The following is a 57,671-nucleotide window of genomic DNA, read 5'->3' as shown; positions in this document are numbered from 1 at the left end:
ACCATGGATGGCGGCGTGCGCTGGATCAAGGTGACTTTGCCTTTCCTGGCGATTGTGCTCTTGATGGTAGGGGTGCTGGGATTCAGCATGAGTATCCTGTCTTCGGTGCGGGCACTGGTCGGCGGCGAGAGCTTGTGGTCGAAGGCGCAAAAAGAGGCCGTATTCCATCTGAATCAATATGCGCTTACGCAAGCCGAGGCTGACTACCGGAAGGCGCTGCAGGCGCTGGCGGTGCCCATGGGCGATCGCCGCGCCAGAGATGAGCTGGACAAACCCGTGCCGGATCTGCATGTGGTGCGCCAGGGTTTTCTGGACGGCGGCAATCATTCCGGTGATATCGACGGCGTCATTAGCCTGTATCGCAACTTCAAGAATTTCAGTCTGCTGGAAGAGCCGCTAAAAATTTGGCAAATAGGCAACGATCTGATTGAAGAGCTGAACGTGGAAGCTGGCCGTTTGCATGCCGTGATCGCTGCCGGCAAGCCGGAGCCGTCGACGCTGACGGACAGTATTGCCCGTATCAGCACCATAGACGCCCGCCTCACGCCTTTGGAGCTGCGTTTTTCGGCCAGCCTGGGAGAGTCTTCGCGGCAGGTCCAGCGCTTGCTGCTGTTTGCGGTATTGACGATTGCCATCGGACTGACGATTTTCGGTAGCTGGATTGCACGCTACATTCTGACCAAGAGCGACGCTTTCGAAGAGGCGCTGAGGATCAGCCAGGAGCGCCTGCATCTGGCGATGCTCGGCAGTAACGATGGTTTGTGGGACTGGGATATCAAGGCCGACAACATCTACTATTCGCCACGCCTGACGGAATTGCTGGGGTACACGCTGGAGGATGGCGAACCGACTCCGGTACAATTCCTTAGCTGTATTTATCCATCGGATCTGGCTTCGGTACGGGAAAAACTGAATGCCCATCTGTACGACAATTCACCGTGTGACATCGAGTTCCGGATCGTCACCAAGTCGGGCGATTTGCGCTGGGTGCGATCATGTGCGCAATCCACCAGCGATGCCTCTGGCCAGCCGGTGCGCATGGCAGGTTCGTTTACCGATATCACCGCCCGCAAACGATCCGAAGAGCAGCTGTATGCGGCCAAGGAGCGCGCCCAGGTCACTCTGGAGTCGATAGGCGAGGCCGTCATTACCCTCGGCACCGACGGCCTGGTCGAATATCTGAACCCGACTGCGGAAATCTTGACCCGATGGACGCTGGCGTCGGCGCGCGGGCTACCCTTGGCAAAAATCCTGAACGTAGTGGGCGAGGCCTCTGGCAGCCGGATTCCCGATCTGCTCCATCGGATACTCGACAGCGGCGATCCGATCGACCGTGAAACCAATCTGCTGCTGGTCTGTAGCGACGGCAGCGAGGTGGCGGTCAATCTGTCGGCCGAACCTATACGCAATCTGAGTGGCGAAACCATCGGCACAGTGCTGGTTTTGCATGACGTCAGCAAGGAGCGCGAATACGCAGCCCGGCTGTCGTATCAGGCTAGTCACGACGAATTGACCGGGCTCATCAATCGCCGCGAATTCGAGCGCCGCCTGACGGTGGCGATGATTACTTCGCGCGATCAGCAACGCCATCACGCAGTGCTGTATCTCGATCTGGACCAGTTCAAGGTAGTCAACGACACCTGCGGTCATGCCGCCGGCGATGAACTGATCCGGCAAATAAGCGTATTGCTGAAACAGCGTTTGCGAGATACCGACACCATCGCGCGCCTGGGCGGCGATGAATTCGGCGTATTGCTGGAAAACTGCCCGGCCGAATATGCGCTGCGGATTGCGGAAGGTCTGCGGCAGACGGTCGCCGATTTTCAGTTCGTCTGGAGCAGCAGGCCGTTCACCATCGGGGTCAGTATCGGCCTGATTAATCTGGCGGGAGAAATGCATACGCTGGGCCAGATCATGAGCGCGGTCGACGCCGCCTGTTACCTGGCTAAGGAAAAGGGCCGCAACCGGGTGCATGAGTACCGCCTGGATGACAGCGAGCTGTCGATACGGCATGGCGAGATGGAATGGATAACCCGTATCAATGAAGCGCTTGTCACAGATAGATTTTGCCTGTTCTCACAAGAAATTGCCGCCTTGGGCAAGCCTTCCAAGCACGGCTCGCATTTTGAAATCCTGCTGCGCATGCTGGACAAGGACGACAATCTGGTGCTGCCGATGGTGTTCATTCCTGCTGCAGAACGCTACAACCTGATGCCGGCTATCGATCGCTGGGTCGTCTCTACGGTATTTGCCTCGCTGGCGGAAATGCATCAGCACGGCCAGGGCCAGGAAATCCAGAGTTGCGCCATCAATTTGTCCGGCGCCAGCATCGGCGATAACAATTTTCTCAAATTTGTGCAGGAACAGCACGTAAAGTACGACATTGCACCGCAAATCATCTGTTTTGAAATTACCGAGACCAGCGCTATCGCGAATTTTGCCAAGGCAGCACACTTTATCCAGGAGTTAAGGAGCGCCGGTTACCGTTTTGCGCTTGACGATTTCGGCGTCGGCATGTCTTCGTTTGCCTACCTGAAGAATTTGCCGGTCGATTTCATCAAGATTGACGGCGGTTTTGTGAAAGACATGTTGGATAGCCCGACTGACTATGCGATGGTCGAGGCGATCAACAAAATTGGGCACGTGATGGGGAAACAGACTATTGCCGAATTTGCCGTCAACGAACGGATTATCGCTACGCTGACCGAGATTGGCGTGGATTTTGCCCAGGGATACGGTATCGGGCGTCCGCGCGCCTTTGGCGCCGGCGCCAGAAAAATCCTGCTCAAAGCCAGTTAGGCATTTAAGTTAGACAATTCAAGCCAGCGCCGCTTTCAACATGCTTCGAAAAGCGCGCGGCGTGCATTGATCTATCACTACGCGCGGTGTCTCATGCCATGCAGCAAAGCGCTGCAAAGTTGCTGCCAGTTCAGTCAGGAGTCTTTGGCTGGTGCGTGTCCCCGGTTCCAGATACAGCGCCTTCACTTGAAACACGCCTGCGCTGCGGTGTGCTTTGGCATCCAATCTTCCTACCAGTGCGCCCCGATGCAGGATAGGCAGCGTGAAATAGCCGTAGCTGCGCTTGGCTTGCGGCGTATAGCACTCGAGCCGGTAATCGAAATCGAATAACTCCAGTGCGCGCTTGCGGTCCCATACCAGCGGATCGAAGGGGGAGAGCAGGCTGGTGGCGGTCGGTTTCAACAAGCCGGCGGCGGCTGCCAGCGCCAGTCCGCGGTGGGCCGGATGAATATATACAGGCTGTTGCCAACCTTCGACCGTTGCCTTGAGCAGGCTGCCGTCGTCCACCAGGGTTTCGGGATCGGGTTTGGGGCGGCTCTTGGCGGTGCGGAAGTAATCGCCGATCCAGCTGGATTTCGCCACTCCCAGTGCTTGCACCGCCTTGAGCAGCAAGGTGCGCTGAGTATCCGCGGTGGACGGCATACGGGCATCGTCCCAGTCCGGCAAGATGCGCTCGGCGAGATCGTAGATGCGATGAAAATGATGACGCTTGGCGATCATCAGGCGGCCGGCGGTAAACAATACTTCCAGCGAACGTTTTTCCGGTTTCCATTCCCACCAGCCGCCGCTTTTACCGTCGGTACGCTTGAAATCCGCCGAGCGCACCGGGCCGTGCTGGCGGATATGCTGCAGCAGCAGCTCTATGGTGGCGCGATGCTCATCCATCCATTTGGCGGAATATTTCCAGCCCATCGAGCCGGGATCGATCATGCGGTGCCGGTACAAGCCGTAATCTTCGATCGGCAGGAAACTGGCTTCGTGAGCCCAGTACTCGAACAGCTGGCGTTCCTCCAGCAATTCATCCAGCCAGTGCTGCGGATAGCTGCCGAGCCGGCTCCACAACACCAGGTAGGGGCTGCGCGCCACCACATGGATGGTGTCGATTTGCAGCACCGCCATTTGCCGGATGGCGGCCAGCACGTCTTGCTTGACGGCTTTCTTGCGCACCGGATTGAGCAAGCCTTGCGCCGCCAGCTGCAGGGCGCGCGCGGCGGCTACCGAAAGCTCGATGGTGGTCACGTGGAATGGCACCTGGAGGAGGACGGCTCAGACGCCGATGTTGCTTAGATCAAGGTGGCCGTCCCGCAGCGGCGGGCACCAGTAATAACCGCCGGTGACCGGCCGTGAAAAGCTGAACAGGGCGTCGACGATATTGTCTTCGTGGCCCAGCATGCGGCGCAGGACGTTTTCGAAGCGGTCGCTGGATTCGCCGTAAGCGATGAATTCCGTGCCTTGTTGCAGGCCGTTATCCCACGGCATGGAGTGACGCACCATGTAAGCTTCGGGCGTAAAACTTTCCTGAGCCGCGCGTTTGACGTGGGCCGATTCGGGAGCGTCCTCGATTTCCTCGTTGTCGGCAATCCGGCGGCCGATGCTGGCGTCGCGCTGCGCTGCCGGGAATCCGCGGAAACGTGTCAGATCGTGGATCCAGCGTTGTACCGCGACAAAGCTTGAACCTTGACGTCCTATGCCTTCTGCCACCAGCGCAGCGGCGATAGCGGCCGCATCCTTGGGGTTTTCGGTGCCATCTTCATAACCGGTCAGGTCGCGGTAGTCGCGATAACGGAAGGTGTCCAGCGCGTCTTCCAGCACCAGCGCATCGCCCAATAGTTCGACCAGCTGCGCGGTACGCTCGAACAAGCTGCTGCGCTCGCTGCCGCGCAATAAAATCCACATGGCTTGCTGGGTCGACGGTGCGGCGCAGCCCTGTCCCTCAAGCGCCGGGAACGGACGCAGGCCAGCGACATGCTGGTCCAAAGCGTGGACCAAGGGTGCACCAAAACCGACGACGCCCCAGTCCGCCGCGAACATGTCGCGCAGCCGGGTCAGGGCTGCTTGCAGATTGTGAGCGTTACTGCGGCTGCCAAGGCTAAATGTGAGTGAACGGCCGAGCGGCGCGAGTGTGTCGAGAATTCCTGGTTGTGCTTGAGCTGCGGTTGCGGGCATTACTTATCCTTTGATCCTGGGGCGAGGGGAGGGTTGATATTAGCGGATTTCGGCAACTTTTTCCGAAGCCAGCAAATTTGTCGGAGTCTAAGCCAGGTTTCAAGTTTTTGTTGCATGTCTGGCCTGTCGCTTGCGCAAGCCGGCGATGACGTCGCGTCCCATGAAGTATTCGGTCAGCCTGGTTTTCTGATGCGGCAGCAACTGGCTCGCGGCAATCAGCGCCGGCCATGCCGACAAGGCTTTCTTGCAGACTTCGGCAATCACCTGACGCAGCGGCGGTTCCAGCATGCCGCTGCGATTGGCGAAAGCGCGCAGGGTTTGCGGCGAAAGGAAAGACCTTTTGACCTGCCCATCGGCAAATTTGAGAGCGTGGCCGCTGCCGTTCAGGTACACGCTATATGCCACCACATCGTAGGCCGGCGAGAATTCAATCCGGCCGTCGGCCAGATAGCGGATGCCGAAATTTTTCAAATGGGCGTCGTAATTGCCTATCAGCTCGTTGACGGTGATGCGGCGTAACAGCTCATGGCATGCCGCTACACCCAGTCCCGGCACAGCCTGCATCACCAGCGCCATGTCGGCGTAGGTGGCGCCGGTATATTTCTTGTCGGGATCGAGACCTAGTATCTGGCAAAAATCTTCCACGTGCAGCCGGCCCGGCTGGTCCCGGTCGAATCTTTGCACGGCCAGGAACTGCAGGTTTTCTCCTGCTGCATATGGATGCTCGGCCATGATCGCCGCCAGCGGCTGCAAGCTGGCGTTGCAGACGGTAACGCCGGCAGCCTGGGCCAGTTGCAACGACAGATGCTCGACTTCCGGCAGATGGTCGTATTGCGCGGTTGGCAGCTTGCCGATGATATGGGCGTCTTTATGACGGGTGCGGCTGACATATCTGCCGCCTTCCTGGATCAGGGCCAGCTTCGGCTGCATGCCGGAAATCGAGACGCCGTCCACCAGCGGCGCCGCCATCACGCTTTCTTCAATGGCTTCCTGGTCTTGCGTCACCAGGCGCGTCATCATGGATCGCGTCAATTTGGTCGGAATAGCTTTGACTGCGCCCGGCAAGTCGCGGCCGCAGGCAGCAAGCAGTTCGAAATGATTGTCTTCCGCGCATTGACGCTCGAGCGCAATTTGCTTGCGCAACACGCCTTCCGGCAGCAGGTTCTGGAAGAAGGCGGGCAGCCGCATCTGGCCGGGCGAATTGAAAATCGGCGCCAGCGGATTCAGCAGCAAAGCCATATCCTGTTGCGGTGTGGCGGCGCGCATCGATAGCGACAAGGTCGGCCGCTGCGGATCCTGGGCATAGGCGGGGTCGACCTGGAAACGCACCATGTCGCCATACTGGAACAGAATGCCGGCCTGGCGCTCCGCCACAAAAATATCCAGCGCACTCAGGTTCATCGATCTTTCCTTTTCTGTGCCAGCGCTGCCGCCACCAGGCTTTGTACTTCTTCTTCAGCAGGCGGCTGTGCCGCAATCGAGGAAGCCATGGCTTTAGGCAACAGCATCACTTCCAATCCCAATTGATCGGCAATCGTCATCAAGGTGCTGAGACGAGGATCGTTTTTTCCGGCAAGAACGCCGCGTATCGTTACCGCCGTCAATCCGCTGTTGCGGGTCATGGTAATGACCGGCAGCGCCAATCGGTCTTTGGCTTGGCGGAGGATGGCGGAGAGTTCGCTTAAGGTTTTCATGAAATTAATAAACTATCTTTTATGAATTTAAGAATAGTATAGTATCTTTTTTTGAAAAGATAGTTAAATATCTTTTAGTTAAATAAGGATATTTTACCATCTCTTTGTACTTCAGGATTATACCGATGGCGCCATTTGGGAATTGTCCGTCGGTATGCGCCAGCGCGTCAGCCTGGCGCGTGCATTGGCGGCAGATCCGCGCTTCCTGCTGCTGGATGAACCGTTGGGCGCACTTGACGCCCTGACGCGGGAACAGGCCAGGAGCACTGCTAGCTGGCTGGCCGGAGATAGTCGTTTAGTCCCGACTTCTTGCACAATCCTCCAAATTTGCAGCCGGGCCGCGCCGCGTCGGATCGAAAAATAGTAGACTCGATCAAACGCTGTGAAAGGCTGAAAATGAATAATTCAGGATCAATACAAGAGGCAGCCGCCGAGAAAGCGGTATCGCTGCAGCAAATTGAGCTGGCGCGCCTGATTGCGCAATACGCCACCGAAGGCGTACACCAGACGGCGATTGCTTCACTCTACCTGGCACGGTTGTCGCAACCGTCGGCGCCTACCCATGCCTTGCACAAGCCGGCCTTGTGCATCATTGCCCAGGGGCAGAAGCAAGCGATGCTGGCCGATGAAGTCTATGTTTATAATCCCGCCCAATATCTGGTGGTCTCGGTTGACTTGCCGGTGACGGGGCATGTGACGCAAGCGACGCCGGAGCAGCCTTACCTGAGCCTGCGGCTGGATCTTGATCCGAAGGAGATCGGCGACCTGATCATGGCGGGCGAGGGACACGTAAAAAAATCTGATCTGCCGGCGCGCGGCATGTTTGTCAGCAAGGCCAATTCCAGTCTGCTGGATGCGGTGCTGCGCCTGATGCAGTTGCTGGCGACTCCGCAAGATATAGCGGTGCTGGCGCCGCTAGCGATACGGGAAATCCTGTATCGGCTGCTGCAGGACGAACAGGGCGGCATGTTGCAGCAGATCGCCATGTCCGACAGCCAGGCGCAGCACGTGGTCAAAGCGATCGACTTGATCAAGCGCGATTACCGGCTGCCGCTGCGGATAGAAAATCTGGCGCGCGAAGCGAACATGAGTTCATCCTCGCTGCATCATCATTTCAAGGCGGTGACGGCGATGACGCCCTTGCAATACCAGAAACAACTCAGACTGCAGGAGGCGCGCCGGCTGTTGTTTGCGCAGGTCGGCGACGCCGCCACGGCAGGGCATCTGGTCGGGTACGAAAGCCCTTCGCAATTCAGCCGCGAGTACAACCGCATGTTCGGCTCGCCGCCGGCGCGCGATGTTGCGCGCTTGCGTGCGGCTGGCGTTACCGGCGCCGCTGGCAGTCCGGCTTAAGCCCGGCTGCCTGGCGGCTTCGGACAAGGTATCAAAAAGGCCGGGCGCGGATTGCGCGCTCAACACGGACTGCATCGCTTGTTCTTGCCAGCTAAGCATATCCGCAGACCCGTGAAGCGCAGGCTTTAAATAAACCGCATCTTGAAAGTCTTGCCCTTGATATTGCTGCTGCTAAGCCGGCCAAATGCCTGCTTGGCGATGCGCTTATCCAATGCCACGTAGGTGACGAATTCAAAGACGCTGATCTTGCCGACCTGTTCCTTGAGCAAGCCGACATCGCCGGTCAATGCGCCCAGCAAATCGCCCGGGCGCAGCTTGTCTTTTTTGCCGCCCATGATGCATAGCGTCACCATGGGGGCTGTCAACGGTTCGCCGGCGGCCGGTTCCAGCTCAGCCAGGTCGAACCAGCTGACCGGCCCTTGCTGGTAGTCCTCGATCAGCTTGACCCATTTCTTTTCATTCGGTGCGCACAAACTCAGCGCCAGCCCGCGTTCCTGGCCGCGGCCGGTGCGGCCGATGCGATGGATGTGGACTTCGGTATCCTTGGAAACGTCGACATTGATGACCGCACCCAGGGTCTGGATGTCGAGGCCGCGTGCGGCAACGTCGGTGGCTACCAGCACCGAGCAGCTTTGGTTGGCGAAAAGTACCAGAATCTCGTCACGTTCGCGTTGTTCCAGTTCGCCATACAGCGCCAGCGCGCTGAAACCCTGTGCACGCAGTTCGTCGGCCAGTTCACGGCAATGTATCTTGGTATTGCAAAAGGCGATGGTCGACACCGGTTTGTAGTGGTTCAACAGCTGCGCGACAGCGGCGTTGCGGCCTTCGTAAGAGACTTCGTAAAAGCGTTGTTCGATGCGGCCGGTATCGTGCTGCGCCTCGACTTTGACCTCGACAGCATCGCGCAGGAATTCAGCGCTGGCCTTGCGAATGTCATCCGGATAGGTGGCGGAAAACAGCAAGGTCTGACGCCGCGCCGGGCAGGCGCTGACGATGCCTGAGATTTCTTCGTAAAAGCCCATGTCGACCATGCGGTCGGCTTCGTCCAGCACCAGCGTCTGGACCGTGCCGAGGTTGATGCTGCCGCGGCCGATGTGGTCGCGGATACGCCCCGGCGTGCCGACGATGATATGGGCGCCATGCTCCAGCGAGCCGATTTGCGGCCCCATAGGCGTGCCGCCGCACAGGGTCAGGATCTTGACGTTGTCGGCAAAGCGCGCCAGCCGCCGCAGTTCTTTGGCGACCTGGTCCGCCAGTTCGCGCGTAGGGCACAGCACCAGCGCCTGAATCGCGAAATAGCTCGGGTTGAGTTTATGCAGGATGCCGATGCCGAAGGCGGCAGTCTTGCCGCTGCCGGTCTTGGCTTGGGCAATCAGGTCGCGCCGTTCGAGGATGACCGGCAGGCTCTGCGCCTGGATCGGGGTCATCTCGTGATAACCAAGGCTATCCAGGTTGCTCAGTAGTGCCGGCGCCAGCGGGAGATTGGAGAATGAGGATGTTTTCACGATGATGTCGTCGCCAGCTTAAAAGGGAGGGAAGTCTAACAGGTGGGCGGGCTTAGGGCCAGAACGGCGTGCTTGTCAAAATGGCTGCTGTGGCGCTTATTGCTCATACAGTTCCAGCGGCAAGGCATCGGGATCGGCGAAAAAGGTGAAGCGCTTGCCGGTGAACTCGTCGATCCGGATGTCTTCCACGGCGATGCCTTGATCGCGCAATTCCTGTACGGCAGCAGCCAGGTCGGGCACGCAAAACGCCAGGTGGCGCAAGCCGCAGGCTTCCGGCCGGCTCACGCGCGGCGGCGGCGACGGGAAGGAGAACAGCTCTATCTGCACGCCATCCGGGGTGCGCAGGTCGAGTTTGTAGGAGTCGCGCTGTTCCCTATAGGTTTCCGCAACAATGGTCAGGCCCAGCAATTCAGTGTAAAAACGCCTGGAACGCTGGTAGTCCGAGGCAATAATGGCTACATGGTGGATGCCGGAAATATGCATAGGGGTTTGAGTATGGGCTGGAGTACGGACTTCAGAAACGGCGGCCGGGAAAATAGTGTAAGCATGACTATACCTGACCTATCCCGCTCAAGCCCAGCAATGCGCCGGCTGCCAGTATCCATAGCGGATGCGCTTTGCTTTTGTAGGCCATCAGTGCGCAAGCCGCGGCGATGAGCGCCAGGCCCCAGGTATGGGTCGACGCTTCTGTGATCAAGGCGGCGCTGGCGCCCACCAGGCCCACCGTCATCGGCACCATCCCAACTTGTACCGTGGCGCGCCAGGGTTTGTCCTTGAAGCGTTGCCACAGATGCAGGACTACGCCGGTAAGTATCGATGAGGGGCCGAATTTCGCCAGGCTGGTGACCAGGACGCCGGGCCAGCCCGCAACATGCCAGCCGACCAGCGTCACCACCATCATGTTCGGCCCCGGCGCGGCCTGTGCCAGGGCGAACATGGCGCTGAACTCTTGCGGCGACATCCAGTGCTGGATATCGACTACCTGGCGTTGCATTTCCGGCAAGATGGTATTGCCGCCGCCAAACGCCAGCAAGGACAATTGGCTGAAAATCGCGGCAAGAGCAAGCAGGGTATCCGTCATGACGGCAACTTCCAGATAGCGATCACGCTGAGCGGCGCCAGCACCAGCATGGTTGGCAGCAAAGGCAGGCGCAGCAAGCCGATCGAGACAAAGAACAGGCATGCGATCAGCAGCGGCAGTGGTTTTTTCAAGATCGGCAGCAGGATTTTCAAGGCCATCGCGATCAGCAGGCCGGAAGCTGCCGCGGCGAGGCCTGCAAACATGTGTTGCACCGAGAGATTGTCCTGGAAGCGCTGGTAGATCACGCCGAGTGCGATCACAACGGCCGATGGCGCTGCAATCAACCCCAGCAGCGAGGCCAGGGCGCCGGCTATGCCGCGGAAATGCAAGCCTATCGCCACCGATAGATTAATGATGTTGCCGCCCGGCAGGCACTGGCACAGGCCAAGCATGTCGGTGAATTGCGCGGAGTTCAGCCAGCGGCGCTGCTCAACGATCATGCGGCGCGCCAGCGGCAGCACGCCGCCGAAGCCGATCATTCCCAAGGTCAGGAAGCCGATGAACAATTCACGGGTGGACGGCGCTTCGCTCGCACTATTTTCGGCGGCGGTGGATTCTGTAGTCATAGCTTAAACATTGGCAACGATAAACAATCTTTTGAACGGCAATAGTGTGACGCCATTCTCGCGTTGCGGATATGCCTCACGCATTGCTTCTGCGTAGGCAGTGCGGAAGGCTGGCCGTTTATCCTCTGGCAACGCATCCAGATAAGGCCGCAAGCTGGTGCCGGCAGCCCATTCAACGACGGCGTCCGCGCCGCACAAGGTATGCAGATAGGTGGTTTCCCAGATATCCAGCTTGCTGCTGCGCGAACACAGCAGGTCGTAATAGTTTTCAGCGCTCAGGATCGACGGATGTTGCGGCACGCCCCGCAGGTAGGGCGCAAACGATGGCGACCTGGCTAATTCGGCCTGCATCTGCCGCAAGGGAGCATCGTGCATGGCCGGCATCTGCAGCGCCAGCCAGGCGCCGCGGCGCAAGAAGGAAAGCAGCCGCGGTAGCAGGGTGGGGTGGTCGGGCAGCCATTGCAGCGCCGCATTGGAATAAATCACATCCAGCAAGCCGTCGGGCTGCCAATGCGCAAGGTCGGCAAGCTCAAAGCGGCATTCCGGCACGGCTACGGCTGCGGTCGCCAACATGTTTTCCGAGCTGTCGACGCCAAGCACGTCGGCGGCTGGCCAGCGCGCCTTCAACAAGGCCGACACGTTGCCGGTGCCGCAACCGAGATCGACCACCCGTTGCGGTTCCTGTTCGGGGACGTAAGCCAGCAAATCGAGGGCCGGGCGCAAACGTTCCTTGCTAAAATGCATATATTGCTTGGCATCCCAAAAATCTGTAGTTGTATCCATGCTATCTCCCAGGATTTGTCACAAGGTCGCGCGTTTGGGCAATTTCTTGGCTGTTTCCGATGAATCTGGCATTGCTTCGGAAAAGTCGATGAATATTGATTCGATAGACGCATGTTACAGAAATCCGGAGACCATACAAATCGACTTTTTTACTCCAATGTTGTGATTTATAATCACAAGCATGTCTCGTAAACTCCCTCCTTTGCAAGCGTTGCGCGCATTTGAAGTCGCGGCGCGTTTTGAAAATTTTTCGGCCGCTGCCGAAGAATTGCATGTGACGCACGGTGCAGTCAGCCGCCAGGTGGCAGCGCTGGAAGCCTGGCTCGGCATGCAAGTGTTCCACCGTCTCGGCAAGCGCGTGCAATTGACCGACGATGGCCGGCGCTATCTGCTCACGGTGCAAGCGGCTTTCGACAATATCGCGGCAGCCACCAAGCTACTGCGCGAATCCGGCACGGTGCGGGTGTTGCACATCAACGCTTTGTCGACCTTCGCCATGCGCTGGCTGTTGCCGCGTCTGAGCGGCTTCCAGCGTCTGTATCCGGGGGTCGAATTGAAATTGTCGACCTCGACCTCGCTCCAGCCTTTGGGCGAAGCCGGGGAACTGTTCGACGTCGCGATTCGACGCGGTCCGGGGCATTGGCCGAATTGCGTGAGCGGTGAATTCCTGGAAGAAAGCGAGTTGCCGGTTTGCAGCCCGGCACTGCTGGCACGTGCGCCTATCCGGGTTGCCAGCGATCTCGCTGCGCACACCTTGCTGCACTCGGATACGCGTCCGGACGCCTGGCCGAAATGGCTGGCGGCAGCCGATGTGGCGCCGGCCTTGTGCAAGAAAAAACAATCGTTCGACCATTTCTACCTGGCCTTGCAGGCAGCCATTGACGGGCTTGGCGTTGTACTGGGACCGTTGCCGCTGATTACCGATGAACTGGCCAGCGGCCGTCTGGTAACCCCGCTAGCCGCACCGGTGATTCGCGCCAGGAGTTATTGGTGGATCGTGGCGCGCCATCAAGCCGATGTGCCCTTGATCAAACATTTTTGCGACTGGCTGCAACAAGAGTCGCTGCGCTGATCCGGATTCGGGAAAGGGCGAAGCGATTCCGGTAAATATTGCTGCATTAGTGATGCATAATGGCAACTGTACCTTTGAACTCAGATCAATTTACATAAAAAATAAATGAGGAGACAAAAGTCATGCGCCTTACCCGGTTCAGTCGTTTTTCGACATTTCTTGCCGTCACATTATCTGCTCTGGCGCTTAGCGCCTGCGGTGGCGGTAACGACGCCAGCCTGACGTCCCAACCGAAAATGTTTACCGCCGACGGCGGCGTATCGTCGTTTTACCAATGGAACGGAACGATTCCCAACACACCAGGTATCTTGCTGCAGCAGGAAGCGCTGCCAGCCAACCTGGTGCTGCCCAATGCCGCGCAGGGCATCCGCATCCTGTATAGCTCGACCGACGGCGATGACGGTAAGACCGCGATCTATGTTTCCGGCGATTTGCAACTGCCCAAGGGCACGCCTCCGGCCGGCGGCTGGCCGCTGATTGCCTGGGCCCATGGCACCGTCGGCGTGGCGGATGTCTGCGCACCTTCGTGGACCGTGCGCGATCCGCGCGATGTCGATTATCTCGACGCCTGGCTGGCGCAAGGCTATGCGGTGGTGTCTACCGATTATCAAGGGCTAGGGACACCCGGCCTGCATCCATATCTGCATGCGCGCCCGGAAGCCTATAGTGTGCTCGATAGCATCCGGGCCGTGTCGAAAGCGTTCCCGCAACTCTCCAGTTCCGTGGTGATAGTCGGCCAGTCCCAAGGCGCACAGGGAGCGATTGCAACCGCGGCCTACGCGCCTGCCTATGCGCCGGAAATCAAGTTGTTGGGAACCGTGGCGACCGGCGTTCCTTATCAGTTGCAAAGTGTGCTGGCCTACCTGAACGCGTTGACGGCGCAAATGCCGGCCAGCGGTTTTACGTCGGTGTTGGCGACGCTGGAATCGTATGCCTGGCTGGGTTACGCCACGGCAGAGAGAGTCGTGCCGAATTTCCTGCTGTCCGATCACCTGACAGCCAAGGGCAAGGCGTTTTACTCGGTGGTGGCGACTCAATGCCTGGGGCCGATTGAGGATTACATCACGCAGAACAAGCTGGTCACTTCCGATGTGTTCAACGGCGATGTCACCATCTGGGCCACGCAAACCTTGCAGTCGTCCAATTATCCGACGGTGAAATTCGCGGCGCCGATGTTTGTCGGCACCGGGACCCTGGATACCGATATTCCGACTGTGGTCCAGTATCAGTTCGCCAAAGATGCTTGCGCCGCCGGCAGCACCATCGAGCAGCATTATTATGTCGGCCAGAATCACGACGGCACGGTGCTGGCATCGCTGGTGGATTCAACGCCGTTCGTGCAGAAACTGTTTGCAGGCCAGCCGATCACCTCGAATTGTGCAGCGTTGACGCCGCCGCCGTAGTTTGAGCGATGCAGGACAAGGTCAGGACTGCGGTTTTGCTACCAGATCCATGCGACGTTGAATCCGGGTCTGCGCTTCGCTGTCAGCGGCGGCTCGCGCGCGTTGCAGTTGCACTCCCAGCCATGCCAGCAGCGGACGGCGCCAGCCTTGGGCAGAGGCGGTCTCGGTAGCGTTGCCGATATCGGCCGGCGTCAGGCGCCCGCTTTGCAACAGTGCCGCCGCCGCTACCAGGCGCGCCAGCGGGTCTTCGATATCGCCGATGCGGCCGCCGCCGACCACGGCTCTATGCTGAGGCGGCAGCAAGCCGGCATCCAGGCCTTGCCAGCGGCCGTTCAGGTAAGCGGCATAATTGCGCTCGCCGGCATCGGCATCTTGCGCCAGCGGCTGAAACCCGGCGCAGTTGTCAAACTCCAGGCTGGCCGCACGCGTGGCGCAGCGCGTCAGTTCAACCCGCGCCACCAGATCGGCACGCCCGGTACTGGCGACTGCATCGCGGGCGCGCGCAAATTCCAGGTCGGCGACGCGCGTGTTACCGCTGAGATAGGCTGAGGAAAAACTTTGCAGGGAACCATAGGCGTTGCCTTGCCATTCGGGCGCCGGCGGTTTGCTGCTGCAGGCAATTAACAGTGCGGCCGGCAAGGTGAATAATAAGGCGGTCGATGTCTTCATGGCAGTTTGAGCTCCGTATTGCGGGCGAAAGGCCATTTGCGGTTGATCTCGTCGACCAGCTGCGTCACTTTACGCAAACTGGCATCCACCTCGGCGCGCAGTGCGCCCAGATCGTTGCTGGCGATACGGACATTGCTGCCCACCGCTTGCGCCTCGGCCAGCACGGCATCGACCTTCTTGAGACTGTTGCGGGCGTCGCTCAGTACGCCGTTGAGCTGGACGATGGCGGCTTGCGCATCGTCCATCACGCCGCGCTGGCCGGGTTGGCCGAATACGCGTTGGTCGGCCTTGACCAGCAGCGCATTGACGCGATCCAGCGTGGCGATGATTTTCTTGGCGTTTTCATCGCTGCCCAAGGCGCCGCCCAAAACCCCGTATTGCCCGGTCAGGCGGCCCGTCATGGTTTGCATGTTGGCCAGGCTGGTGTTGAGGCTGGAGTCAGCGGCGGTGATGGTTTGCAGGTTTTCCAGCAGTTCCCTGGCGGTCGCCACCAGGCGCGGAATTTCGGCCGCCGTATCGCCGCGCAGCACCGCGCGTTCCGAGTCAGGCGGCAGCAGCGGATCGTCGAGCACACCGCTAAAGGCGCGGATGCGGGTGTCGCCCACCAATCCGCGCTCGAGGGTGAAGACACTGGTGGTGCGCAGCCAGTTGGCATCTTTGCGCGGGACATCGATCAAGATGCGCGCCTTGCCGTCAGAGCCCAGATCTATACGCTGCACACGGCCGATGGGAAAGCCGGAAAAGGTCAGGTCCATGCCCACCAGCACACCTTCGGAATCGTCCGCTATCAGCACCAGGCTCTGAGTGCTTTCGAACACGCCGCGCGCATACATCACATACAATACAAAACCGCAGATCAGCGCAGCCATCAGGATCAGCAGCAGCAGCGCCTTGAATTCAACGTGGGCGGGCGGCGGCGGAACGGGAGAGGACGGGACAAGAGGAGAATCGGGGGCAGTTGCCATAGTTGTCTTCCGGGTTAGATATATTTCACTGCCAGCGCTCCGGCTTCGATCAGAACCAGCACCAACAGCAGCCGCGTGGCGCCCGGTTGCAACGGCGACGACAGTCCGGTCTTGCGTCGCGCGGCTTCAAGCGCCGCTGCCGTGGGGATAACCGCCACAGCAAGTCCGAACATGAAGGTTTTCAGTCCGAAGCCCAGCGTCACTGCCGGATCAAACACGCGGCCCACGGTGCGGGTGTAGTCAGGCAGGCCCCAAGGACTGATGCCGTAGACATTGACATAAGCCAGCAGCAAGACGATCACGCCGCTCACGGTGGCCAGGCTCAGTACGGAAAAGACGCTGGAGATTGCACGCGGCACCAGGTCCCGCTGCAATTGAGCGAGGTCCGGCGCGGCGGCGTTTTGCGTGGCAAGCGTGCTGTTAAAAGCCAGGCCTGCGCGCAACGCCACGAACAAGGCTGCCGACAGCGGTATCAATTCCAGCACCAGTACGCGCACCATCATTTCCAGCGCGTAGCGCGACAGGCCGTAGCTTAGCGCGGTGACCAGCACGATCCGGATCAACACCAGGCTGAGCAAGGTAGACAATAAGGTGAACCAAGGCAGGATTTGCCAGGTGCTGGTGTAGATATAGCGATAAGTCGCGTTGCGGTTGGCCCGGTGATAGGTGGACGGCGAGAGTGCCATGACCAGCGTAATGCCGGCCAGGTGAAGCATGTGCCACCAGCTGCTCGCGGTGCGCAAGACAGTCGCGGCCCATTGCTCTGGTTTCAGATAGCGCGATGAGGTTGATTGCATGGGGCAATGATAACGCAGCAACGCCGGCAACGGCTTTGCCTGAGCTGCTTTTTCGGCGATGCCCAGGTCCGCCAAGTGCAGCGAAGCTCCGTCGGGCCGCTTGGCTCGGACGGAGAGTCGGATTGCTGACTGCAATATGCAATGCGGCGAAAACGGACAAGCATAAACAAGCAGCCAAGCATGCTCATCTGCGCCGCGCGGTATCCATGCAATCCCGGGTGTCAGGCCGCTCCGCGGTACGTGTTCAGATCTGGTGTAAGCCGTTGCGGCCCTTGTGGCTGTGGGGATAGTTTGGATCTCTGCGACTCGGCGACGCTTTCTACGCCATCGGCGCTAATCGCTTCCAGGAAGCTCAGGACATTGCGATAATAATCGACCCGCATTTCCGCTTCCAGCAATTGCCTTTCTGATTGATACAACGCCAGGCGCGTATCGCGTAGTTCGTTTTCCGCCAGCTTTTCCGGCGTCAGGATATATTTTGTCGCCAATCTGTTCATCCATCCCATGTTGTCACCTCTTGTTGTGTGGAGACGATTTGATCTTAAATCTTTCTTGGCAAAAAAAGCGAACAAAAGAGCTGGCAATTGACATCAATTAACACTATTGTTGCGCAATTTCCACTTGATTATTTGCGCAGAACAACAATGCATCGATCATCGGAAAATGCAAGATGACAAAAGACCAGATGCGCTCGGAGGAGGCATCAATGATGGCTGCCAACGCAAGTTGGCGGCGCCGCTTAATGAACCAGCAGCGGCGAAGTATGAGACTTGATCAGATCAAATTTGGCGGCGTACAAATCGTGAGCGCTACGGCTGGTGCTGTTTTCCATTGCGATGCTCAAGTGCTTGAGCGCCTGGTCCGTTTCACCAAGGCGCAGGCAGGCGATTCCCAGCCAATACTGAAATTCATGATAATAAGGGTCGCGTGCAATTTCCTTGGTGAATTGCTGTTTTGCGGTTTTGAAATCTCCCGCGCGCATCGCTGCCATGCCCAGATTGAATGCCTGGAAAGGAGCATCAGGCTGTAATTTGGTCAGCTGCGCGGTCAATGCTTTCGATTCGGAAAATTTGCCAAGATCGTTAAGCACACCGATCAGATTGAACATGACTACCGTGCTATCCGGTTCGCGCTCAAACACCAGCCGCAACGCGTGTTCGGCTTCCGGCAAATTGTCATGGCGCCTATAGATCACCGCCAGGGTATTGTAGGAAGGCAGGAAACTGGCGTCTTGCCTGATCGCTTCGCGCACCCACCAGTAGGCGTCGTCCAGCTGGTGGGCGGCCAATGCTTCGGCGGCGCGATTGTTCATGTACATTGCCACAATCGTGTTCTCGTCGATGTCTTGCCGCCGCTGGCCGGCAGTATCTTCCGGCGGCAGGAAATCAATCGTCAGCAAACTGCTTTGGTCGAACGAGACGCGGGCTTCGCTCAGCCTTTTGGCGAGAGTGATGTTGACGTGGCCGCTGGCGAAGTAGAGGTCGTCATTGCGGCTCCAGGCCCTATCCATCACTATCGTCTGGTAGTGCACCGGCAGTCCAAGCTCCTTGGCGAAGGCGGCTGTCATGATCACCAGCGACAGGCAATTTCCGGTGCGGGCGGTGAAAGTCTGGGCGGCATTGCGGGTGTGTTCGGCGTTATATTCCAGTTTCAGCTGCTTCTCGCTATATAGCGCATCGAACAGACCCTGCTGCATGCCTTTTCCGTGCATTTGGCGAGCCATCTCCGCACTATGCAAATACTGCTTCATTGCTTGGCTGACGGCAAATACATCCTCGGCCCTGACAGGTTGCGAAGGTGCAGCGAAAAATTGATCGTTGAAAAGATGATCGGCCCGCGGTGCCTGCGGCGTGGTTGCGCAGGCGGCGAGCAAGAGACAGAAAGCAAAACAGAAAGGCAGGACTACCCAGTTTTTCATCTGAGGCCACCGCGTGGAAATTGCTTGTGGCTCCTACTATATACCTAAATTTACAAGGCTGGGCGTCCCATGATGTAATGCTCGAGCTGCTGGATGATGAACTGCTGCTCGGAAATAATATCTTTCACCAGATCACCGATGGAAATGATTCCTATCAACTTCCCATCGTCCAGAATGGGCAAATGCCGCAAGCGGTTTTCCGTCATCAGCGCCATGCATTGCTCATTGGTGTCGTCCGGGCGCACATACATGACGGAGGAAGTCATGATGTCGCGTACGAAAGTGTCGGTCGACGAGCGGCCCATGAGTATCATCTTCCGGGCATAGTCACGCTCAGTGACAATGCCGACGATCTTTTCCTGCTCAGTTTCGTGCTCTACGACCAGCAACGCACCGACGCTCTTGTCTGCCATCATTCTTACGGCGTCCAGCACTTTGGCTCCGGGAGAAATCGTATAGACGGCTTGATTTTGCTTGGTCTTAAGAATCTGCGCGACGGTTTTCATCAGCTACTCCTCCAGATAAGCCAGCAATTCAAATAATTATTTCGACCCTGCTGAGTGAGAAGGTAGCCTCTTCGTATTCAAATAGCAAGAGCCGCCGTCGCGATGGCGGACCGCCCATCAAGAGGCCGGTTGAGTTCCGGGTCGTTCGCTGGATTTCTCCACGGCGTGGCGGCGGCTTTCGGCGGCCAGTGCGGCATGGCCGGTTAATAATTGCGCGGTTTCTTCGATCAGCCGTTGTGTCGGTATCGGCCTGGCGAAAGATGCCGCCAGCAGCAGTACAAAGCTGGCGGTGATCAAAGCGCGATTCAGCGACGGTTTTGGCAAGCGTTCGGCTTGCCAGATGAAAGCCAGGCAGACTGTGCTTCCCATCAGCCATCCGCTAAGCGCCTCGCTGACCGAATGGAAATCCAACCATACGCGCGAGAAACTGACCAGTACCGCAAAACACATGCCAAAAACTGCCGCCGTGCGCCGGATCAGTGTCGTCTGTTGCTGTAAAACGAGATAGAAGAGCAGGGGAATAATCGCCGCAGCGCGCATCGCATGGCCGCTGAAGCCTCTGAAATCGAGGGCTTCTATACCGATGCCCCAGCCCGCAAATGCGATCTTTGACGCCGCCACCAACAGCAAGGCGCCGCCAAACAACAAGCACCATACCCAAAATGCGCGCCAGGCACGCGCCGCCAGCAGCCATGCTGCGATTGCAGCAGCGGCGGGAAGCATGATGGTGCTGCCGCCGATCTTGGTGATTGTCGTCCATTCGAACATAAATTTATCGGGAGTCAGCGGAATGCGTTTGTCGCGCGCGAAGGTGGCGCAACTTTGCCCCCGTCCGTCCGGGTGCTTAAACAGTTAAGTTGGGCATTTTATCAAATGTCGGCCAGCGACAGATTTTTGAGTTGCCGCCGCGGTTTATCATTGCCGATGAAATCATGGAATCGGAGTTGCATTTTTAAAAAGCGTGTGGTGTTGGCATGTCATGGGTAGAATCTAGCTTGATTGACCGAAATTGGACATTAACCGTTCGAGAGAAAATCATGCATACAGCCGCAGTGGAAAGAAAACAGCAAAAGCTGGCAGAGATGGTCGAATTCGCTCGCGATCGCTTGCCGCCGGAAGTGTTTGCGCCGATGCAACCTTTCCTGGTCGAGTATTACTCGCAGGTAGGGGACGAACAGATACTGAGCTGGGATACCGCCGATTTGTATGGCGCTGCGGTCGCCCACTGGCAGTTTGCACGGCACTTTGTGAGCGGCGCGCCGCGGGTGCGCATCTACAATCCAATGGTTGAAGAGCATGGCTGGCAATCCGGCCATAGCGTGATCGAAATCGTCAACGACGACATGCCGTTCCTGGTCGATTCGGTGACCACCGAAATCAACCGCCTGGGCCTGACCTTGCACGCGGTGATTCACCCGGTATTCCGCGTCTGGCGCGATGCCGGCGGACAGGTGGAAAAAATCCAGAGCGCCAGCGAAAATGCCGGCAAGGATAACGACCGGGCCAGGCTGGAATCGACCATACACATAGAAGTCGACCGTTGCACCGAAGCCGCCAGGATGGAGGAAATCCTGGCCGGCGTGCTCAAGGTGCTGGGCGATGTCCGTGCCGCGGTCGAAGACTGGCATCAGATGATGAGCGCCGCCGGCGCCGCGATCGACGATCTGAAAAAACAGGATGCCGGCGATGCCGGATTGCAAGGTGAAATTGCCGAGGCGCGCGCTTTCCTGGAGTGGATGGTCGACGATCATTTTACCTTCCTCGGTTATCGCGATTACGAACTGGTGGTCAGCGACGGCGAAAACTATCTGCAAGGCGTGCCCGGCTCGGGCCTGGGCATACTGCGCGATTCTCTGCGGGCCGCCGACAGCACCGCCAAATTGCCGGTCGGTGCGCAAGGCATCATAGATGCGCGTTCGCCGATTTTCATTACCAAGGCGAATTCGCGCGCTACCGTGCATCGGGCCGGTTATCTCGACTATGTCGGCGTCAAGCGCTATGACGCCGGCGGCAAGGTGGTCGGCGAGCGCCGCATAGTCGGTTTATATACCTCGACCGCCTACATGGTGCCGACCAGCGAGATTCCGCTGGTGCGGCGTAAAGTGGCGAAGGTGCTGGAGCGCGTCGGTTTCGTGCCCAAGGGGCATCTGGCAAAGACCTTGGCCACCATCCTGGAACAGTACCCGCGCGACGAATTGTTCCAGGTCGATGAAGATGAATTGTTCGATACCGCCAGCGGCATCCTGCGCCTGGAAGAGCGTCAGCGCACCCGCCTGTTTGTGCGGCGCGACGCCTTCGGCCGCTATGTTTCCTGCCTGGTTTTCGTGCCGCGCGACCGCTTCAATACCGAACTGCGCGAACGCATCCAGGATTTGCTGCTGGCAGCCTTCAACGGCACCGGCATCGAATTCACGCCCTTGCTGTCGGAATCGGTGCTGGCGCGTATCCAGTTTATTGTGCGCACCGAGCCGGGCAGCGTAAGCGATGTCAATGTCGAAGAGCTGGAAGCGCGCATCGTGCAAGCTACCCGGCGCTGGCAGGATGATCTGACGGAAGCTTTGCTGGAGCAGCGCGGAGAAGAGCAGGGTACGCGATTGCTGCGTCGTTATGCGGCATCGTTCCCTGCCGGTTTTCGCGAAGATTATTCCGCCCGCACGGCGGTGCATGACATCGCATTGCTGGAAGCCGCGCAGCAGAATGCCGGCCTGGCCATGAGCTTGTACCGCCCGATCGAAGCGGCGCCGGCTTCATTGCGCCTGAAAATTTATCGTGCCGGCAAACCGATGGCGTTGTCGCAAAGCCTGCCGATGCTGGAGCACATGGGCGTCAAGGTGAACGAGGAACGTCCTTACCGGATCGAGCTGCAAGACGGCGAACCGGCGTGGATCCACGATTTCGGCATGCAGACCGCGGACGACAGCGAAGTCGAGATCGATCGCATCAAGGGCGTATTCGAAGATGCCTTTGGCCGCGTCTGGAGCGGTGAAGCGGACAATGACGATCTCAACCGGCTGGTGCTGCGGGCCCGGCTCAACTGGCGCGAAGTGAGCATCCTGCGCGCTTACGCACGCTATCTGCGGCAAGTCGGATCCACCTTCAGCAATGCCTATATCGAACAGGCGCTGACCGCCAATCCGGCGATTGCGCGCAAGCTGGTGGAATTGTTCCTGATCCGATTTGATCCGGCCCTGGCAAAAGATGCCGGCGCCGCAGCGAAAGCCGAGGCCTTGCTGCAACAGACCGAAGAGGCGATGGACCAGGTGCCGAATCTCGATGAAGACCGGATCCTGCGCCAGTTCCTGGGCGTGATAGGCGCCACCTTGCGCACCAACTATTTCCAGCGCGGCGCCGACGGCCAGCCAAAATCCTACCTGTCATTCAAGTTCGATCCGGCCAAGGTGCCGGGGCTGCCGGCGCCCAAGCCGATGTTCGAGATCTGGGTGTATTCGCCAAGGTTTGAAGGCGTCCATCTGCGCGGCGGCAAAGTGGCGCGCGGCGGCTTGCGCTGGTCTGACCGGCGTGAAGATTTCCGCACTGAAGTGCTGGGCCTGGTGAAGGCGCAGATGGTCAAGAATGCGGTGATCGTCCCGGTCGGTTCGAAGGGCGGTTTCGTCCTCAAGAACGCGCCGCCGGCCAGCGACCGCGACGCCTACCTGCGCGAAGGCGTAGCCTGCTATCAGACTTTCCTGCGCGGCTTGCTGGATCTGACCGATAACCTGGTCGACGGCAAAGTAGTGCCGCCGCAAGACGTGGTGCGTTACGATCCGGATGATCCTTACCTGGTGGTGGCGGCCGACAAAGGCACCGCCAGTTTCTCCGATTACGCCAATGCGATTTCTGCCGAATACGGCTTCTGGCTGGGCGACGCTTTCGCTTCCGGCGGCTCGGTCGGCTATGACCATAAGAAAATGGGAATTACCGCGCGCGGCGCATGGGAAGCCGTCAAGCGCCATTTTCGCGAAACCGGCGTCAATACCCAGGAGCAGGATTTCACGGTGGTAGGCATCGGCGACATGTCGGGGGATGTGTTCGGCAACGGCATGCTGTTATCGCGCCACATCAAACTGCTGGCGGGTTTCGATCATCGCCACATTTTCCTGGACCCGGATCCCGATCCGGAGACCAGCTTCGTTGAGCGCGAACGCCTGTTCGCATTGCCGCGCTCAAGCTGGGCCGATTACAACGCCAGCCTGATTTCCAGCGGCGGCGGGGTGTATGCGCGCACCCTGAAGACGATTCCGCTGACGCCGCAAGTGCAGGCGGCGCTGGGTATAACCGCCAGCGAACTGGCGCCGACCGAGTTGATACGCGCCATCCTGCTGGCGCCGGTGGATCTGCTCTACAACGGCGGCATCGGCACCTACATCAAGGCCACGCGCGAAAGCCACGCCCAGGTCGGCGATCGCAGCAACGATGCGATTCGCGTCAACGGCGCCGAACTCAACTGCAAGGTGGTGGCCGAAGGCGGCAACCTCGGCTGCACCCAGTTCGGCCGTATCGAGTTTGCGCAGAAAGGCGGCCGCATCTGTACCGATGCCATCGACAATTCGGCAGGCGTCGATTGCTCCGATCATGAAGTCAATATCAAGATCATGCTCGGCCTGATCGTCAGTGAAGGCGAAATGACCGAGAAACAGCGTAACAAATTGCTGGCGGAAATGACGGAGGAAGTCGGCCTGCAGGTACTGACCGACAACTATTACCAGACCCAGGCGCTGTCGGTGGCGGGGCGGCACGCCGCCAGCCTGCTGGAACCGGAAGCGCGCCTGATCCGTTTCCTGGAACGCGCCGGCCGTCTTGACCGGGCCGTCGAGTTCCTGCCGTCTGAAGAGGAGTGCGCTGAACGCAAGACGGCAAAACAAGGACTTAGCGCGCCGGAACGGGCGGTGCTGATGGCGTATAACAAGATGTGGCTGTATGAACAGCTGCTGGCATCGGATTTGCCGGCAGATCCGTTTATCGCCAGTTCCTTGGCCGCCTATTTTCCAAAGCCGCTGCGCGAACGTTTCCCTGACGCCATGCGGCGTCATCCCCTGGCGCGCGAGATTATCTCCACCTATCTGGTGAATACGCTGACCAATCGGGTCGGCGCTACCTTTGTCCATCAGCTGGCCGACGAGAGCGGCGCCAGCCCGACCGAGGTGCTGCGCGCCAGCGTCATTGCACGCGAGGTATTCGGCTTCGAGGAAATCTGGCGCGACATCGATGCCCTCGACAACCGGGTGCCGGATGCCTTGCAGGCGCAAATGTTTGTCGATGTCGGCGGACTGATCGAACATGCCAGTTTCTGGTTCTTGCACCGCCACGCGCAGGAAGCTTCGATTGAAGCCACGGTGGCGCGCTTCCGCCTAGCCGCCGATCAGCTGGGGCCGCAACTGGTCTCGCTGCTGGCGGCCAGCGATGCCGAGGCACTCAAGGCAAAGCGCGATGCGCTGATGCAGGCAGGCGTCTCGGAGCAACTGGCGCGCCGGGTTGCCAGTGCCGAGCTGATCGGTGCGGTGCTGGATATTGCCGAAGTCGCGGCATCGACCGGGCGCAGCCTGGAGCTGGTCGCAGCAGTCTATTTTGCGCTGGACGTCAACCTGAACTTCGGCTGGATGCGTGAACGGGTCAGCGCCTTGCCGATCGATTCGCACTGGCAAATCCTGGCGCGCACCGCGCTGCAGAGCGATCTGACCGGTTTGCAGCGCGCTTTGACGGCCAAGGTAATCCAGCTGTCTCCTACGCTTGAACAGTCGCAGGAAATGATCGATGTCTGGCAAGCCGCCAGCCGTACGCCGCTGGAACGTTACCACCGCCTGCTCACCGATTTCCAGATGGGCGGCAATGTTGATCTGGCCATGTTGTCGGTGGCGGCGCGCGAGATGCGTTCGATTGATTCCGTCACCGGCTGAGCGTGGGCTGGACAGGCGCTGGCAGAAAGGCGAAGCGATGCAGACTATCCTATTCGACACGGACGGCGCCATCTGCACCATGACGATGAACCGGCCGCTCAAGCGCAATGCGGTCGACCGTCCCATGGCAGAGGAATTGCGCCTGGCGTTTGAACGCTTTGAAGCTGATGCGGCGCTGAAGGTCGCGGTGTTAACCGGCGCCGGCGGCCAGTTTTGCGCCGGCGCCGATCTCAGCACTGTCGGCGATCCGGCCTTGCGCAATGAACTTGATCCGGAGGGCGCCGGCAGCGGCCCGCTGGGGCCGACCCGCATGGCGCTGTCGAAACCGTTGATTGCTGCGGTCAACGGCTATGCGGTCGCCGGCGGGCTTGAGCTGGCATTGCTGGCGGATTTGCGCGTTGCTGACGAAGATGCCGTATTCGGTGTGTTTTGCCGGCGCTGGGGCGTGCCCTTGATTGACGGCGGCACGGTACGGCTGCCGCGGCTGATCGGCATGGGCCGGGCGTTGGACCTGATCTTGACCGGACGTCCGGTGGCGGCGGCCGAAGCCTTGAGCATGGGGCTGATCAATCGCATCGCGCCGCCTGGCGGCGCGCTGGCGGCGGCGCTCGAGCTGGCGCGCCAGGTAGCCGCCTTCCCGCAACAGTGCATGCTGGCAGATCGCCGCTCGGCGTATGAACAATGGGATTTGCCGCTGGCCGAGGCGCTGCGCCGCGAAGGCGCGCAGGGGGCGCCGATTGTGCTGGCCGAGGGTGAAACCGGCGCCGCCAGATTTACCTTGGGAGTTGGCCGTCACGGCCGCTTTCAAGACTGACTGAAGATCGGCCCGGTGTTGCTCTCAAGTAAGGCAAGTAGCATGACCGGATGCACTTCCTTGGCTTGCATCCTTGTCAATTTTGCTCCATCTCATCCCAGCTTACGCAATTTGATCAATATTTCCTTGAAACACTCGTTGCATCATTGTCATAACGACAATGATGGTGTTAGGATGCCGCCTTCGGAGGAATTTCAAGAGCGCATGATCACCACCGCGTGTTCTTCCGGGCATCGCGTAAGTCTCGTCCAAGATGGCAAAGTTACGGAGTCGGCAATAAATGGACACACTTGATTTGCTTGGCCGCTATCAGCGTGGACTGTTATGGAGCGGAGGCATTGCGCTGACCATCATGATTCTGGCTGCCAGCACGGTAGCAGTCAGGTCCAGCTTCAGGGACGATATCGCAGACGAACGCTACGTCTATCTGAGGCACAAGGCGCAGCTGTTGCTTGATATCGAGACCAAGCAATCGGCGCTGCGCCGCACCGTGATCAACGCGGAATTATTGTGGTCAGATCACCGCAAACCGCGCCAGGAACTGTTGCAGGACTTCGTCTCGCACGGTTGTCGCGCCGTCATCCAACGCAACAGCAAGGTAACTCCTTTACTGGTGTTGGGGTCTGCCGCACAAAAATGCACTGCATACATCGAATATCTGTCGCTCAGCGACGAGCTTGCCTATATCGGCAGCGCAAGTTTCCAGGCGCGGAAAGTACCGCTGTCCGTTTATTATTACGATCCGGAACAGACTTTTATCGGCATCTTTCCCGCACCTCCGCCGGGCGGCTCTATCAAGATGAGCGGCGCCAACGATGTTGCCGATCTGATCAAGCGGATCGATCCTGGTATTTATAACTGGGATGATCCTGTTGCCGCCAAGCGCTTGCGTGAATCGAGAAGTATTACCTGGCTACCCGCCGCGCGCGATCTATTTACCGGTGAAGAAATGTTTCGGCTGGTGCTTCCGGCATTCGATGGCGATCACCCGTTTCTCGTGTTCGTCAGCGGTTTGGCGTCGAGTGTGCTGTCGAAGTCCTTGCATCAAGATGCTTACGACGGCAATTTCATTATTCTCGACAACAGCGGCAAGCTGATCATGAGCGCATGGCGCGACCAGGCAACGGATCCCGGCCTGACCCAGCGCGTCATCGACTCTAAAAGCTGGCAAAAAGATCTACCGTCCCCCGATCACTACTTCGAAGCCGGTGATTTCACCTTTAGCGAGCCTTTGGCGGATACCGGCTGGGTGCTGGCTTATGCCTATTCTTGGCGCACCATCTTGGCCGCACGCTGGCCGGTGCTGCTGGGCTATGTGACGGGAACATTCATCGTGCTCAGTACGCTTTGGATTTTCCTGCTGTTATTCGAACGCAAGGTGTTCATGCCGATTTACCGGCATTCGCAACGCGTGTTCGAAAGCGAAGGTCTGAGCCGTACCATCATAGAGACGGCGCCAGTCGGCTTAAGCCTGTTGTCGATCGGCAGCGGCGAGACATTATTGAGAAACGAGGTAATGCGTTCGTATGACAGCAATGTCAAGCCGCTTTACAGGCAATTCCTTGATCTGTATTGGGGGCGGTTAAAGGCGCCAGGAACTGGTCGCAGCAAGCAGCTGATGGACCAGGATCTTGCGGTCACGGCGATAGACGGAAAAGTATCGCATCTGCTGGTCAATTTGATCGAAACAAAATATCAAGGCGCCGATGTCCTGCTGTGCAATTTTTCCGATATCACTACGCGCAAGCTGCTGGAGCAAAAACTGGAGGAGGCGCGTGTCGCAGCCGACGACATGAATCGCGCAAAATCCTCTTTCCTTGCGACCATGAGCCACGAGATAAGGACGCCGCTGAATGCGATTCTCGGAAATCTGGAGTTGCTTGAACGTTCGGCGTTGACTGAAATGCAGGCTGATCGCCTGAACACCGTGAGTTCCTCGTCGAAGGCCCTGCTGACCATCATCAATGACATCCTGGATTTTTCCAAAGTGGAATCAGGCCAGATGACCCTCGAGAATATCCGCTTTGACGCGATCGACTTGATTGAGCAGGTCGCAGCCATGTTTGCGCCGCTGGCCGACGCCAAAGGTCTGGGTCTGTTCCACACTGTGGCGCCGGACATGCCGCGTTTCTATTTCGGCGATCCTGCGCGCTTGCGTCAGGTTCTGCTGAACTTGATGAGCAATGCGATCAAGTTTACCGATAGCGGCAAGGTGAGTATCGCCGTTAGCCGTCATGTTGTTGCCGGCCAGGCGCCGTTGCTGACGGTCAGTGTCGCCGATACCGGCATTGGGATTGCCGCAGCCAGGCGATCCGGACTGTTTCAACCGTTTACGCAAGGCGATGCATCGATCAGCCGCCGCTTCGGCGGCAGCGGCCTGGGTCTGGCGCTGTGCAAACGGCTGGCCGAATTAATGGGCGGCGCCATTGTTCTTGAGCGCGGCAGCGCTGCAGGCAGCACCTTCACCGTCAGTCTGCCATTGCAGGCCGATGCCCCGGCATTGACCATGCCATTCACGGATGCGCCGCACATGGTCGTGCTGTGTTCTGTAACGGAGTGGCGCGCCTTTGTGGGCGAGCAGCTGACGCATTGGGGCATCCAGGCGCATATCATTGATGATCCGGCAGAGATGCCTGCGGCAGCGTTGCCGCTACTGATTTTCGGCGAATCGCGCGACTGGAGCTTCGCAGAGGAAGATCGGGCTTGCGAGCAAGCATCGTGGGTGATCGAGGCCGTGGAAGATGGCCCCAGAAGAGCTATCGCCAACGGCAAACGCAGCGTTGTATCTTGTTACTCTCTCGCTGGCTTGTACCAGGCCATCGCGCAGGCGCTGGCGCCGGAGACGATCATGGATAGCATTGAAGAAAGCGGGCCGGCAGTGAAGGAAGGGCTTGCAGGGCAGAGCGTGCGCATTCTGGTGGTAGAGGATAACAAGGTGAATTTGGCGCTGATCCGGGATCAACTCGATACGCTGGGTTATCAGGCCGACCTCACCGACAGCGGCAGCGCTGCGTTGGAATTGCTTGAAAAAAATCGATATGACATTGTGTTTACCGATCTGCACATGCCAAGGATGGACGGCTTTATGTTTGCTGTTCTGTTGCGTCGCGGGGGAGCGCAGTTGCCGATCATCGCCATCACCGCCCACGCTTCCCTCGAAGAGCGCAGGCGATGCCAGCAAGTTGGCATCGCCGATGTGATGATCAAGCCGATGTCGCTGGACGAGATCGATAACATGGTCTGCAAGCACGTCAATTGTGGCGTCAGGCCGGTATCGCCGCATGCGTCCGACTTGCAAAAGCCGGCGCTGAGCGTAAACTTGTTGCGAACATTGCGCTCAAGCAATTCCGATTCGATAGCTTTAATTCATCATGCATTGGCTGCGGGCAATATGCGGACTGTGGAGGAGCAGTTACATTCGATCAAAGGCGTGTTTGCGATGATTCGTGAGCCGGCTGTGGTTGCTGTCTGCGCGCGCCTGGAACATCTGGCCCGGGCGGTCGATGCGCCTGCCTTGCGCGCTACCCTTCCGGACTTCGAGGCAATGCTGGACGATGCGCTGACCGCCCTGGAGCGGTCCGCAGTTTCTCATTGAGAGACTGCCTGATCCGTCCTTATATGACATGCCGGACTTGTTCATCTGGACTGGTTTTATGTGTTTTCTGGCAATGCAAGTCCGTCCCGGTTTTCGTGATGCGTCGCAATATGTTTTCGTTTTGTAGCGGCGAAGCTCAGCGCGCAAGCGTCGAAATCAAAGGGAAGCGGGATTTGCATTTTGCATGAATTGGTGAAAACGGGATCCGTCCCGGAAATGCAGGGGGAATGCTTGTAATGGACAATTTTACGATACGCGTGGTCATCGCCGATGATCATCCAGTCATGATCATCGGCGTCGAGCAGGAATTGTCGACAGTGGGCGCCGTGACGATCGTAGGTTCGGCACGTAACTCGACAGAATTAATTGCGATTCTCGACAAAACGCCATGCGATGTTCTGGTGTCCGACTATGCGATGCCCGGTGGCGCATATGGCGATGGAATCGCCCTTTTTTCATATATCCAGCGGCATTACCCCATGACGAAGCTGGTCGTGTTGACCATGCTGGATAATCCGGCTGTGCTAAGCACTCTTCTAGCGCAGAAAATTTCATGCGTCGTGAGCAAATCCGATGCGGTCTCACATCTTGTTCCTGCGATCTATGCCGCGCATACCGGCAAAACCTATTATTCGCCGACCGTAATTAATATAGCTGAGGCTATGGAATTGGCTCCGCATGCGCGTGCTGCTCCCAAGGCGCTGACCCAGCGCGAAGCGGAAGTGGTGCGGCTGTATGCTTCCGGCCTGACAGTGAATGCGATTGCCGAGCAGTTGCATAGGAGCAAAAAAACCATCAGCACGCAAAAGACAAAGGCCATGGAGAAGCTGGGAATCCGGCAGGACGTCGATCTCCTCCGATACGCGATCGAAAATGGATTCATCACCTCGTCGCAGATGCCGTCGACGCCGTAGGGGGTGGATGGAGGGGTAGTAGGTCTCTAGCGGACTGTAACGTAAGCGCTACGGCATGCCTTACCAATCCGGGTCGATCAGGTTCAAATATAGGCGATTACCTATTATCGGACTGGTCCTATTTTCCAGGGTGTCCGCAGGTCATATGATGTCGTCTGCTCAACAAGTTGCTGGGCTCTTCTCCTTCCGCTGTATCTGCGTAGAAGGCAAAGTCAATCTCTAGGAATCTTATTATGAAAAAGCAAGCACTCATTATTGCGTTATTGGCAACATTCGGTTTCGCAGGCGCCGCGCAGGCAGCCGACGGCACAGTCACTTTTAACGGCCAGCTGACCTCTGTCACTTGCACTGTGCACGGTGGCGCGGCCGGTGCGGCAAGCGGCGATTTCACCGTTGCTTTGCCTACATTGTCGACTACGGCACTGGCGGCCCAAGGCGCTGTCGCCGGTTCTACCGGTTTCAATATCGTTGTTGGCGGCGCCGGCGATACCGGCTGCACCGATGGCACCAAGGCTTCCGTACACTACGAAGCATCCAGCCCATTGATCGACCCGGCAAGCGGCAACCTTAACCTGGCTGCCGGCAGCACCGCAACCAATGTTCAAGTGCAAATTACCGATGCGGGCGCGGCCAATGCGCCAATCAATCTGTTCACCAATACAACATCGACGCCAGTCGTTATTGCCAACAACACAGCGACATTGCCATTTGCGGCCCAGTACTTCGCCACCGGTGCTGCTACTGCAGGTACTGTCAGCAGCAACGTTCAGTACTCGATCGCGTTCAACTGATCCGTTACAGCGGATCCGGCATCAATTGAAATGAAATAGAGCGATTGCGGCCCTCCGTCCTGCCGCAAGGCATGGACGGAATTTGCAGGGATCGGATGCAGTCGTTGCTTCGAATTTGGTTTTACAAGGAGAGAAAATGCGCTACTTGAAATGGTGCTTTACCTTGCTGGCCTTGAGTCTCGCGGGCTTGTCGTCTCTGCCTGCTCAGGCCGGTATTGTGATGTCCGGCACGCGCGTAGTGTACCCCGCGCAGCAGCGCGAAGTCAGCGTCAAGCTGACGAATGACGATGGCAAATTTCCCCGTCTGGTTCAGGCGTGGATCGATACCGGGGATGAAAAACTCAGCGCTGAAAAAAGCAATGTGCCGTTCATCCTGACGCCGCCGGTGTTTCGTGTGGAGCCAGGCAAGAGCCAAGTGATGCGCATGGTGTATACCAAAGAGCCGCTGGCAACTGACAAGGAAACCTTATTCTGGCTCAATGTGCTGGAAGTCCCTCCCAAGGTGGGAAGCGAAGAAGACAACCAGCTGCGTTTTGCATTCCGCCTGCGCACCAAGCTGTTTTTCCGTCCGGCCAATTTGGCGATGAAGCCGGAAAATGCGCGTGGCAAGCTGGAATGGAGCCTGGTAAAGGTGGCGGGGGGGCAAGCGCTGCAGGTGCGCAATCCTACGCCGTACTACATCTCGTTCCAAAGCGTGGCTTTGGCCATAGGCGATAAGCAGATCAAGAGCGACGACTACACCATGGTCGCGCCAGGCGGCGTACAGCATTTTTCCCTGAAAAACGTTCCCGCCACGCCAGGCGCCGGCACGCACGTCGAGTTTTCCATCGTGGATGACTATGGCGCGTTTGTTCCGTTGACTGCGCCATTGAAATCATAAAACGTATTCCCCTGTTTTTCCGCCTGAGTAGCGAGCGGATTATCGAGAAGCATTCAGTGCCGGGATTGCAAGATCCCGCGCCGCCTTGCTTTCCATGCTGACATTCTGTCCATGTCTGTTGCCAGACGTGTGGACTTGCACATTCAATTTCGACCCAATGATGAATCGATCGCTACATTTTTCGCAAGCCAATCATGCCCGCCGCAACGTTAAGGGACGCGCTTCTTTTGCTGCGCGGCCACGCCTGCTCAGCGTGCTGATTTCCGCCATGTTTTCCGGCATGCTCTTACAGTCGAGTGCCGTTGCGGCTGTACCTGCCATGACATCGTCACTGGCTGCGATGAGATTCGACAGCGGCTCCTTCGCATCCGGCATGGGCGAACAGGCCGATTTGTCGCGCTTCGATAAGGCCAACATCGTGTTGCCCGGTATTTATCGCGTCGGCATCTCCGTCAATCAACACTGGCAGGGCTTGGGCGATGTCGTTTTTAGTAACGTGCCAAATCAGGAAAGCGCCGTACCATGTTTTGATCGCGCCATGCTCACCAGGTTTGGGGTCGATCTGGATAAAGTTGCGCGCGGCGACGGCACGCGCAGCGTAGCCGAAGCGGCTGCCCATCAAATCCCGGATGGCCCGCTGTGCGGCAGCCTGAATACCTGGATCGCGGATGCGACTGTGTCTTTCGACGCGGGCGAACAGACGCTTACCCTCACCGTGCCGCAGATATACATGAATCGGTCGGCGCGCGGCTATGTCGATCCGGCGCTACTCGATAACGGCGTCACCGCCGCTCTGCTTGGCTATAACTTCAGTTCCTCGGTTGCCACCAGCGGCAACGCCGGCTCGCAATCGTATCTTGGCTTGAACAGCGGCGTCAATTTGGGCGACTGGCGTTTTCGCCATCAAGGTGCGCAGGCATGGAATTCAATCACAGGCCGCTCGGCGTACCAGAATACAGCCACCTATGTTCAGCGCGATATCAGCGCACTCAGATCGCAGCTGGTGCTGGGCGACAGTTTTACTGACGGGCAGATCATGGATAGCGTGCGTCTGCGCGGGTTCAAGCTCGCCACCGACGACCGTCAAACGCCGCAATCGCAGCAAGGCTACGCGCCAGTGGTGCGCGGCATTGCGGAAAGCAACGCCCGTGTCACCGTCAGCCAAAGAGGCTACACGATTTACGAAACCACCGTGGCGCCGGGGCCCTTCGTCATCGATGACCTCTACCCGACCGGCTACGGTGGCGACCTGCGCGTGACCGTGACGGAAACCAATGGCCATCAAAGCACGTTTACCGTGCCGTACGCTGCGATACCGCAATTGCTGCGCCCCGGCGCCATCAGGTACAGCGTGGCGGTAGGCCAGCTTAGCCAATATAGCGGCGTCAGCAGCGCCACGCCATGGGTGATGCAAGGCAGCTTGCAGCTCGGCATCAATAATTTCCTTACCGGCTATGGCGGCTTGGCCGCTTCGGACGGCTATTGGCAAGCCAAGGTCGGCGCCGCAGTGAGCACCCCGATCGGGGCGTTCGCCGTCGACGGCGCGGCTTCCAACACGAAAATACAAGGCAGCAACACTTTGCAAGGGCAAAGTGTTCAGATTGCCTATAATAAAAATATTCCTGAGACGGGCACCAATTTCGCACTTGGGGCTTATCGTTTTTCCAGCAGCGGTTATCTGGGACTGAACGATGCCGTCAGTATGCGCAGCCTGGCTGCGCGCGGTGAAGACACCGGCCGCGTCAACCGCCAGCGCAGCCGTCTTGATCTGAACGTCAGCCAGGCGGTTGGCGCAGGTTCCCTGTTCCTGTCCGGCAGTTCGGTACAGTACTGGGGCGGCAACCTTGGCCGCCAGACATCTTTTTCCGCCGGTTACGGCGCAAACTGGGGACGAGTGAGCTGGAATCTCTCGGTGCAGCGCACCTTGTCGCAAGCAGCGCCGCTGACGCCGGAGCAATTACAGGCGCAGCAGCTGGCCAACGTGTTCTACGGCGCCGGCTATAACAGTGGCCGCAGCGACAATCGCATCATGCTGTCGTTGTCGATTCCACTCGGCCGCGATGCGCGTGCGCCTACCATGAACAGTTACCTGGCGCGCAACACGGGCTCCAGCAGCGGCAGCAACCTGCAGGTTGGCGTCAACGGCGCCATGGGCGAGGAGCGCAACCTCACCTACGGCGTATCGGGCAGCCATACAAGCGGCGATAGCGGCAACAGCAACTATTTCAATGCCAATGTGGGCTATCAGGCGAGCAGCGCGAATTTGAGCGCAGGCTTTAGCCAATCGGGCAGCAACGGCCAGGTCTCGGTGAATGCCAACGGCGGCATCGTCGCTTATCCCGGCGGCATATCGCTGTCGCAAGCGCTGGGAGATGCTGTCGGCGTCATCGTGGCGCCGAACGCCGCGGGCGCCAGTATCAGCAGCGCGATCGGGGTTACGGTCGATAACAGCGGTCATGCCGTAGCGCCGTATTTACGCCCTTATGAAAACAATACGATCGAGATTGACCCTAAAGGTTCGTCCGAGGACATCCAGTTCAAGGAAACCAGCAAGACGATCGCGCCGCGCCTGGGTTCGGTGGTCATGTATAAATTTGAAACCGACAACAGCCGCGCTGTCACCATCAAGGCGTTGCGCACCGATGGCAAGCCATTGCCGTTTGCCGCAGAAATATTAAATGAAGAGCAACAAGCGGTCGGTGTGGTTGGCCAGGGTAGCAAAGCGTTTGTGAGGGGAGTCGCCGATACCGGCGTGCTGACCGTGAAATGGGGTGACGGCGCTGACCAGCAGTGTCAGATGGCATATGCGCTGCCCGAGCGGGTTAAAGGGCAGCCAGTTGCCGGCTTTATCGAGAGTAGCTGTCAAGCGGCTGAATCATTGCCTGAGGCAGCGCCACCTTCTGCAGCAAGCGCATCTAAAACGCTCAAGGCTTCAAGCAAATAGAAAATGCGGCACGCCTGCTTCATTTGAGGAAATAGTGGAAGTAATATGGACAGAATAAGGGATTAAGCATGAATATCAGGAGTATTTTTTTGGGAATGGCCGGATTGTTCTTGATCTGCGGACAGGCTCAGGCAGCTTGCCGGCTGCTCGGTAATCCGTATGGCGCAACTAAGGTGCAGTTCAATATCAATATTGGCACCGTGTTTGGCGCTACCACGGCCACCGTGGGCTCAGTCCTCGCTTCGTACACGCTAACCGCCCCGTCTTTGTCACTGCAAAACGCGAATAATTATCTGGCTTGCCAGCTCGGCGATCTGGAAACTTTCAAGCCTTCGATGAATAGCGGCGCTGCGGTAAGCGGTTTTCCTAACGTCTACCGTACCAACCTGGCTGGCATCGGTTATCGCCTCACTTACTCTGACGGCGTGACTTTTGCGCCGGCCCAATGGACCAATCCCTATGGGCAATCGGGAAGTACGACTAGCGGCGGAATAATATATTTTCCGCCGGGACAATTTAAATTCGAACTGATCAAGACCGCAACCACTGTCGGCTATGGCCCGCTTTCCACGGGGGAGTATGGCAGCGATAATGTGCCGGGCTACCAGGCAATGCAGATATATGTCACTAATGGCGGCAACATTCAAAGCGGGGGCTGCACGGTAGATGCCGACTCCGTAAACAAGGTCGTCACATTGAGCAGTGTCGCGATAAACAAGTTTGCTGGCGTAGGTTCAGTTCAGGGAAATAAGGCATTTAACCTTAATTTAAGCTGCACCACCGCTCCGCCAAAGCTGCTGATTCAATTCAATGGAATTGCCGACAGTTCAGCTTACCCTGGCACTCTGGCCCTGGCCAGCGGTTCGACGGCGGCCGGCATCGGCATACAGATGCTGCATCAGAACGGCACGCCGGTAAATCTGGGGCAATTTGAATTGCCGGTCGTAACAGTAGTCTCGCCCGGCACGCGCTTTAGCATGGGCTTTTCCGGGCAGTACATTCAGACGCAGCCATCCTTGAAGCCAGGTAGCGCAAATGCCACGGCCACCTTTACCTTGCAATTCAATTAGCAGGCAGCGGTTGCGGTTTAGTTGCAATTAAGATAGCTTGCAGTCTATGCAAGATTAAGTAAAACTGCTACACGAGAAGCTGCTCCGCTCACGGACATGGCTGTCAACTGGTCAGGCTAGGGCAGGTCATCTAATACGTTATTGATATTTACCGGAACTGAAAAATGAAGCCAGACTTAACGCTTGATGAAGTAAAAAGCCAGATAGCGGCATTGGTCAGCGAGTACATGGGCGTCGATCAGGCATTAATATTGTCGGGCAAGAAATTCGATACTTTAATCGAGAATTTTGACTCGCTGGCTATGGTCGAAGTCCAGTTGCTCGTGGAGAAACATTATGGTTTTGACCTGGATTTTGAAGATACCAGCATGGACGCGTTTCCGGCGGATATCGACGAACTGGCGGAGGCGTTTTTACTGCAATATCAGAAGCATCGACAAAAAATAGAATTAAAAAAAGCGAAATCGCAGGCAGCGGAGTTGCAGAAAACGGAAGCGCAAGAAACAGAATTGCAAAACACGGAAGCACAGGAAGCGGAGCTGCAAAAACCGGGACTCGCGCAATGAACGGACATGCTGCGCGCAGGGTGGTTGTTACCGGCATGGGCGCGGTCACTCCGCTGGGCAATAACGTAGAAGATTTCTTCTCGAACCTGATCTCCGGCGCAACTGGCATACGCATGGTCGACGAATTAAGCGCGACACGAGGTTTCGGCGTCGTCGATGTGGATATGGCGGCGCATTTTTCCGTATCGGAAAACCGGCAACTCGACCGTGTCAGCCAAATGGCGATCATCGCCGCCAAGCAAGCCATAGACTCGGCAGGCAGTACGCTCTCGTTGCCGCTTGGTGAATCAGCCGGCGTTTTCTTTGGTACCGGGATGGGCGGAGCCGAATCCTTGCAAGAAGGCTATTTCGATTTTTATAAGATCACGCCCCAGAAAAAGATGCTGATCGTGCTGGCGGCGATGACGCATGCGCCGGCCTCCCATATAGGCTTACGGTATGGCATACAAGGCGAATCCCAAACCTATTCAAGCGCTTGTTCCTCATCAAGCGTCGCCATCGGCGAAGCTTTTCGCCGCATCCGCGATGGCTATCTTGATGTTGCGCTGGCTGGCGGCGCTGAAGCGTTATTGCTTCCGGCTATCATCCAGTCGTGGATAGACATGAAAGTGCTGTGCAAGGAATCAAGCGATTCTCCTGGCACTGGCTGCCGCCCTTTTAGCGCTGATCGCGACGGTTTTGCGTTGGCGGAGGGGGCAGGGGTGCTGGTGCTGGAGTCGTTGGAGCATGCCTTGCAGCGCGGCGCCCAGCCAATCGCCGAAATCGTCGGTTATGGCGTAAGCAATGATGCCAAGTCTTTGTCCAAACCGGATTTGCAAGGACAGAAACTGGCTTTTCGTCGCGCCTTGGCGGATGCGGATATTGCTCCAAAAAAAATCGGCTATATCAATGCGCACGGTACGGCAACTAAAGTAGGCGACGCGATTGAAACGGATCTGATCAAAGAGATGCTCGGCCAGCATGCTTACCGCATTCCTGTCAGCAGTACCAAATCGGCGCATGGACATTTATTGGGCGCGACCGGCGCCGTAGAAATGATTGCCACTATTCTTGCGTTAAAGACGCAGATTGTGCCGCCCACTACGCATTGGTCGCAGGCGGACAGCGCTTGCGATTTGAATTACGTACCACAGCGGGGAATGCCGGTGAAGGATCTTGAATATGCAGCATCGAATTCATTTGCTTTTGGCGGCAGCAATGCAGTTCTGATTGCAAGAAACTATAGATAGTTAACATAGGAAATCATATGAAATTCTTGAAAACACAAGAAGCCCAGATATGGGCGCCTAGCGATAAGGTTATTTGCACGGAACTGTGCCGGATCGGCAGCGTCGACATGGATCTTTGGCGCGCGGACGTACTTTACAGCAAGCAGAATTTCTCGGAACGTACTCTGCGTGGCTATCATTTCTGGGGCGTTCCTTATGTACGCCTGATGCAGAAGTATCCTATCTTCGCAAAAATCGCACAAATTCCTGTTACCTGGTTTATCGAGGATATTGCCTACCAAATGCGTGTCCGCCCAACAGGTAACTGGAAAGGCTGGGTCTTGCGTGAAATATTCTTCAAGCCTTTATGTTCCGTGATCGGCTTGCTGGCAAAAGAGAATTCCTGGAAGACATTGTGGGATGGCAGATCGACGCTTAATTAAACCGGGTTTCTCCTGAAATTTCGTCTTCCAGAGCAGACGTGAAATTGACGTCACTCTGGGAGGGCGAGAAATGGAGAAGATACCTGCTCAAAATAGAAAACATTTCGGCAGCATATACCTAGCACTTTCTATCGTTAAATCCCTCCGGCCTTTTCTGCAGTCTTTTTCTGGCATCTTCACCTCGTCTTTGTCCCATTTGCGGATAATTCTCAAAGAATCAATAGCTTAGCTCGTTACGCTTAAGTGTCGCGGATAGCCGCCATGTCGGATCGCAGCGTATCGCAGTATCATGCAAGGCGTTTCGGTCGTAAAATTCGAATGGGTAATTTGAATATCATGGTTTTTATAAAGGAGATTGGCATGGGTCAGGTGAAATATACCGTCGAGCATGAATGGTTGCGCGTTGAGGACGACGGTCTGGTGACAGTCGGCATTACCGATTTCGCACAAGGGCATCTGGGCGACCTGGTTTTTGTGCAACTGCCGGAAGTCGATAGCGAAATGGCCCAGGGCGACGAAGCGGCTGTGATCGAATCGGTCAAGGCCGCAAGTGAAATCATGATGCCGGTTGCCGGCAAAGTAGTCGAAATCAATACCACGTTGGCCGACGAACCTGGCAAGGTCAATGAAGATCCCTTGGGCGCGGGCTGGTTTTTCAAAATGAAAGTGAACGATATCGCCGAGTTGAACAGTTTGATGGATGAAGCGGCCTACGCTGCGATGATCAAAGGCCAAGCGTAAAGCACAAGCAAACCCAAGCTAACGCCGCCTTTTCCCGTTCACAACATGAAGGATGCACCCATGACACAATCACGGCCTGCTCTTGAAGATCTGGCGCAACATGCCGATTTCATTGAACGCCATATCGGTCCGGATCACTCCCAGCAAAAGACCATGCTGTCAATGCTCGGTTTCGCTTCGATCGAAGCATTGATACAGAAAATAGTCCCGGCCGCCATCCTGGAGCGGCAGCCGCTGAAGCTCGGCTCTCCGCGCAGCGAAGCGGAAACGCTGGCGGCATTGCGCCAGATCGCCGGCAAGAACCAGCTGTTCAAATCGCATATAGGCATGGGCTATTACAACTGCCATACGCCGACCGTGATCTTGCGCAATCTGCTGGAAAACCCGGCCTGGTATACCGCCTACACGCCGTATCAGCCTGAAATATCGCAGGGGCGGCTGGAAGCGCTGCTGAATTTTCAGACCATGGTGAGCGACCTGACCGGCATGGAAATCGCCAACGCTTCCTTGCTGGACGAAGCCACCGCGGCAGCCGAAGCGATGACCTTTTGCCAGCGCCTGTCTAAAAGCAAGAGCAACATCTTCTTCGTTTCGCAGGACTGCTATCCGCAAACCATCGACGTGCTGCGCACCCGCGCCGCGCCGATCGGGGTCGAGGTGGTGGTCGGCGATCATCTCAAGGACCTGGAGCGGCTCGACTGTTTTGGCGTGCTGCTGCAATACCCGACCCTGAACGGCGAGATCAACGACTATGCCGCCGCCGCGCGTCTGGCGCATGGCAAGCAAGCGCTGGTGGTGGTGGCCGCCGATCTGCTGGCATTGACTCTGCTGACGCCGCCGGGCGAGTTTGGCGCCGACGTGGTGGTCGGCAGCGCCCAGCGCTTCGGCGTGCCGCTCGGTTATGGCGGTCCGCACGCCGCGTATTTCGCTACGCTGGATGCGCACAAGCGCGTGATGCCGGGGCGACTGGTCGGCGTCTCCATCGACAGCCGCGGCCAACCCGCCTATCGCTTGGCGATGCAAACCCGCGAGCAGCATATCCGCCGTGAAAAAGCCACCAGCAACGTCTGCACCGCACAGGTATTGCTGGCCAATATCGCCAGCATGTACGCGGTCTACCACGGCCCGCACGGCTTGAAGACGATCGCGCAACGAGTGCACCGGCTGACCGCGATTCTGGCCGAGGGTTTGCGTCTGCTGCACCATCCGGTGCCAACCGCCAGCTTCTTCGACACCATCACCGTGCATACCGGCGGCCACACCCAGGATATCCACGCGGCTGCGCGCAGCCAGTCGGTCAACCTGCGGCTGATCGACGATGGCAGCGTCGGCATTGCGCTGGATGAAACCAGCACGCGCGCGGATGTGGAGGCGTTGTGGAGTATCTTCGCGGTCGGTAAGCCGCTGCCTTCGTTCGACGCATTGGAAGCCGGCGCTGAAGAACGGATCCCGGCGCCGCTGATGCGCAGCAGCGCTTTCCTGACGCACCCGGTGTTCAACAGCCATCATTCGGAAACCCAGATGCTGCGCTACCTGCGCGCGCTGGCAGACAAGGACCTGGCGCTCGACCGCAGCATGATACCGCTCGGCTCCTGCACCATGAAACTCAACGCCACTACCGAGATGATCCCGGTCACCTGGCCGGAATTCGGCGCGCTGCATCCGTTCGCGCCGCTCCACCAGGCCCAGGGCTATCAACAACTGGTGGCCGACCTGGAGCAAATGCTATGCATCTGCACCGGCTACGATGCGGTATCGCTGCAGCCTAACGCCGGTTCGCAAGGCGAATATGCCGGCTTGCTGGCGATTCGCGCCTATCACCAGAGCCGCGGCCAGGGCGAACGCAATATCTGCCTGATCCCGAGTTCCGCGCATGGCACCAATCCGGCTACTGCGCACATGGCCGGCATGCAAGTGGTGGTGGTGCAATGCGACGAGCAAGGCAACGTCAATGTCGCCGACCTGCGCGCCAAGGCAGACCAGCACGCCAACGATCTGGCCGCTCTGATGATTACTTATCCGTCGACCCACGGCGTGTTCGAAGAAGCCATCGGCGAGATCTGCGAAATCGTCCATGCCCATGGCGGCCAGGTGTATATCGACGGCGCCAACATGAACGCCATGGTCGGTTTGTGCGCGCCAGGAAAATTCGGCGGCGACGTGTCGCATCTGAATTTGCACAAGACCTTCTGCATTCCGCACGGCGGCGGCGGGCCTGGCGTCGGTCCGATCGGCGTCAAGGCGCATCTGGCGCCTTTCCTGCCGGGGCACCGCATGCTGGAAAAAGGTATTGCACCGGTCTGCGCAGCGCCCTGGGGCAGCGCCAGCATCCTGCCAATCACCTGGGCATATATCACGCTGATGGGTGCGCAGGGCTTGCGGCAGGCGAGTGAGCTGGCGATCCTGAACGCCAATTACATCATGCATCGGCTGGCGCCGCATTATCCGATCTTGTACAGCGGCAGCGACGGCCTGGTGGCGCACGAGGGCATCATCGACCTGCGGCCGCTCAAGGACAAGACCGGGATTACGGTGGACGACGTCGCCAAGCGCCTGATCGATTATGGTTTCCATGCGCCTACCATGTCGTTCCCGGTAGCCGGCACCCTGATGATAGAGCCGACCGAAAGCGAATCCAAGGAAGAGCTGGATCGTTTCTGCGACGCCATGATCGCGATTCGCGCAGAGATCAGGGCCGTAGAAAATGGCGATATCAAGGCAGAGCAGACGGCGCTGCGGCATGCACCGCATACCGCCCAGGATTTGACCGATGAATGGACGCGTGCGTATTCGCGCGAGCAGGCTGTCTTTCCGTTGAAGTCGCTGCGCCAGAACAAGTATTGGCCGCCGGTAGGGCGGATCGATAACGTCTATGGCGACCGCAATCTGGTTTGTTCCTGTCCGCCGCTGTCGGATTACGAATAAGGCCGCAGGTACACAAGCAGGGTGGGCACAACTGCTCGCCCTGCCAATTGATAAAGGACATTTTTCATGAGTGATACCGGCAACGCCGCCCCAGCGGCGCGTACACCGCTGTACCAATTGCATCTGGAACTGGGCGCCAAGATGGTGCCGTTCGCAGGCTACGAAATGCCATTGCAATATCCGAACGGCATTCTCAAGGAACACAACCACACCCGCAGCCAGGCCGGCCTGTTCGATGTTTCGCACATGGGCCAATTGCGCCTGAGCGGCGCCGGCGCCGCCGCTGCATTGGAATCGCTGGTGCCGGTCGATATTGTCGATCTGCCCGCGAACCAGCAACGTTATGCACTGTTTACCAACCAGCAAGGCGGTATTCTCGACGACTTGATGGTTGCCAATGCCGGCGATCACCTGTTCCTGGTGGTGAATGCCGCCTGCAAGCAGCAAGATGCCGCACACCTGCGGGAGCATCTGTCGGGCCTCTGTCAAATCGAGGAATTGAGCGATCGCTCTTTGCTCGCCTTGCAAGGGCCGGCGGCGGCGGCCGTGATGGCGCGCATCGCTCCTGACAGCGCGCGAATGGTCTTCATGCAGACTGCTAAATTTACCTTGGCAGGAAGCGACTGTTTTGTCAGCCGTTCCGGTTATACCGGCGAAGACGGCTTTGAAATTTCGGTGCCGAATGCCGGGGCTGAAGCCTTGGCGCGGCTGCTGCTGGCGCAGCCGGAGGTGGCGCCTATCGGTCTCGGCGCGCGTGATTCGCTGCGGCTGGAGGCCGGATTGTGCCTATACGGCCACGACATGGATGGCAGCACCACGCCGGTCGAAGCCAGCCTGGGCTGGGCCTTGTCCAAGGTGCGGCGCCCCGGCGGCGCCCGTGCCGGCGGTTATCCTGGCGCCGAAGTGATCGCGCGCCAGCTTGAACAAGGCGTCGACCGCAAACGGGTCGGCCTGCTGCTCAAGGATCGCATGCCGGCGCGGGAAGGGGCGGGACTGGTCGACGCCGACGGCAAGCAAGTAGGCAAGATCACCAGCGGCGGTTTCGGGCCGACGCTGGGCGGCCCGGTAGCAATGGGCTATGTCGATAGCGCCCATGCGCAAATCGGCAAGCTGCTGCAGGCCATGGTGCGCGGCAAGGGCGTGCCTGTCGAAGTAGTCAAGATGCCGTTTACCCCGGCGCGCTATTTCCGCGGCTGAAGGACCGAAGGATAGGCATAGATGCCGGTCGAGGGGTAGACCGGCACATCGTCCCTGTCTAGCGCTGCGCCGAGACCAGGGCAAACATGGCGCCTTGCGGATCCAGGCCCTGGACTATCCAGCTGCCGCCGGGAACCTGATGCGGGCCCATGACGACCTTGCCGCCCCCCTGGTTGATGCGCGCAACAGCGGCATCGATGGCCTCGACATTGATGTAATACAGCCAGCAAGTGACGGGCATGTCCGGCGTTTTGGTCATCATGCCGCCGATCGGCGCGCCGCCGGTGGCGAAGGTCTGGTAGACGCCCAGCGGCCCCATGTCTATCGCTTCTGCCTTGGTCCAGCCGAACAGGCCGGCGTAGAAGGCGAAAGCGCTTTCCATGTCGCCGGCGTGCAATTCATGCCAGCCGATATGCCCCGGGGTGCCGGCAACCGCCGGCGCCGGCGGGGCTTCGCCATTGCCTTTGAATAAGAAAAATCCCGCGCCGTGCGGATCTGCCGCCACGGCAAAGCGGCCGACTCCCGGAATGTCTTGCGGAGGGCGACGGATAGTGCCGCCTGCCGCCACGACACGGCCGGCGTAGTCATCGACATCGCTGACGGCGATATAGCCGTTCCAGCCAGGCCGCGCGCCCATGGCGCGTGCTTCTTCCGGGATCTGCATCAGGCCGCCGACCATGATGGTCCCGGCCGATAGTATGGTGTAGGGAGGACCGCCCATGCCGGCATCCTGCATGTTCCAGCCGACCACGCTCTTATAGAAAGACTCGGCGGCTTTGGTGTCGCTGGTCATGAGGTCGTACCACACAAACTTTGCTTGGTTCGTAGACATTGCATTTGACTCCTTCGCTTACGGATCGGCCCCTTTCGGGGAAGACGTCGATATCATCTGATATCGACGCTGCAGCGCAATAACTGCGCAATAACCAGATAACCAGCCAGTTCTGCGCTTTCCATATTGGATAATTTTCGTCCATGCGCTACAGTACCAGACATGATACTACCGCCTGAAGATCTGGAAAAAATTGCCGCTCTGACCCTGGAGCATTACAACCAGCGTGCCGAAGATTTCCGCGCAGGCACCCGCGACCACGACGTCAGCCAGAACATTGCCGCACTGCTGCGCCATATCGAAGGCACGCCGCCGTTCTCGATCCTGGATGTCGGCTGCGGCCCGGGGCGCGACCTGCGCACATTCAGCAAGCTCGGCCACGTTGCGGTCGGCGTCGAAGGCGCTGCGCGTTTCGTCGAGATGGCGCGGGCGGACAGCGGCTGCGAAGTCTGGCATCAGGATTTTCTCAAGCTCGATTTGCCGGACGCTCGTTTCGACGGCATCTTCGCCAACGCGGCTCTGTTCCATATCCCCGGCCAGGAACTGCCGCGCGTCCTGCGTCAATTCCATGCAACGCTGAAACCTGGTGGCGTGTTGTTCAGCTCCAACCCGCGCGGCGGCAACCAGGAAGGCTGGAACAGCGGGCGTTACGGCAGTTATCACGATCTCGCGGCATGGCGGCATTTCATGTCCGACGCCGGCTTCTCCGAACTTGAACACTACTACCGGCCCGAGGGCCTGCCGCGCGAGCAGCAGCCATGGCTGGCCAGCGTCTGGCGCAAGCAATCGTGAAGCATCGAACGGCGACTAAGCGGCTGCTGTTTTTTCAAGCCTGAGAAATTGCCTTGTCGCTTCTATCACGCCCGGGTCTTTCAACAAGCGGCGATGTCCCAGGTTGCGCGTGCTGAGCAGCTGCGCATCGGGTAATTTCTCCATCAGCAGCTGGGCCGCGCGAAATGGCACGATGCTGTCGTCGCAATCATGTATCACCAGAGTAGGCGTGCCTACCCGCGGTGCGACTTGGGCGGCGCCCATGCGTTCGAAGAGCATCCCTTCGCGTGCTTCGAGATAGGAAACCATGCTTGCGCGGACATTTTCACGGATGCCGAAGGCGAGGGCGTAGTCACGCGTTGCCTGCAGCATGGAAACCGGCGCCGCAATCAGAACCAGTTTGTCTAGCGCCAGCCCCAATCCCAAGCCGTTCGCCGCCGCAATACAGGCGGCTGCGCCTCCCATGGAATGCCCGAGCAGTGCCTGAACCCTGCCAAGGTGCGCGGCGGCATAAGCCAGCGCCCGTACAAACTGCGGCAGCGTGCTGCTCCAGGCCGAGCTGCGCCCGTGCGCCGGCTGGTCGATGAGCACCACGGCCCAGCCGGCGGCGCTCAAGGCGTCGGCCAGGGCGGTCATTTGCAAACCCCAGCCGGCCCAGCCATGGGTCATCAGCAGTTGCGGAGCATTCTCCGGCGCCGGCCAGTGATAGAGAGTGATCGAGGCACGCTCAAAAGAGAGGGATTCAACACGCACGTTGGGCGGCGCTATCAAATGGCGCGCCGCCAGCTTGCCCGGAATCGGCGTGCAGAATAAGCGGGCGGCGATACGGTGAGTCAGGTTAGGCGCGACGAATTGCGATAGGCGTACGCCAGTCCTTAGCAATTTGAACAGATTGCCGACCGGAGTTTTGCTAGTTGCGTGAGCCTTGGCGGCGAGCGGCTGGCTTGCGGCGGGATGCATGTCCATGAAGACTTCCCTATATGGTATGAGGCGGCTGGTTGAGGTGTGGTCAAAAGAAGATGAAATCGTCGTTGCAGTCGGGGACGGATCGCCCTGTCAGGCAGATCAAGCGCCACAGAGTCAGGCTGGCAACGGCAATCAAAGCGATGCATCCGGTAATAATCAACATGGCTATCCTTTATCGCACACTCGTGCGAAATTTGTTTGATAAAATCGCCTATCCGATGCAGCCATGGCTTTGTTTATGCGTGATAGTTGAAACTGCGATAGGTCGAGGTCAGGCGTTCATAGGCATTGCGTACTCTGTCCTGCGCCTTGGGATCGCGCAGAAAACGGGCGTCGTGCATCAGGCCGACCATCAGGCTGTAGATTTCGAATACCAGTTGCTCTGGATCGGTATCGGGCCGCAGATGGCCGGCATCCAGCGCTTGGATGACACAGCGGCGCAATATTGCACGCCATCGCAATACATTATGTTGCAGCCGCTCGCGCATCGGGCTGTCAACATCGTCGTATTCAAAAGCCCCCGCGACATAGATGCAGCCGGTGACGTTGCAGGCGCGCGAGATCCAGTTCATCACCAGCGCGTTGAGGCGGGGCAGGCCGCGCGGCTGCGTCATCGCGGGTTCGAACACGTCGGCGGCAAAACGCCGGTCGAATTCATTTAGCACCGCTTCATGCAAGGCTTCGCGTGAACCGACGCGCGAGAATACGCCGCTTTTGCTGATGCCTAGCCGTTTTGCGACTTCACCCAGAGAGAGGCTTTCCAGCCCCTGCGCGGCAACCATATCCAATGCCGTATCGACAATGGCTGCCAGGGTGAGTTCGCTTTTTTCGGTATGGGTATCCATGTGCCGCAGTTTAGCACTGCCGTGCGAAATGTCCAGGCTAATTTTGACGCAGCAAAAAAGAGGGCGCCGGCACAGAGCGCGCCGCCATCCCGAGGCCTTGTGTGAATAATCCTGCCTTAATGACCTTGTTTTGCGGGTTTTTGCCGGAAAAACAATATGCAGGTCAGAATGAATGCGAACAACGCCAGCGAAGCGGAGTAGCGGCTTAACGCCAGGCCGCCGGCGTTGAGCGGTTTATCAAGGAAATCGCCGACCACAGCGCCGAGCGGGCGCGTGAGAATGAATGCGCCCCAGAACAAGGCGGTGCGCGATATGGCGGTCCGGTAGTAGGCGGCAACCAGCAGCGCCAGCAGGCCGCCGAAAACCAGCGCGGCGCCGGTATAGCCGAGGCCGGCGGTATCAGCGGTCCAATCGCCCAGCGCCGTACCCAAGGTTTGGGAAAACATGATGGTCAGCCAATAGAACATCTCGGCCTTGGGCGAGTTGACGGTGTCGACCGAGATCGAGCCGAGCGAGCGATACCAGATGGCCAACGAGCCCATCAGCAAGATGAGCAGCAGCGAACTTCCTCCCGCATAGCCGATGCCAAGCGAACGGTCCGCAAAATCGGCCAGGGTGGTCCCGACTGTTGTGGTGGCAATGATGGTTGCCCAATAGAGAGCAGGGTGAAATTGCTTCGCCTTGATTTGGGCAAACACGGCGGCCAGAAAGATTGCGGCGAAAATAGCTGTCGCCACCAGGTAACCCAGGTTCATCGACATGGACACGGCGTCGCCACCGCTTTCACCCAGTGTCGTGGCGGCTATTTTGATGATCCAGAAGATCAAGGTCACTTCGGGCACTTTGCTCAAACGATGTGCAGCAGTTGAATTCATGCGGCTTCCTATTTTGCTAATCAATGTGTGTTCAGGGCAACCAGGCAAGCTGGCAAGCGGATGGATTTAAATGAAACGCTGCGGACAGTCTGAATATCGAGACTTAGCTAAACCATAGCGCCGTATTTGCTAGATTGCCAAGCTTGCGGTGCGGTATTCCGTTGCCGCGTTTAGGGTTTCTATCGGGTAACAATTTGCGGGGCCGCGATCTGGGTTGCTGGTCTGGAGCTAATTGCCGGATTCGGATTTTTCACCGCTGCGTTTCGACGAAAGTATGCTGATCACTTCGTCATCTTCGACTTGACGATAATCTCGATAGAATTGCTGGACTGCAAAGAAGTTTGCGGAGGAATGGAGGCAACACACCTTGTCGGCCAACGGCCTGATTTGTTCGAGGCTTTCGGACGCTGCCACAGGCACCGCGCAGATCAGCTCGGCAGGTTGTTTTTGCCGGACTGCATGTAATGCGGCAATCATGGTCGCGCCGGTCGCCACCCCATCGTCAACGATAATGGCAGTGCGACCGCGCGGAGAGATCGCCTGCCTGAATGGCGTGTATTGCCTGCGGCGCTGTCTTAGCGCCTGGAGTTGGCGCGACTTTTCTTCTTTTAGGTAAGCTTCTGTTTCGCCAAATTCTTCGGAAAAAGGAAGGACATAAGTCCAGCCGGTTTCGTCGATGGCGCCGATCGCGCGTTCCCGATTCAAAGGCGCGCCAAGTTTATGCACCAGCACAATGTCCAGCTCTCCAAGCAGCAAATCGGCGATCACTTTTCCCATAGGGACTGCGCCACGGGGAATGGCAAGTATCAATGGCTGGCGCCCTTTGTATTCACGTAAATGAACAGCAAGGATTTCCGCTGCTTCTGTCCGATTTGCAAAAATATGCGGCCTATCCATTTTTCGTCCGTTTTTCCATCCCTTATAGGGGGCGCCTTACAACCTTAGTCCTTAGCGAAATACCAGAACCGGTTTCTTGCCATGGGTCAGCACTTTCTGGGTCTCGCTGCCGGCCAGGATCCCGCGCATGCCTTTCCTGCCATGCGAAGCCATGGTGATCATGTCGCATCCCTTGTCTTCAGCCATTTTGAGGATGGCTTCATAAGGATGGTCGCTGACCACATATTCCGTGTCGCATGGAACCCCGGCTTCTTGTGCGGCCCGCTTTATCGCGTCAAGGAATTTGTCGGCTTGCGCTATGCCTTCCTTGTCGAATTGTTCCTTGGTCTCGGTCAGCGTCAGCAGGTGGCGGCTGAATACATGATATTCCGGGATCACATGCACGCCGGTTACCGTGGCGCCGGTCTCTTTGGCGAACAGAATGCTTTGCCGAATCGCAGCTTCGGAGGCTGCCGAACCATCTGTCGGTAATAGAAGATGCTTGAACATTTTTGTCTCCGTGAGTTTGGTTTCCCGACACAACAAGACTGTCTGGACAGGCATATTTTCAATCTCGTTTCCTATGGCGAGACTGGCTTTATCCTGATTAAAGGATATGTAAAATATGGGGGAAATGCCAGTTAAGCTAAAGCATGACCGAGCGGGCAGCCGTTGGCTGCTTTCCAGGCTTTGTTTTGCTCTCAATGATGGGCTGGAACGCTTTGAAGGTGCCGCACTTAGGTCCAAACCACCGAAAGCAGCATCACCGCGGCCACTTCCAGCAGGTCGCCAACGCCGTGGGCGATCATAGGCGCGAGCAGGCTGCGTGAACTTTCCATCAGCCAAACATAGGTCAATCCAAAGGCAAAGGCGTAGAGTTGCTGGGCGATTGCCTGATACAGCGGGTCGTTGAAGAAGCTGCCATAGTGCGCCGCGCCGAACAGCAGGCTGACGATCACGCCCGAAACCGGAATTTCGAACCGGCCCAGACGCACACGCCCGGGCACCAGCACCGTCAGCATGCCCACCAGCACCCCGCGGAAAATGATCTCTTCATTGGGCCCGGCGGCGAACATCACTGCCAGCCATCCCGGGATACCGGCCGCTGTCATTTCATAGTCATTTTTGGGCGCCGTGCGAGTGATTAGTTGAGGCCAATAATCGGCAACCAGCATGATCGCGGCCATGCCGGCGCCGATCAGCAGGGCCAGGCCGACATAGCTGCGGGCCGGCGGCCAGCGCAGGTTGGCATCTGCCTGCGGCAACCAGCGCCGCATCAGCAGGATGGCGGCCAGCCCTGCCGCGATCTGGAACAGCTCTGCCAGCGCAACAAACGCCCAGATCTGATGATGAAAGAAGTCCGCCCCGTGCTTGAACAGCCAGCGTGCGCCTTCGCGGCCAGGCCATAGCATGGCTTGCATCAGGATGGCGGCCAGGACAACCGGCCAGAGACGGAACTGGAATCCGGTGATTTGAAATAACGGGCGGCCAGGCGCCAGGGCAGTGGTATTGGTCATGATAGCGGATCGGGATCGGTTAGCGCCTCGGTGGGAAGCTTGTGCCTTCATTATTTGCCGTATATTGTGGCACAGTATTGCCCAAACGCAATGTTGCGTGCTGGCGTGGTCTTGAGTTGGATTGCGGCGCATTCTGGAGATGGCGCGCAATTATTTTGTTGCAAAGCCAAAATTTAACCTTTATTATTGGTCCAACCAATGGACCTATGGACCGATCTCGACAGAGATCATCCGGGTTTCTGAAAAACAATTTGGAGGCAGCTTTAATGAGATTACAAGGAAAGCGCATTTTGGTGACTGCGGCCGGGCAAGGCATAGGGCGCGCCAGCGCCTTGATGTTTGCCAAAGAGGGCGCGCAGGTATTGGCTACCGACATCAATCAGAGCACATTGGACGAAACTGCCGCGCTGGCCCGCGCTGACGGCGTCGCATTGGTCACACAGCATCTTGACGTCACCGACGCCAAGGCGGTGGCCGCACTGGCGCAAACAGGTGCGCATTTCGACGTGCTGTTCAATTGCGCCGGTTATGTCCATCACGGCAGCATCCTGGATTGCACGGAACAGGACTGGCAGTTTTCCTGGGATATCAACGTTTCCTCCATGTACCGCCTGATTCGCGCGCTGCTGCCGGGAATGCTGGCGCAAGGCGGCGCTTCCATCATCAATATGGCGTCGGCTGCATCCAGCGTGAAAGGCGTACCCAACCGCTTCGCCTATGGCACCACCAAGGCGGCGGTCATCGGCTTGACCAAGGCCGTCGCCGCAGATTTCGTCACCCGGGGCATCAGATGCAATGCGATATGTCCGGGCACCGTGGAGTCGCCTTCATTGGAAGCGCGGATCCAGGAGCAGGCGCGCCAGCAAGGCGTCGATATTGCCGCAGTCCGGGCCGCTTTCGTCGCCCGCCAGCCGATGGGAAGAGTAGGCAAGGCCGAAGAAATCGCCGCCCTGGCGCTATACCTGGCTTCTGATGAATCGGCGTTTACCACCGGCACCATTCATCTCGTCGATGGCGGCTGGTCGAACTGATACCAATCAAGAATGAATACGACCTCGTTAACTGTGAAAGCGAACCCATGAAATTGTTGAGATACGGCCAGAAAGGCCAGGAAAAGCCCGGTGTGCTGGATGCACAGGGGCGCGTACGCGATTTGTCCGGTGTGATCGCGGATATTGCCGGCCGCTACCTGCTGCCGCAAGAACTGGACAAATTGCGCGCCTTGGACCTGGATAGCCTGCCGCTGGTTGCCGGCACGCCGCAGCAAGACCTGCGTCTGGGGCCATGCGTGGGCGCCGTCGGCAAATTTATCTGCATCGGTTTGAATTACTCCGATCATGCCGCCGAATCCGGCATGGACGTGCCGGCGGAGCCGGTGGTGTTCAATAAATGGACCAGCGCCATCTGCGGCCCGGACGACGACGTCGAAATTCCGCGCGGTTCCTTGAAGACCGATTGGGAAGTGGAACTCGGCGTGGTGATCGGCACCGGCGGGCGGTATATCGATGAAGCCGATGCGCTCAAGCATGTCGCCGGCTATTGCGTGATCAACGACGTCTCCGAGCGTAAATACCAGCTCGAACTGGGCGGCACCTGGGACAAGGGCAAGGGCTGCGACACTTTCGGCCCGCTCGGACCGTGGCTGGTGACCGCCGACGAGGTGGCGGATCCGCACGCACTCAACCTATGGCTGGAAGTGGACGGCCATCGCTATCAGAACGGCAATACCTCGACCATGGTATTCCAGGTCCCGGCGCTGGTCAGTTATCTGAGCCGCTTCATGAGTTTGCAGGCAGGCGATGTGATTTCCACCGGGACGCCGCCGGGTGTCGGCCTCGGGCAAAAGCCGCCGGTCTATCTGCGCGCCGGCCAGGTGATGCGGCTCGGGATCGACGGCCTGGGCGAGCAGCGCCAACGCACCATCTCACTTTGAATTAGAAAAAGAGAAACACGATGACCACAATTCGATCGATACGCGTACTGGACGTGCGCTTCCCGACCTCGCAAATGCTGGATGGATCGGACGCGATGAATCCGGATCCGGATTATTCCGCCGCCTACGTCATTCTGGAAACCGACCAGCCGGGCCTGGAAGGCCACGGCCTGACCTTCACCATCGGCCGCGGCAATGAAATATGCTGTGCTGCGATCAAGGCGATGGAACATTTGGTGATCGGCTTGAAGCTGGAATGGATCAGTGCAGACATGGGGCGCTTTTGGCGCCACATCACCTCCGACAGCCAATTGCGCTGGATCGGTCCCGATAAAGGGGCAATCCACCTGGCCACCGGCGCGGTGGTGAATGCGGTCTGGGATCTGTGGGCCAAGGCGGAAGGCAAGCCCTTGTGGCAGCTGGTGACCGACATGTCTCCCGAAGAGCTGGTGCGCGCCATCGATTTCCGCTACCTGACCGACTGCATCACGCCAGAAGAAGCACTGGCTTTGCTGCGCGAGCAGGCTCCGGGCAAGGCTGAACGGATCCGTTCGCTGCAGGAAAGCGGTTACCCTTGCTACACCACCTCTGCCGGCTGGCTGGGCTACGCGGACGAGAAATTGCGCAGGCTGTGCCAGGAGGCGGTTGACAGCGGCTTCAACCACATCAAGCTGAAGGTCGGGCGCGACCTGGCGGACGACATTCGCCGGGTCACCATCGCCCGCGAGGTGATCGGCCAGGAGCGGCAATTGATGATCGACGCCAACCAGGTGTGGGAAGTGGAGCAGGCGATCGACTGGGTCGGACAGCTGGCTTTTGCCAAGCCGTGGTTTATCGAAGAGCCTACCAGCCCGGACGACATCGAAGGGCACCGGAAAATTCGCGAGGGCATCGGCGCGGTCAAGGTTGCTACCGGCGAGATGTGCCAGAACCGCATCATCTTCAAGCAATTCATCATGCGTGGCGCGATCGATGTGGTGCAGATCGATTCCTGCCGTCTCGGCGGCGTCAATGAAATTCTGGCGGTGCTGCTGATGGCGGCAAAATACAAATTACCGGTATGCCCGCATGCCGGCGGCGTCGGCTTGTGCGAATATGTGCAGCATCTGTCGATGATCGACTACGTATGCATTTCCGGCAGCAAGGCAGGGCGCGTGACCGAATACGTCGATCATCTGCATGAACATTTTGTCGATCCCTGCGTCATACGGAACGCCAGCTACATGCCGCCAACCGCACCGGGATTTTCGATTACGATGAAACCGGAGTCGCTGCAGCAATACCAGTTTCGCGGCTAGCAGGCGCAATACCTGGCCCATCCAGCCAGGCAGCCGGAAATTGCCGGCAGTTGGCCTATAAAGAGTAAGTGCAAAAAAATAAATAAAAACAAATGAAAATGGAGACAGCAAGATGGATCTGCATTTAGCTGGAAAAGTGGTGATCGTCACCGGCGGCGGCGCGGGGATCGGCGGCGCGATCTCGCTGCAACTGGCGGCTGAGGGCGCGATTCCCATCATTTTAGGCAAAAGCCAGCCGGCGCCTGAATTCAAGACGGCGTTGCTGGGGTTGCAAGACAAGTCGCGCATTATCCAGCTCGACCTGATGGATGACGACAAGTGCCGGCAAGCCGTGGCGCAAACCATCGAAGCATTCGGACAGCTGGACGGCCTGGTGAACAATGCCGGCATCAACGACAACGTCGGGCTAGACGCTGGCCGGGCTGCTTTTGTGCAATCGCTTGAAAAGAACCTGATTCACTACTACACGATGGCGCATTACTGCGTACCGCACCTGAAAGCCAGCCGTGGCGCCATCGTCAATATATCTTCCAAAACCGCCGTGACCGGCCAGGGCAACACCAGCGGCTATTGCGCTTCCAAGGGCGGTCAGCTGGCGCTGACGCGTGAATGGGCCGCAGCGCTGGCCAACGATGGCGTGCGGGTCAACGCCGTGATTCCGGCTGAAGTGATGACGCCGCTGTATCGGAGCTGGATCGCCAGTTTCGATCATCCGGAAGAAAAACTCGCCGCCATCACGAGCAAGATACCGTTAGGAAAACGCCTCACCACGGCAGAAGAAATTGCCGATACTGCCGTGTTTCTTTTGTCGCAGCGCGCCGCCCATACGACCGGGCAGTGGGTATACGTAGACGGCGGTTATAGCCATCTGGACCGTGCCTTGACCTGAATGCATCTTGATAGCGCATCTTGTTAGCGCTTTTTTATAGATTGATTAGACTGATTTAGCGCCGTTGGCGATACAGCCGGCAGTGCATCATGAGAGCGGACATGCAGCAATCAGAAAATTCCAGAGACGATAGGCAGGCTCGCGAAGCTGACTCGACGTCGTCTTCGGCGTCGGAAACCATTATTTCCCTGGAAAATGTCACCAAGCGCTTCCCCGGCGTGCTGGCGCTCGACAACTGCCGCTTCGATCTGCGGCGCGGAGAAGTCCATGCGCTCATGGGCGAAAACGGCGCCGGAAAATCGACCTTGATGAAGGTATTGGCAGGCGTGTACCCGAAGGACAGCGGTGAAATCCGTATCGACGGGCGTCCGGTTGATATTCCTAGTCCGCGTGCCGCCCAGATGCTGGGCATCGGCATCATTCATCAGGAACTCAACCTGATGAACCACCTGAGCGCCGCTCAGAATATCTTCATCGGCCGCGAGCCACGCGGCCGCTTTGGCTTGTTTCTCGACGAAGATGCCCTGAACCGGCAAACCAGGATGATCTTCGAGCGCATGCGGCTGGATCTGGATCCAGGTACGCTGGTGAGCGAATTGACGGTGGCCAAGCAGCAAATGGTGGAAATCGCCAAGGCCCTGTCATTCGATTCGCGCGTGCTCATCATGGATGAACCCACGGCGGCGTTGAACAATGCTGAAATCGAGGATCTGTTCCGTATCATCCGGCAACTGCAGTCGCATGGCGTCGGCATCATTTACATCTCGCACAAGATGGATGAATTGCGGCAAATCTCCAACCGCGTCACGGTCATGCGCGACGGCCAGTACATCGCCACCGTTCCTACCGCCACTACCTCCATGGAGACCATCATCGGCATGATGGTAGGACGCCAGCTCGACAACAGCGGGCCGGAAATTCCCGACACATCCGGCAACGACATCGTGCTGCAGGTCAAAGGACTGGAACGGGGCGCAACTATCAAGGATGTGAGTTTCACCTTGCGCAAAGGTGAAATCCTGGGTTTTGCCGGTTTGATGGGCGCGGGGCGTACTGAAGTAGCGCGTGCGATTTTCGGCGCCGACCGCCTGGATGCCGGAGAGATCCTGGTGCACGGCGCCAGGGTGTCGATCAAGTCGCCCCGGGATGCGGTGGCGCACGGCATCGGCTATCTATCGGAGGACCGCAAGCATTTTGGCCTGGCCACCGGGCTTGACGTCAAGACCAACGTCGCCTTGTCCAGCATGAACGGTTTTCTTAAACAAGGCTTGTTCCTGGATCAAGCCGCGATGCGCGATACGGCCCGGGCTTATGTCCGGCAGCTGAGCATCAAGACGCCCTCAGTCGATCAGCCGGTGCGGCTGCTGTCTGGCGGCAACCAGCAGAAGATCGTGATTGCCAAATGGCTGCTGCGGGATTGCGATATCTTGTTCTTCGACGAGCCTACGCGCGGCATCGACATCGGCGCCAAGAACGAAATCTACAAACTGCTCAATACCCTGGCGGAGCAAGGAAAAGCGATTGTCATGATCTCCTCCGAGCTGCCCGAAGTGCTGCGCATGAGCCATCGCATCCTGGTCATGTGCGAGGGCCGCATTACCGGCGAACTGGCCGCTGCCGACGCTTCGCAAGAAAAGATCATGCAGCTGGCCACCCAGCGCGAAGCTGCAATAGCTTGATGGCCGACGCTAAATACCCGAATAACTCACATTCATGAAGACCAACATGGCACATATCCAGAACCCTCTGTCGCAAGTAAAGCCGCCCATAGACGGACAGGGCGCACTCGCCTCTCTCAAGGCCAAGATATTCCATCCGGCCACGCGGCAAAAGCTGTTGGCGTTTGCCAGCCTGCTGGTATTGCTGGTGTTTTTCAGCTTTGCATCGCCGAATTTCCTGCAGGTCGACAACCTGGTGAGCATCCTGCAATCCACCGCCGTCAACGGTGTGCTGGCGATTGCCTGTACTTTCGTCATCATCACCGCCGGCATTGATTTGTCGGTGGGCACCCTGATGACTTTCTGCGCGGTGATGGCCGGGGTGTTTCTTACTTACTGGGGGATGCCGCTCTACGTCGGGATTGTCGCCGCGATCGTCTTCGGCGCCTTGTGCGGCTGGATTTCCGGCGTGCTGGTGGCCAAATTCAAGATTCCTCCTTTTATCGCGACGCTGGGCATGATGATGTTGCTCAAGGGTTTGTCGCTGGTGATCTCTGGCACCAAGCCGATCTATTTCAATGACACGCCGGGATTTTCGAGCATCTCGCAGGAATCGCTGATCGGCGATTTGATTCCCGCCTTGCCGATTCCCAATGCAGTGCTGATCCTGTTCCTGGTAGCGATTGCGGCTGGCATCGTGCTCAACAAAACCATATTCGGCCGCTATACCTTTGCCTTGGGCAGCAACGAAGAAGCCTTGCGCCTGTCTGGCGTGAATGTCGATTTCTGGAAGGTCGCCGTGTATACCTTCGGCGGCGCCATCTGCGGCATTGCCGGCCTGCTGATTGCATCGCGCCTGAATTCGGCACAGCCGGCGCTGGGCCAGGGTTACGAGCTGGATGCGATTGCCGCGGTGGTGATCGGCGGCACCTCGCTGTCGGGCGGTACCGGCACCGTACTCGGCACGATCATCGGCGCCTTCATCATGAGCGTGCTGATCAACGGCCTGCGCATGATGTCCGTCGCCCAGGAATGGCAAACCGTGGTGACCGGCGTCATCATCATCCTGGCGGTCTACATGGACATCCTGCGCCGCCGCCGTCAATGAGGCAGCTGGCTTCTATGAGCGAAAGATGGAGTTGGAAAGAGGTTCTGTACGTGTACATGAAGTTCCGGGCATAGGCGTCAATGCCCACCGTTTTATAACCAAAATAAGGAGACTTGAAATGATAAAGAGAAGAGCAGTCAGTATTGCCGTCGGCCTCGCGTTTGCACTTGGATTGAGCGCTACGGCAAGCGCCGAAGAAACCTATATTCCGCTGATCTCCAAGGGCTTCCAGCATCAGTTCTGGCAAGCGGTAAAGTCCGGCGCCGAGCAGGCGGCCAAGGATTTTAATGTGAAGGTGTCGTTCGAGGGCCCGGAAACCGAAGCGATGGTCGACAAACAGATCGACATGCTGTCGGCAGCGCTGGCCAAGAAACCCAAAGCCATCGGCTTCGCCGCATTGGACAGCAAGGCCGCCTTGCCATTGCTGAAAAAGGCCCAGGCCGCGCATATCCCGATTGTCGCCTTTGACTCGGGCGTGGACAGCGATATCCCTGTGACCACGGCCACCACCGACAACAAGGCCGCAGCGGGATTGGCGGCGGACAAGATGGCGGAATTGATCGGCAAAGAGGGCGAAGTCGCGGTAGTGGCGCACGATCAGACCAGCCGCACCGGTATCGATCGGCGTGACGGTTTCGTCGAACGCATGAAAGCCTATCCGAAGATCAAGATCGTCAGCATCCAATACGGCGCCGGCGATCAGCTGAAATCGACTGAAATCACCAAATCCATCCTGCAAGCCTATCCTCATCTCAAAGGCGCCTTCGGCACGAATGAAGGTTCGGCAATCGGCGTGCTGAACGGCGTCAAGGAAATGAAACGCAAGCTGGTAGTGATCGGCTAC

50 protein-coding genes and 1 pseudogene (2 of these 51 running past the window's edge) are annotated in these 57,671 nt (G+C 58.1%); 28 read left to right on the top strand and 23 right to left on the bottom strand.

The features are described from left to right. Positions 1-2,799 carry the 3' portion of an EAL domain-containing protein gene (locus tag BLV81_RS03170; protein ID WP_143036257.1) on the top strand. It extends 15 nt beyond the left edge of the window, so only the last 2,799 of its 2,814 coding nucleotides appear in the window; the start codon falls outside the window, past its left edge; the stop codon is at positions 2,797-2,799. 18 nt (positions 2,800-2,817) lie between these two features. Here BLV81_RS03170 and BLV81_RS03165 read toward each other — a convergent pair whose 3' ends face one another. The 4 genes from BLV81_RS03165 to BLV81_RS03150 all read right to left on the bottom strand — a co-directional run bounded on the left by BLV81_RS03165 (position 2,818) and on the right by BLV81_RS03150 (position 6,659). Continuing rightward, positions 2,818-4,038, bottom strand: a complete 1,221-nt coding sequence (locus tag BLV81_RS03165; RefSeq protein ID WP_092352302.1) for a winged helix-turn-helix domain-containing protein — start codon at positions 4,036-4,038, stop codon at positions 2,818-2,820. Positions 4,039-4,065: 27 nt separating this feature from the next. After that, a complete protein-coding gene (locus BLV81_RS03160) occupies positions 4,066-4,965 on the bottom strand; it encodes a Dyp-type peroxidase (RefSeq protein WP_092352300.1) in 900 nt (299 codons plus the stop codon). Between the two features lie 99 nt (positions 4,966-5,064). Beyond that, entirely contained in the window at positions 5,065-6,366 is a 1,302-nt protein-coding gene (locus tag BLV81_RS03155; RefSeq protein WP_092352298.1) for a type II toxin-antitoxin system HipA family toxin, read from the bottom strand. Further along, positions 6,363-6,659: a helix-turn-helix domain-containing protein gene (locus BLV81_RS03150; RefSeq protein ID WP_092352296.1), complete on the bottom strand. Its 297-nt coding sequence runs from the start codon at positions 6,657-6,659 to the stop codon at positions 6,363-6,365. The genes BLV81_RS03155 and BLV81_RS03150 overlap by 4 nt, the downstream gene beginning before the upstream one ends. A gap of 109 nt (positions 6,660-6,768) precedes the next feature. Between BLV81_RS03150 and BLV81_RS24145 the strand changes: the two are divergent. Continuing rightward, positions 6,769-6,916 (top strand): annotated as a pseudogene (locus BLV81_RS24145) (ATP-binding cassette domain-containing protein); the annotation flags it as partial. 139 nt (positions 6,917-7,055) lie between these two features. Further along, positions 7,056-8,012: an AraC family transcriptional regulator gene (locus BLV81_RS03140; protein WP_092352294.1), complete on the top strand. Its 957-nt coding sequence runs from the start codon at positions 7,056-7,058 to the stop codon at positions 8,010-8,012. Between the two features lie 125 nt (positions 8,013-8,137). On the opposite strand, the gene dbpA is transcribed toward BLV81_RS03140, so the two are convergent. The 5 genes from dbpA to BLV81_RS03115 form a co-directional block, all read right to left on the bottom strand. After that, positions 8,138-9,517 carry an ATP-dependent RNA helicase DbpA gene (gene dbpA / locus BLV81_RS03135; RefSeq protein WP_092352292.1) on the bottom strand — a complete coding sequence of 460 codons (1,380 nt, stop codon included), beginning with the start codon at positions 9,515-9,517 and terminating at the stop codon, positions 8,138-8,140. A 96-nt stretch (positions 9,518-9,613) separates the two neighbouring features. Continuing rightward, the gene (locus BLV81_RS03130) at positions 9,614-10,000 is read right to left on the bottom strand and encodes an SMU1112c/YaeR family gloxylase I-like metalloprotein (protein ID WP_092352290.1); all 387 of its coding nucleotides are present in this window, start codon (positions 9,998-10,000) and stop codon (positions 9,614-9,616) included. Positions 10,001-10,067: 67 nt separating this feature from the next. Next, positions 10,068-10,598 (bottom strand): chromate transporter, encoded by a 531-nt coding sequence (locus BLV81_RS03125; RefSeq protein ID WP_092352288.1) that lies wholly within the window; start codon positions 10,596-10,598, stop codon positions 10,068-10,070. Beyond that, positions 10,595-11,164 (bottom strand): chromate transporter, encoded by a 570-nt coding sequence (locus tag BLV81_RS03120; protein ID WP_092352286.1) that lies wholly within the window; start codon positions 11,162-11,164, stop codon positions 10,595-10,597. Before BLV81_RS03120 ends, BLV81_RS03125 begins: the two co-directional genes overlap by 4 nt. 3 nt (positions 11,165-11,167) lie before the next feature. Next, positions 11,168-11,947, bottom strand: a complete 780-nt coding sequence (locus BLV81_RS03115; protein WP_092352284.1) for a methyltransferase domain-containing protein — start codon at positions 11,945-11,947, stop codon at positions 11,168-11,170. Positions 11,948-12,128: 181 nt separating this feature from the next. On the opposite strand from BLV81_RS03115, the gene BLV81_RS03110 reads away from it, so the two are divergent. Next, complete coding sequence (locus tag BLV81_RS03110) at positions 12,129-13,019, top strand: transcriptional regulator GcvA (RefSeq protein WP_092352282.1); 891 nt, start codon at positions 12,129-12,131, stop codon at positions 13,017-13,019. Positions 13,020-13,141: 122 nt separating this feature from the next. Continuing rightward, complete coding sequence (locus tag BLV81_RS03105) at positions 13,142-14,422, top strand: alpha/beta hydrolase (protein WP_092352280.1); 1,281 nt, start codon at positions 13,142-13,144, stop codon at positions 14,420-14,422. 21 nt (positions 14,423-14,443) lie between these two features. Here BLV81_RS03105 and BLV81_RS03100 read toward each other — a convergent pair whose 3' ends face one another. The 7 genes from BLV81_RS03100 to BLV81_RS03070 form a co-directional block, all read right to left on the bottom strand. Beyond that, positions 14,444-15,091, bottom strand: a complete 648-nt coding sequence (locus BLV81_RS03100) for a hypothetical protein (protein WP_176992719.1) — start codon at positions 15,089-15,091, stop codon at positions 14,444-14,446. Continuing rightward, a complete protein-coding gene (locus BLV81_RS03095) occupies positions 15,088-16,056 on the bottom strand; it encodes an MlaD family protein (RefSeq protein ID WP_092352276.1) in 969 nt (322 codons plus the stop codon). The genes BLV81_RS03100 and BLV81_RS03095 overlap by 4 nt, the downstream gene beginning before the upstream one ends. Before the next feature lie 14 nt (positions 16,057-16,070). Beyond that, positions 16,071-16,853 (bottom strand): MlaE family ABC transporter permease, encoded by a 783-nt coding sequence (locus BLV81_RS03090; RefSeq protein ID WP_092352372.1) that lies wholly within the window; start codon positions 16,851-16,853, stop codon positions 16,071-16,073. A gap of 221 nt (positions 16,854-17,074) precedes the next feature. After that, positions 17,075-17,359, bottom strand: a complete 285-nt coding sequence (locus BLV81_RS03085; protein ID WP_092352274.1) for a hypothetical protein — start codon at positions 17,357-17,359, stop codon at positions 17,075-17,077. A gap of 233 nt (positions 17,360-17,592) precedes the next feature. Beyond that, positions 17,593-18,549, bottom strand: coding sequence for a tetratricopeptide repeat protein (locus tag BLV81_RS03080; protein WP_176992718.1), 957 nt, complete (start codon positions 18,547-18,549; stop codon positions 17,593-17,595). A 272-nt stretch (positions 18,550-18,821) separates the two neighbouring features. Continuing rightward, positions 18,822-19,277 (bottom strand): CBS domain-containing protein, encoded by a 456-nt coding sequence (locus BLV81_RS03075; protein ID WP_092352270.1) that lies wholly within the window; start codon positions 19,275-19,277, stop codon positions 18,822-18,824. A 117-nt stretch (positions 19,278-19,394) separates the two neighbouring features. Next, positions 19,395-20,045 carry a phosphatase PAP2 family protein gene (locus tag BLV81_RS03070; RefSeq protein WP_092352269.1) on the bottom strand — a complete coding sequence of 217 codons (651 nt, stop codon included), beginning with the start codon at positions 20,043-20,045 and terminating at the stop codon, positions 19,395-19,397. A 284-nt stretch (positions 20,046-20,329) separates the two neighbouring features. Between BLV81_RS03070 and BLV81_RS03065 the strand changes: the two genes are divergently transcribed. From BLV81_RS03065 to gcvT, 14 genes are all read left to right on the top strand, one after another. Then, complete coding sequence (locus BLV81_RS03065; protein ID WP_369823793.1) at positions 20,330-25,171, top strand: NAD-glutamate dehydrogenase; 4,842 nt, start codon at positions 20,330-20,332, stop codon at positions 25,169-25,171. Positions 25,172-25,208: 37 nt separating this feature from the next. Beyond that, positions 25,209-25,985, top strand: a complete 777-nt coding sequence (locus BLV81_RS03060; protein WP_092352265.1) for a crotonase/enoyl-CoA hydratase family protein — start codon at positions 25,209-25,211, stop codon at positions 25,983-25,985. A gap of 280 nt (positions 25,986-26,265) precedes the next feature. Then, on the top strand, positions 26,266-29,580 hold the full coding sequence (locus tag BLV81_RS03055) for a hybrid sensor histidine kinase/response regulator (RefSeq protein WP_092352263.1): 3,315 nt from the start codon (positions 26,266-26,268) through the stop codon (positions 29,578-29,580). Between the two features lie 236 nt (positions 29,581-29,816). Continuing rightward, positions 29,817-30,494, top strand: coding sequence for a response regulator (locus BLV81_RS03050; RefSeq protein ID WP_092352262.1), 678 nt, complete (start codon positions 29,817-29,819; stop codon positions 30,492-30,494). A gap of 233 nt (positions 30,495-30,727) precedes the next feature. After that, positions 30,728-31,285, top strand: coding sequence for a fimbrial protein (locus BLV81_RS03045; protein WP_092352260.1), 558 nt, complete (start codon positions 30,728-30,730; stop codon positions 31,283-31,285). Between the two features lie 136 nt (positions 31,286-31,421). Continuing rightward, the gene (locus BLV81_RS03040; protein WP_092352258.1) at positions 31,422-32,165 is read left to right on the top strand and encodes a fimbrial biogenesis chaperone; all 744 of its coding nucleotides are present in this window, start codon (positions 31,422-31,424) and stop codon (positions 32,163-32,165) included. Positions 32,166-32,484: 319 nt separating this feature from the next. Further along, positions 32,485-35,109, top strand: a complete 2,625-nt coding sequence (locus BLV81_RS03035; RefSeq protein WP_255364901.1) for a fimbria/pilus outer membrane usher protein — start codon at positions 32,485-32,487, stop codon at positions 35,107-35,109. Between the two features lie 95 nt (positions 35,110-35,204). After that, on the top strand, positions 35,205-36,179 hold the full coding sequence (locus BLV81_RS03030) for a fimbrial protein (protein ID WP_176992717.1): 975 nt from the start codon (positions 35,205-35,207) through the stop codon (positions 36,177-36,179). Between the two features lie 164 nt (positions 36,180-36,343). Then, positions 36,344-36,745: a hypothetical protein gene (locus BLV81_RS03025; protein ID WP_092352252.1), complete on the top strand. Its 402-nt coding sequence runs from the start codon at positions 36,344-36,346 to the stop codon at positions 36,743-36,745. Then, entirely contained in the window at positions 36,742-37,974 is a 1,233-nt protein-coding gene (locus BLV81_RS03020) for a beta-ketoacyl-[acyl-carrier-protein] synthase family protein (protein WP_092352250.1), read from the top strand. The genes BLV81_RS03025 and BLV81_RS03020 overlap by 4 nt, the downstream gene beginning before the upstream one ends. A gap of 17 nt (positions 37,975-37,991) precedes the next feature. Further along, positions 37,992-38,396: a hypothetical protein gene (locus BLV81_RS03015; RefSeq protein WP_092352248.1), complete on the top strand. Its 405-nt coding sequence runs from the start codon at positions 37,992-37,994 to the stop codon at positions 38,394-38,396. A 360-nt stretch (positions 38,397-38,756) separates the two neighbouring features. Next, positions 38,757-39,137, top strand: a complete 381-nt coding sequence (gene gcvH, locus BLV81_RS03010; RefSeq protein ID WP_092352370.1) for a glycine cleavage system protein GcvH — start codon at positions 38,757-38,759, stop codon at positions 39,135-39,137. Positions 39,138-39,182: 45 nt separating this feature from the next. After that, the gene (gcvP, locus tag BLV81_RS03005) at positions 39,183-42,062 is read left to right on the top strand and encodes an aminomethyl-transferring glycine dehydrogenase (protein ID WP_369823787.1); all 2,880 of its coding nucleotides are present in this window, start codon (positions 39,183-39,185) and stop codon (positions 42,060-42,062) included. Positions 42,063-42,128: 66 nt separating this feature from the next. Continuing rightward, positions 42,129-43,259 carry a glycine cleavage system aminomethyltransferase GcvT gene (gene gcvT / locus BLV81_RS03000; protein ID WP_092352246.1) on the top strand — a complete coding sequence of 377 codons (1,131 nt, stop codon included), beginning with the start codon at positions 42,129-42,131 and terminating at the stop codon, positions 43,257-43,259. Between the two features lie 58 nt (positions 43,260-43,317). Here the strand turns inward: gcvT and BLV81_RS02995 are convergent, their stop codons facing one another. After that, positions 43,318-44,091: a VOC family protein gene (locus tag BLV81_RS02995; protein WP_092352244.1), complete on the bottom strand. Its 774-nt coding sequence runs from the start codon at positions 44,089-44,091 to the stop codon at positions 43,318-43,320. Between the two features lie 162 nt (positions 44,092-44,253). Here BLV81_RS02995 and BLV81_RS02990 point away from each other — a divergent pair, with 162 nt between their 5' ends. After that, positions 44,254-44,883, top strand: coding sequence for a class I SAM-dependent methyltransferase (locus BLV81_RS02990; protein WP_092352242.1), 630 nt, complete (start codon positions 44,254-44,256; stop codon positions 44,881-44,883). A 15-nt stretch (positions 44,884-44,898) separates the two neighbouring features. On the opposite strand, the gene BLV81_RS02985 is transcribed toward BLV81_RS02990, so the two are convergent. Further along, complete coding sequence (locus BLV81_RS02985) at positions 44,899-45,828, bottom strand: alpha/beta fold hydrolase (RefSeq protein ID WP_092352240.1); 930 nt, start codon at positions 45,826-45,828, stop codon at positions 44,899-44,901. Between BLV81_RS02985 and BLV81_RS23465 the strand changes: the two genes are divergently transcribed. Further along, complete coding sequence (locus tag BLV81_RS23465; RefSeq protein ID WP_143036256.1) at positions 45,827-46,030, top strand: hypothetical protein; 204 nt, start codon at positions 45,827-45,829, stop codon at positions 46,028-46,030. The genes BLV81_RS02985 and BLV81_RS23465 overlap by 2 nt on opposite strands. Positions 46,031-46,064: 34 nt before the next feature. Here BLV81_RS23465 and BLV81_RS02980 read toward each other — a convergent pair whose 3' ends face one another. The 5 genes from BLV81_RS02980 to BLV81_RS02960 all read right to left on the bottom strand — a co-directional run bounded on the left by BLV81_RS02980 (position 46,065) and on the right by BLV81_RS02960 (position 49,941). Then, on the bottom strand, positions 46,065-46,673 hold the full coding sequence (locus BLV81_RS02980; RefSeq protein ID WP_092352238.1) for a TetR/AcrR family transcriptional regulator: 609 nt from the start codon (positions 46,671-46,673) through the stop codon (positions 46,065-46,067). 116 nt (positions 46,674-46,789) lie between these two features. Continuing rightward, on the bottom strand, positions 46,790-47,548 hold the full coding sequence (locus BLV81_RS02975; protein WP_092352236.1) for a COG4705 family protein: 759 nt from the start codon (positions 47,546-47,548) through the stop codon (positions 46,790-46,792). A gap of 228 nt (positions 47,549-47,776) precedes the next feature. Next, positions 47,777-48,445 (bottom strand): phosphoribosyltransferase, encoded by a 669-nt coding sequence (locus tag BLV81_RS02970; protein WP_092352234.1) that lies wholly within the window; start codon positions 48,443-48,445, stop codon positions 47,777-47,779. Between the two features lie 51 nt (positions 48,446-48,496). Further along, on the bottom strand, positions 48,497-48,934 hold the full coding sequence (locus BLV81_RS02965) for a universal stress protein (RefSeq protein ID WP_092352232.1): 438 nt from the start codon (positions 48,932-48,934) through the stop codon (positions 48,497-48,499). Positions 48,935-49,161: 227 nt separating this feature from the next. Further along, positions 49,162-49,941 (bottom strand): CPBP family intramembrane glutamic endopeptidase, encoded by a 780-nt coding sequence (locus BLV81_RS02960; protein ID WP_092352230.1) that lies wholly within the window; start codon positions 49,939-49,941, stop codon positions 49,162-49,164. A 266-nt stretch (positions 49,942-50,207) separates the two neighbouring features. Between BLV81_RS02960 and BLV81_RS02955 the strand changes: the two genes are divergently transcribed. From BLV81_RS02955 to BLV81_RS02925, 7 genes are all read left to right on the top strand, one after another. Continuing rightward, a complete protein-coding gene (locus BLV81_RS02955; RefSeq protein ID WP_092352228.1) occupies positions 50,208-50,972 on the top strand; it encodes an SDR family oxidoreductase in 765 nt (254 codons plus the stop codon). A 47-nt stretch (positions 50,973-51,019) separates the two neighbouring features. Then, positions 51,020-51,874, top strand: coding sequence for a fumarylacetoacetate hydrolase family protein (locus BLV81_RS02950; protein ID WP_092352226.1), 855 nt, complete (start codon positions 51,020-51,022; stop codon positions 51,872-51,874). Positions 51,875-51,894: 20 nt separating this feature from the next. Beyond that, a complete protein-coding gene (locus BLV81_RS02945; protein ID WP_092352224.1) occupies positions 51,895-53,172 on the top strand; it encodes an L-fuconate dehydratase in 1,278 nt (425 codons plus the stop codon). A gap of 112 nt (positions 53,173-53,284) precedes the next feature. After that, a complete protein-coding gene (locus tag BLV81_RS02940) occupies positions 53,285-54,061 on the top strand; it encodes an SDR family oxidoreductase (RefSeq protein ID WP_092352222.1) in 777 nt (258 codons plus the stop codon). 101 nt (positions 54,062-54,162) lie between these two features. Then, positions 54,163-55,740: a sugar ABC transporter ATP-binding protein gene (locus tag BLV81_RS02935; protein WP_092352220.1), complete on the top strand. Its 1,578-nt coding sequence runs from the start codon at positions 54,163-54,165 to the stop codon at positions 55,738-55,740. 46 nt (positions 55,741-55,786) lie between these two features. Then, complete coding sequence (locus BLV81_RS02930; RefSeq protein ID WP_092352366.1) at positions 55,787-56,827, top strand: ABC transporter permease; 1,041 nt, start codon at positions 55,787-55,789, stop codon at positions 56,825-56,827. 118 nt (positions 56,828-56,945) lie between these two features. Then, on the top strand, positions 56,946-57,671 hold the 5' portion of the coding sequence (locus BLV81_RS02925; RefSeq protein WP_092352218.1) for an ABC transporter substrate-binding protein. It continues 213 nt past the right edge of the window; 726 of the gene's 939 nt are visible here — the first part of the coding sequence; its start codon is at positions 56,946-56,948; its stop codon lies beyond the right edge, outside the window.

It is taken from the genome of Collimonas sp. OK242 (genome assembly GCF_900107095.1).
GTDB lineage: Bacteria > Pseudomonadota > Gammaproteobacteria > Burkholderiales > Burkholderiaceae_D > Collimonas.
This window is presented reverse-complemented; position numbering and strand designations above follow the sequence as displayed.

What these genes read in the sequence shown, in the direction of transcription:
- BLV81_RS03040 (WP_092352258.1), top strand. Translation starts at nt 31,422, where the DNA reads ATGCGCTACTTGAAATGGTGCTTTACCTTGCTGGCCTTGAGTCTCGCG.
- gcvT (WP_092352246.1), top strand. Translation starts at nt 42,129, where the DNA reads ATGAGTGATACCGGCAACGCCGCCCCAGCGGCGCGTACACCGCTGTAC.
- BLV81_RS02975 (WP_092352236.1), bottom strand. Translation starts at nt 47,548, where the DNA reads ATGAATTCAACTGCTGCACATCGTTTGAGCAAAGTGCCCGAAGTGACC.
- gcvP (WP_369823787.1), top strand. Translation starts at nt 39,183, where the DNA reads ATGAAGGATGCACCCATGACACAATCACGGCCTGCTCTTGAAGATCTG.
- BLV81_RS03030 (WP_176992717.1), top strand. Translation starts at nt 35,205, where the DNA reads ATGGCCGGATTGTTCTTGATCTGCGGACAGGCTCAGGCAGCTTGCCGG.
- BLV81_RS03020 (WP_092352250.1), top strand. Translation starts at nt 36,742, where the DNA reads ATGAACGGACATGCTGCGCGCAGGGTGGTTGTTACCGGCATGGGCGCG.
- BLV81_RS03015 (WP_092352248.1), top strand. Translation starts at nt 37,992, where the DNA reads ATGAAATTCTTGAAAACACAAGAAGCCCAGATATGGGCGCCTAGCGAT.
- BLV81_RS02940 (WP_092352222.1), top strand. Translation starts at nt 53,285, where the DNA reads ATGGATCTGCATTTAGCTGGAAAAGTGGTGATCGTCACCGGCGGCGGC.
- BLV81_RS03130 (WP_092352290.1), bottom strand. Translation starts at nt 10,000, where the DNA reads ATGCATATTTCCGGCATCCACCATGTAGCCATTATTGCCTCGGACTAC.
- BLV81_RS03150 (WP_092352296.1), bottom strand. Translation starts at nt 6,659, where the DNA reads ATGAAAACCTTAAGCGAACTCTCCGCCATCCTCCGCCAAGCCAAAGAC.
- BLV81_RS03075 (WP_092352270.1), bottom strand. Translation starts at nt 19,277, where the DNA reads ATGAAAACCGTCGCGCAGATTCTTAAGACCAAGCAAAATCAAGCCGTC.
- BLV81_RS02980 (WP_092352238.1), bottom strand. Translation starts at nt 46,673, where the DNA reads ATGGATACCCATACCGAAAAAAGCGAACTCACCCTGGCAGCCATTGTC.
- BLV81_RS03120 (WP_092352286.1), bottom strand. Translation starts at nt 11,164, where the DNA reads ATGACTACAGAATCCACCGCCGCCGAAAATAGTGCGAGCGAAGCGCCG.
- BLV81_RS03060 (WP_092352265.1), top strand. Translation starts at nt 25,209, where the DNA reads ATGCAGACTATCCTATTCGACACGGACGGCGCCATCTGCACCATGACG.
- BLV81_RS03160 (WP_092352300.1), bottom strand. Translation starts at nt 4,965, where the DNA reads ATGCCCGCAACCGCAGCTCAAGCACAACCAGGAATTCTCGACACACTC.
- BLV81_RS03105 (WP_092352280.1), top strand. Translation starts at nt 13,142, where the DNA reads ATGCGCCTTACCCGGTTCAGTCGTTTTTCGACATTTCTTGCCGTCACA.
- BLV81_RS02955 (WP_092352228.1), top strand. Translation starts at nt 50,208, where the DNA reads ATGAGATTACAAGGAAAGCGCATTTTGGTGACTGCGGCCGGGCAAGGC.
- BLV81_RS03050 (WP_092352262.1), top strand. Translation starts at nt 29,817, where the DNA reads ATGGACAATTTTACGATACGCGTGGTCATCGCCGATGATCATCCAGTC.
- BLV81_RS02995 (WP_092352244.1), bottom strand. Translation starts at nt 44,091, where the DNA reads ATGTCTACGAACCAAGCAAAGTTTGTGTGGTACGACCTCATGACCAGC.
- BLV81_RS02945 (WP_092352224.1), top strand. Translation starts at nt 51,895, where the DNA reads ATGACCACAATTCGATCGATACGCGTACTGGACGTGCGCTTCCCGACC.
- gcvH (WP_092352370.1), top strand. Translation starts at nt 38,757, where the DNA reads ATGGGTCAGGTGAAATATACCGTCGAGCATGAATGGTTGCGCGTTGAG.
- BLV81_RS02985 (WP_092352240.1), bottom strand. Translation starts at nt 45,828, where the DNA reads ATGGACATGCATCCCGCCGCAAGCCAGCCGCTCGCCGCCAAGGCTCAC.
- BLV81_RS03045 (WP_092352260.1), top strand. Translation starts at nt 30,728, where the DNA reads ATGAAAAAGCAAGCACTCATTATTGCGTTATTGGCAACATTCGGTTTC.
- BLV81_RS02990 (WP_092352242.1), top strand. Translation starts at nt 44,254, where the DNA reads ATGATACTACCGCCTGAAGATCTGGAAAAAATTGCCGCTCTGACCCTG.
- BLV81_RS03025 (WP_092352252.1), top strand. Translation starts at nt 36,344, where the DNA reads ATGAAGCCAGACTTAACGCTTGATGAAGTAAAAAGCCAGATAGCGGCA.
- BLV81_RS02930 (WP_092352366.1), top strand. Translation starts at nt 55,787, where the DNA reads ATGGCACATATCCAGAACCCTCTGTCGCAAGTAAAGCCGCCCATAGAC.
- BLV81_RS02950 (WP_092352226.1), top strand. Translation starts at nt 51,020, where the DNA reads ATGAAATTGTTGAGATACGGCCAGAAAGGCCAGGAAAAGCCCGGTGTG.
- BLV81_RS03085 (WP_092352274.1), bottom strand. Translation starts at nt 17,359, where the DNA reads ATGGGATGGATGAACAGATTGGCGACAAAATATATCCTGACGCCGGAA.
- BLV81_RS03090 (WP_092352372.1), bottom strand. Translation starts at nt 16,853, where the DNA reads ATGCAATCAACCTCATCGCGCTATCTGAAACCAGAGCAATGGGCCGCG.
- BLV81_RS03140 (WP_092352294.1), top strand. Translation starts at nt 7,056, where the DNA reads ATGAATAATTCAGGATCAATACAAGAGGCAGCCGCCGAGAAAGCGGTA.
- BLV81_RS02965 (WP_092352232.1), bottom strand. Translation starts at nt 48,934, where the DNA reads ATGTTCAAGCATCTTCTATTACCGACAGATGGTTCGGCAGCCTCCGAA.
- BLV81_RS03080 (WP_176992718.1), bottom strand. Translation starts at nt 18,549, where the DNA reads ATGCAGCAGGGTCTGTTCGATGCGCTATATAGCGAGAAGCAGCTGAAA.
- BLV81_RS23465 (WP_143036256.1), top strand. Translation starts at nt 45,827, where the DNA reads ATGAAGACTTCCCTATATGGTATGAGGCGGCTGGTTGAGGTGTGGTCA.
- BLV81_RS03100 (WP_176992719.1), bottom strand. Translation starts at nt 15,091, where the DNA reads ATGAAGACATCGACCGCCTTATTATTCACCTTGCCGGCCGCACTGTTA.
- BLV81_RS02970 (WP_092352234.1), bottom strand. Translation starts at nt 48,445, where the DNA reads ATGGATAGGCCGCATATTTTTGCAAATCGGACAGAAGCAGCGGAAATC.
- BLV81_RS03095 (WP_092352276.1), bottom strand. Translation starts at nt 16,056, where the DNA reads ATGGCAACTGCCCCCGATTCTCCTCTTGTCCCGTCCTCTCCCGTTCCG.
- BLV81_RS03110 (WP_092352282.1), top strand. Translation starts at nt 12,129, where the DNA reads ATGTCTCGTAAACTCCCTCCTTTGCAAGCGTTGCGCGCATTTGAAGTC.
- BLV81_RS03070 (WP_092352269.1), bottom strand. Translation starts at nt 20,045, where the DNA reads ATGTTCGAATGGACGACAATCACCAAGATCGGCGGCAGCACCATCATG.
- BLV81_RS03155 (WP_092352298.1), bottom strand. Translation starts at nt 6,366, where the DNA reads ATGAACCTGAGTGCGCTGGATATTTTTGTGGCGGAGCGCCAGGCCGGC.
- BLV81_RS02935 (WP_092352220.1), top strand. Translation starts at nt 54,163, where the DNA reads ATGCAGCAATCAGAAAATTCCAGAGACGATAGGCAGGCTCGCGAAGCT.
- BLV81_RS03115 (WP_092352284.1), bottom strand. Translation starts at nt 11,947, where the DNA reads ATGGATACAACTACAGATTTTTGGGATGCCAAGCAATATATGCATTTT.
- BLV81_RS03055 (WP_092352263.1), top strand. Translation starts at nt 26,266, where the DNA reads ATGGACACACTTGATTTGCTTGGCCGCTATCAGCGTGGACTGTTATGG.
- BLV81_RS02960 (WP_092352230.1), bottom strand. Translation starts at nt 49,941, where the DNA reads ATGACCAATACCACTGCCCTGGCGCCTGGCCGCCCGTTATTTCAAATC.
- BLV81_RS03035 (WP_255364901.1), top strand. Translation starts at nt 32,485, where the DNA reads ATGACATCGTCACTGGCTGCGATGAGATTCGACAGCGGCTCCTTCGCA.
- BLV81_RS03125 (WP_092352288.1), bottom strand. Translation starts at nt 10,598, where the DNA reads ATGACGGATACCCTGCTTGCTCTTGCCGCGATTTTCAGCCAATTGTCC.